59 protein-coding genes (2 of these 59 only partly in view) are annotated in these 57,671 nt (G+C 37.0%); 9 read left to right on the top strand and 50 right to left on the bottom strand.

Annotation, left to right across the window (positions count from 1 at the left end; genetic code table 11):
* The 22 genes from AC1DFT_RS02300 to AC1DFT_RS02405 form a co-directional block, all read right to left on the bottom strand.
* Window positions 1-796 carry the 5' portion of a gluconeogenesis factor YvcK family protein gene (locus AC1DFT_RS02300; RefSeq protein ID WP_477917231.1) on the bottom strand. The gene continues 161 nt to the left of window position 1, outside the view, so only the first 796 of its 957 coding nucleotides appear in the window; the start codon lies at window positions 794-796; its stop codon lies beyond the left edge, outside the window.
* 4 nt (window positions 797-800) lie between these two features.
* The gene (gene rapZ, locus AC1DFT_RS02305; protein ID WP_477917233.1) at window positions 801-1,688 is read right to left on the bottom strand and encodes an RNase adapter RapZ; all 888 of its coding nucleotides are present in this window, start codon (window positions 1,686-1,688) and stop codon (window positions 801-803) included.
* The gene (locus AC1DFT_RS02310) at window positions 1,681-2,163 is read right to left on the bottom strand and encodes an NUDIX domain-containing protein (protein WP_477917235.1); all 483 of its coding nucleotides are present in this window, start codon (window positions 2,161-2,163) and stop codon (window positions 1,681-1,683) included. The genes rapZ and AC1DFT_RS02310 overlap by 8 nt, the downstream gene beginning before the upstream one ends.
* A 198-nt stretch (window positions 2,164-2,361) precedes the next feature.
* Window positions 2,362-3,312 (bottom strand): thioredoxin-disulfide reductase, encoded by a 951-nt coding sequence (gene trxB / locus AC1DFT_RS02315; protein ID WP_477917236.1) that lies wholly within the window; start codon window positions 3,310-3,312, stop codon window positions 2,362-2,364.
* A 69-nt stretch (window positions 3,313-3,381) separates the two neighbouring features.
* Window positions 3,382-4,908: a tetratricopeptide repeat protein gene (locus tag AC1DFT_RS02320; RefSeq protein ID WP_477917238.1), complete on the bottom strand. Its 1,527-nt coding sequence runs from the start codon at window positions 4,906-4,908 to the stop codon at window positions 3,382-3,384.
* Window positions 4,909-4,982: 74 nt separating this feature from the next.
* Entirely contained in the window at window positions 4,983-5,609 is a 627-nt protein-coding gene (hisIE, locus tag AC1DFT_RS02325) for a bifunctional phosphoribosyl-AMP cyclohydrolase/phosphoribosyl-ATP diphosphatase HisIE (RefSeq protein ID WP_477917240.1), read from the bottom strand.
* Entirely contained in the window at window positions 5,606-6,361 is a 756-nt protein-coding gene (gene hisF, locus AC1DFT_RS02330; protein ID WP_477917241.1) for an imidazole glycerol phosphate synthase subunit HisF, read from the bottom strand. The genes hisIE and hisF overlap by 4 nt, the downstream gene beginning before the upstream one ends.
* On the bottom strand, window positions 6,355-7,098 hold the full coding sequence (gene hisA / locus AC1DFT_RS02335; protein ID WP_477917243.1) for a 1-(5-phosphoribosyl)-5-[(5-phosphoribosylamino)methylideneamino]imidazole-4-carboxamide isomerase: 744 nt from the start codon (window positions 7,096-7,098) through the stop codon (window positions 6,355-6,357). Before hisA ends, hisF begins: the two co-directional genes overlap by 7 nt.
* Before the next feature lie 47 nt (window positions 7,099-7,145).
* Entirely contained in the window at window positions 7,146-7,742 is a 597-nt protein-coding gene (gene hisB, locus AC1DFT_RS02340) for an imidazoleglycerol-phosphate dehydratase HisB (RefSeq protein WP_477917245.1), read from the bottom strand.
* Window positions 7,739-9,022, bottom strand: coding sequence for a histidinol dehydrogenase (gene hisD / locus AC1DFT_RS02345; RefSeq protein WP_477917246.1), 1,284 nt, complete (start codon window positions 9,020-9,022; stop codon window positions 7,739-7,741). Before hisD ends, hisB begins: the two co-directional genes overlap by 4 nt.
* Before the next feature lie 9 nt (window positions 9,023-9,031).
* Entirely contained in the window at window positions 9,032-9,661 is a 630-nt protein-coding gene (hisG, locus tag AC1DFT_RS02350) for an ATP phosphoribosyltransferase (RefSeq protein WP_477917247.1), read from the bottom strand.
* Window positions 9,654-10,832 carry an ATP phosphoribosyltransferase regulatory subunit gene (locus AC1DFT_RS02355; protein WP_477917249.1) on the bottom strand — a complete coding sequence of 393 codons (1,179 nt, stop codon included), beginning with the start codon at window positions 10,830-10,832 and terminating at the stop codon, window positions 9,654-9,656. The genes hisG and AC1DFT_RS02355 overlap by 8 nt, the downstream gene beginning before the upstream one ends.
* 372 nt (window positions 10,833-11,204) lie before the next feature.
* Window positions 11,205-11,714, bottom strand: a complete 510-nt coding sequence (locus tag AC1DFT_RS02360) for an acyltransferase (protein ID WP_477917251.1) — start codon at window positions 11,712-11,714, stop codon at window positions 11,205-11,207.
* Entirely contained in the window at window positions 11,711-12,367 is a 657-nt protein-coding gene (gene ppaX, locus AC1DFT_RS02365) for a pyrophosphatase PpaX (protein WP_477917253.1), read from the bottom strand. Before ppaX ends, AC1DFT_RS02360 begins: the two co-directional genes overlap by 4 nt.
* Window positions 12,364-13,302: a nucleoside recognition domain-containing protein gene (locus AC1DFT_RS02370; protein ID WP_477917255.1), complete on the bottom strand. Its 939-nt coding sequence runs from the start codon at window positions 13,300-13,302 to the stop codon at window positions 12,364-12,366. The genes ppaX and AC1DFT_RS02370 overlap by 4 nt, the downstream gene beginning before the upstream one ends.
* Window positions 13,303-13,319: 17 nt before the next feature.
* Window positions 13,320-14,129: a prolipoprotein diacylglyceryl transferase gene (gene lgt, locus AC1DFT_RS02375; protein WP_477917257.1), complete on the bottom strand. Its 810-nt coding sequence runs from the start codon at window positions 14,127-14,129 to the stop codon at window positions 13,320-13,322.
* 24 nt (window positions 14,130-14,153) lie between these two features.
* Window positions 14,154-15,089, bottom strand: a complete 936-nt coding sequence (gene hprK, locus AC1DFT_RS02380) for an HPr(Ser) kinase/phosphatase (RefSeq protein ID WP_477917259.1) — start codon at window positions 15,087-15,089, stop codon at window positions 14,154-14,156.
* A gap of 99 nt (window positions 15,090-15,188) precedes the next feature.
* Complete coding sequence (locus tag AC1DFT_RS02385) at window positions 15,189-15,482, bottom strand: hypothetical protein (RefSeq protein WP_477917261.1); 294 nt, start codon at window positions 15,480-15,482, stop codon at window positions 15,189-15,191.
* 692 nt (window positions 15,483-16,174) lie between these two features.
* Entirely contained in the window at window positions 16,175-17,296 is a 1,122-nt protein-coding gene (locus tag AC1DFT_RS02390) for a DUF4097 family beta strand repeat-containing protein (protein ID WP_477917263.1), read from the bottom strand.
* Window positions 17,297-17,397: 101 nt separating this feature from the next.
* Complete coding sequence (gene uvrA, locus AC1DFT_RS02395) at window positions 17,398-20,268, bottom strand: excinuclease ABC subunit UvrA (RefSeq protein WP_477917265.1); 2,871 nt, start codon at window positions 20,266-20,268, stop codon at window positions 17,398-17,400.
* Window positions 20,269-20,274: 6 nt separating this feature from the next.
* Window positions 20,275-22,257 (bottom strand): excinuclease ABC subunit UvrB, encoded by a 1,983-nt coding sequence (gene uvrB, locus AC1DFT_RS02400; RefSeq protein WP_477917266.1) that lies wholly within the window; start codon window positions 22,255-22,257, stop codon window positions 20,275-20,277.
* Between the two features lie 136 nt (window positions 22,258-22,393).
* The gene (locus AC1DFT_RS02405; RefSeq protein ID WP_477917268.1) at window positions 22,394-22,630 is read right to left on the bottom strand and encodes an IDEAL domain-containing protein; all 237 of its coding nucleotides are present in this window, start codon (window positions 22,628-22,630) and stop codon (window positions 22,394-22,396) included.
* A gap of 178 nt (window positions 22,631-22,808) precedes the next feature.
* Between AC1DFT_RS02405 and AC1DFT_RS02410 the strand changes: the two genes are divergently transcribed.
* On the top strand, window positions 22,809-23,351 hold the full coding sequence (locus AC1DFT_RS02410) for a competence protein ComK (RefSeq protein ID WP_477917270.1): 543 nt from the start codon (window positions 22,809-22,811) through the stop codon (window positions 23,349-23,351).
* Here AC1DFT_RS02410 and AC1DFT_RS02415 read toward each other — a convergent pair.
* Window positions 23,348-23,713 (bottom strand): YhjD family protein, encoded by a 366-nt coding sequence (locus AC1DFT_RS02415; RefSeq protein ID WP_477917272.1) that lies wholly within the window; start codon window positions 23,711-23,713, stop codon window positions 23,348-23,350. The two genes, AC1DFT_RS02410 and AC1DFT_RS02415, sit on opposite strands and share 4 nt — an antisense overlap.
* Before the next feature lie 778 nt (window positions 23,714-24,491).
* Window positions 24,492-25,721: an EAL and HDOD domain-containing protein gene (locus AC1DFT_RS02420; RefSeq protein ID WP_477917273.1), complete on the bottom strand. Its 1,230-nt coding sequence runs from the start codon at window positions 25,719-25,721 to the stop codon at window positions 24,492-24,494.
* A gap of 153 nt (window positions 25,722-25,874) precedes the next feature.
* Between AC1DFT_RS02420 and AC1DFT_RS02425 the strand changes: the two genes are divergently transcribed.
* Window positions 25,875-26,651: an enoyl-CoA hydratase-related protein gene (locus AC1DFT_RS02425; RefSeq protein ID WP_477917275.1), complete on the top strand. Its 777-nt coding sequence runs from the start codon at window positions 25,875-25,877 to the stop codon at window positions 26,649-26,651.
* Between the two features lie 69 nt (window positions 26,652-26,720).
* On the opposite strand, the gene AC1DFT_RS02430 is transcribed toward AC1DFT_RS02425, so the two are convergent.
* On the bottom strand, window positions 26,721-27,521 hold the full coding sequence (locus AC1DFT_RS02430; RefSeq protein WP_477917277.1) for a class I SAM-dependent methyltransferase: 801 nt from the start codon (window positions 27,519-27,521) through the stop codon (window positions 26,721-26,723).
* Window positions 27,522-27,735: 214 nt separating this feature from the next.
* Here AC1DFT_RS02430 and AC1DFT_RS02435 point away from each other — a divergent pair, with 214 nt between their 5' ends.
* Window positions 27,736-27,831, top strand: a complete 96-nt coding sequence (locus tag AC1DFT_RS02435) for a putative holin-like toxin (protein ID WP_477917279.1) — start codon at window positions 27,736-27,738, stop codon at window positions 27,829-27,831.
* 314 nt (window positions 27,832-28,145) lie between these two features.
* On the opposite strand, the gene AC1DFT_RS02440 is transcribed toward AC1DFT_RS02435, so the two are convergent.
* Genes AC1DFT_RS02440 through AC1DFT_RS02450 form a run of 3 tightly spaced genes read right to left on the bottom strand, consistent with a single transcriptional unit; the run spans window position 28,146 to window position 30,137 of the window.
* Window positions 28,146-28,583, bottom strand: coding sequence for an N-acetyltransferase family protein (locus AC1DFT_RS02440; RefSeq protein WP_477917280.1), 438 nt, complete (start codon window positions 28,581-28,583; stop codon window positions 28,146-28,148).
* A gap of 35 nt (window positions 28,584-28,618) precedes the next feature.
* Window positions 28,619-29,635, bottom strand: a complete 1,017-nt coding sequence (locus tag AC1DFT_RS02445; protein ID WP_477917282.1) for a serine hydrolase domain-containing protein — start codon at window positions 29,633-29,635, stop codon at window positions 28,619-28,621.
* 28 nt (window positions 29,636-29,663) lie between these two features.
* Window positions 29,664-30,137 (bottom strand): GyrI-like domain-containing protein, encoded by a 474-nt coding sequence (locus AC1DFT_RS02450; protein ID WP_477917284.1) that lies wholly within the window; start codon window positions 30,135-30,137, stop codon window positions 29,664-29,666.
* Window positions 30,138-30,247: 110 nt separating this feature from the next.
* Here AC1DFT_RS02450 and AC1DFT_RS02455 point away from each other — a divergent pair, with 110 nt between their 5' ends.
* Genes AC1DFT_RS02455 through AC1DFT_RS02465 form a run of 3 tightly spaced genes read left to right on the top strand, consistent with a single transcriptional unit; the run spans window position 30,248 to window position 33,323 of the window.
* A complete protein-coding gene (locus AC1DFT_RS02455; protein ID WP_477917286.1) occupies window positions 30,248-31,162 on the top strand; it encodes a DoxX-like family protein in 915 nt (304 codons plus the stop codon).
* Window positions 31,163-31,774 (top strand): DUF4166 domain-containing protein, encoded by a 612-nt coding sequence (locus tag AC1DFT_RS02460; protein WP_477917287.1) that lies wholly within the window; start codon window positions 31,163-31,165, stop codon window positions 31,772-31,774.
* Window positions 31,764-33,323 (top strand): YndJ family protein, encoded by a 1,560-nt coding sequence (locus AC1DFT_RS02465; RefSeq protein WP_477917289.1) that lies wholly within the window; start codon window positions 31,764-31,766, stop codon window positions 33,321-33,323. The genes AC1DFT_RS02460 and AC1DFT_RS02465 overlap by 11 nt, the downstream gene beginning before the upstream one ends.
* Before the next feature lie 47 nt (window positions 33,324-33,370).
* On the opposite strand, the gene AC1DFT_RS02470 is transcribed toward AC1DFT_RS02465, so the two are convergent.
* The 4 genes from AC1DFT_RS02470 to AC1DFT_RS02485 form a co-directional block, all read right to left on the bottom strand.
* The gene (locus AC1DFT_RS02470; protein WP_477917290.1) at window positions 33,371-34,141 is read right to left on the bottom strand and encodes a class I SAM-dependent DNA methyltransferase; all 771 of its coding nucleotides are present in this window, start codon (window positions 34,139-34,141) and stop codon (window positions 33,371-33,373) included.
* A gap of 30 nt (window positions 34,142-34,171) precedes the next feature.
* A complete protein-coding gene (locus tag AC1DFT_RS02475) occupies window positions 34,172-35,014 on the bottom strand; it encodes a DUF5700 domain-containing putative Zn-dependent protease (protein WP_477917292.1) in 843 nt (280 codons plus the stop codon).
* A gap of 14 nt (window positions 35,015-35,028) precedes the next feature.
* A complete protein-coding gene (locus tag AC1DFT_RS02480; RefSeq protein ID WP_477917294.1) occupies window positions 35,029-36,489 on the bottom strand; it encodes an amidase family protein in 1,461 nt (486 codons plus the stop codon).
* A 343-nt stretch (window positions 36,490-36,832) separates the two neighbouring features.
* Window positions 36,833-37,168 carry a DUF378 domain-containing protein gene (locus AC1DFT_RS02485; RefSeq protein ID WP_477917295.1) on the bottom strand — a complete coding sequence of 112 codons (336 nt, stop codon included), beginning with the start codon at window positions 37,166-37,168 and terminating at the stop codon, window positions 36,833-36,835.
* A gap of 162 nt (window positions 37,169-37,330) precedes the next feature.
* Between AC1DFT_RS02485 and AC1DFT_RS02490 the strand changes: the two genes are divergently transcribed.
* Complete coding sequence (locus tag AC1DFT_RS02490) at window positions 37,331-37,810, top strand: GyrI-like domain-containing protein (protein ID WP_477917297.1); 480 nt, start codon at window positions 37,331-37,333, stop codon at window positions 37,808-37,810.
* A gap of 523 nt (window positions 37,811-38,333) precedes the next feature.
* Here AC1DFT_RS02490 and AC1DFT_RS02495 read toward each other — a convergent pair.
* Both AC1DFT_RS02495 and AC1DFT_RS02500 read right to left on the bottom strand, forming a co-directional pair.
* The gene (locus AC1DFT_RS02495) at window positions 38,334-39,215 is read right to left on the bottom strand and encodes a DMT family transporter (RefSeq protein ID WP_477917299.1); all 882 of its coding nucleotides are present in this window, start codon (window positions 39,213-39,215) and stop codon (window positions 38,334-38,336) included.
* Window positions 39,216-39,272: 57 nt separating this feature from the next.
* Window positions 39,273-40,250, bottom strand: coding sequence for a DMT family transporter (locus tag AC1DFT_RS02500; RefSeq protein ID WP_477917301.1), 978 nt, complete (start codon window positions 40,248-40,250; stop codon window positions 39,273-39,275).
* A gap of 143 nt (window positions 40,251-40,393) precedes the next feature.
* Between AC1DFT_RS02500 and AC1DFT_RS02505 the strand changes: the two genes are divergently transcribed.
* Window positions 40,394-41,251 (top strand): LysR family transcriptional regulator, encoded by an 858-nt coding sequence (locus tag AC1DFT_RS02505; RefSeq protein ID WP_477917302.1) that lies wholly within the window; start codon window positions 40,394-40,396, stop codon window positions 41,249-41,251.
* Between the two features lie 107 nt (window positions 41,252-41,358).
* Here the strand turns inward: AC1DFT_RS02505 and AC1DFT_RS02510 are convergent, their stop codons facing one another.
* The 4 genes from AC1DFT_RS02510 to garR are packed head-to-tail and all read right to left on the bottom strand — an operon-like array spanning window position 41,359 to window position 45,937.
* Window positions 41,359-42,681, bottom strand: a complete 1,323-nt coding sequence (locus tag AC1DFT_RS02510) for a gluconate:H+ symporter (protein WP_477917304.1) — start codon at window positions 42,679-42,681, stop codon at window positions 41,359-41,361.
* 57 nt (window positions 42,682-42,738) lie between these two features.
* Window positions 42,739-43,575 (bottom strand): class II fructose-bisphosphate aldolase, encoded by an 837-nt coding sequence (locus tag AC1DFT_RS02515; RefSeq protein ID WP_477917306.1) that lies wholly within the window; start codon window positions 43,573-43,575, stop codon window positions 42,739-42,741.
* Window positions 43,576-43,594: 19 nt separating this feature from the next.
* Window positions 43,595-45,040 (bottom strand): four-carbon acid sugar kinase family protein, encoded by a 1,446-nt coding sequence (locus AC1DFT_RS02520; RefSeq protein ID WP_477917308.1) that lies wholly within the window; start codon window positions 45,038-45,040, stop codon window positions 43,595-43,597.
* A gap of 3 nt (window positions 45,041-45,043) precedes the next feature.
* Complete coding sequence (garR, locus tag AC1DFT_RS02525; protein WP_477917310.1) at window positions 45,044-45,937, bottom strand: 2-hydroxy-3-oxopropionate reductase; 894 nt, start codon at window positions 45,935-45,937, stop codon at window positions 45,044-45,046.
* A 244-nt stretch (window positions 45,938-46,181) separates the two neighbouring features.
* On the opposite strand from garR, the gene AC1DFT_RS02530 reads away from it, so the two are divergent.
* Entirely contained in the window at window positions 46,182-46,817 is a 636-nt protein-coding gene (locus AC1DFT_RS02530) for a GntR family transcriptional regulator (RefSeq protein ID WP_477917312.1), read from the top strand.
* A 500-nt stretch (window positions 46,818-47,317) separates the two neighbouring features.
* Here AC1DFT_RS02530 and AC1DFT_RS02535 read toward each other — a convergent pair whose 3' ends face one another.
* The 12 genes from AC1DFT_RS02535 to AC1DFT_RS02590 form a co-directional block, all read right to left on the bottom strand.
* A complete protein-coding gene (locus AC1DFT_RS02535; protein WP_477917313.1) occupies window positions 47,318-48,934 on the bottom strand; it encodes a DUF4179 domain-containing protein in 1,617 nt (538 codons plus the stop codon).
* Window positions 48,912-49,478, bottom strand: coding sequence for an RNA polymerase sigma factor (locus AC1DFT_RS02540; protein ID WP_477917315.1), 567 nt, complete (start codon window positions 49,476-49,478; stop codon window positions 48,912-48,914). Before AC1DFT_RS02540 ends, AC1DFT_RS02535 begins: the two co-directional genes overlap by 23 nt.
* A 629-nt stretch (window positions 49,479-50,107) precedes the next feature.
* The gene (locus tag AC1DFT_RS02545) at window positions 50,108-50,779 is read right to left on the bottom strand and encodes a GNAT family N-acetyltransferase (protein ID WP_477917317.1); all 672 of its coding nucleotides are present in this window, start codon (window positions 50,777-50,779) and stop codon (window positions 50,108-50,110) included.
* A 117-nt stretch (window positions 50,780-50,896) separates the two neighbouring features.
* Complete coding sequence (locus AC1DFT_RS02550; RefSeq protein ID WP_477917319.1) at window positions 50,897-51,385, bottom strand: GNAT family N-acetyltransferase; 489 nt, start codon at window positions 51,383-51,385, stop codon at window positions 50,897-50,899.
* A 182-nt stretch (window positions 51,386-51,567) separates the two neighbouring features.
* Window positions 51,568-51,750 (bottom strand): hypothetical protein, encoded by a 183-nt coding sequence (locus AC1DFT_RS02555; RefSeq protein WP_477917320.1) that lies wholly within the window; start codon window positions 51,748-51,750, stop codon window positions 51,568-51,570.
* Between the two features lie 28 nt (window positions 51,751-51,778).
* Entirely contained in the window at window positions 51,779-52,186 is a 408-nt protein-coding gene (locus tag AC1DFT_RS02560) for a DUF4181 domain-containing protein (RefSeq protein WP_477917322.1), read from the bottom strand.
* Between the two features lie 837 nt (window positions 52,187-53,023).
* Window positions 53,024-53,746 (bottom strand): amino acid ABC transporter ATP-binding protein, encoded by a 723-nt coding sequence (locus tag AC1DFT_RS02565; RefSeq protein ID WP_477917324.1) that lies wholly within the window; start codon window positions 53,744-53,746, stop codon window positions 53,024-53,026.
* Window positions 53,739-54,395, bottom strand: a complete 657-nt coding sequence (locus AC1DFT_RS02570; RefSeq protein ID WP_477917326.1) for an amino acid ABC transporter permease — start codon at window positions 54,393-54,395, stop codon at window positions 53,739-53,741. Before AC1DFT_RS02570 ends, AC1DFT_RS02565 begins: the two co-directional genes overlap by 8 nt.
* A gap of 39 nt (window positions 54,396-54,434) precedes the next feature.
* Window positions 54,435-55,235: a transporter substrate-binding domain-containing protein gene (locus AC1DFT_RS02575; RefSeq protein ID WP_477917327.1), complete on the bottom strand. Its 801-nt coding sequence runs from the start codon at window positions 55,233-55,235 to the stop codon at window positions 54,435-54,437.
* A 1-nt stretch (window position 55,236) separates the two neighbouring features.
* Entirely contained in the window at window positions 55,237-56,541 is a 1,305-nt protein-coding gene (locus AC1DFT_RS02580) for an aspartate aminotransferase family protein (protein ID WP_477917329.1), read from the bottom strand.
* A 296-nt stretch (window positions 56,542-56,837) separates the two neighbouring features.
* Complete coding sequence (locus AC1DFT_RS02585; protein ID WP_477917331.1) at window positions 56,838-57,491, bottom strand: HAD family hydrolase; 654 nt, start codon at window positions 57,489-57,491, stop codon at window positions 56,838-56,840.
* 69 nt (window positions 57,492-57,560) lie between these two features.
* Window positions 57,561-57,671, bottom strand: the 3' end of a protein-coding gene (locus AC1DFT_RS02590) for an aminotransferase-like domain-containing protein (RefSeq protein ID WP_477917333.1). 1,278 nt of this gene lie beyond the right edge of the window; only the last 111 of its 1,389 coding nucleotides appear in the window; its start codon lies beyond the right edge, outside the window; its stop codon occupies window positions 57,561-57,563.

Below are 57,671 nucleotides of genomic sequence, written 5' to 3' on the forward strand. Positions count from 1 at the left end.
ATTGCACATTTTCAGGGATTTCTTCATTACTTATTAAAACCGCATCTAAGAAATTCTCACCTACATGATCAAGTAAGGCGTTGACATGATCGAATGCAGTGTAATCACTTGTTTCCCCGGCCTGTGTCATTAAATTACAAATATATACTTTTTTCGCTTTTGACCGAATAATTGCATCTTTTATACCTTCCACTAACAAATTCGGTAAAATACTAGTATATAGGCTTCCAGGCCCAATTGCGATAATATCGGCTTCTTTTATCGTATTAATTGTTTCTGGTAACGGTTTCACATCGGATGGAGAGATAAATACCTTTTCTATTTTCTTTCCATACAATGGAATTTTAGATTCACCACTTACAATTGTCTGATCCTCGTATTGCGCATGAAGTGTGACTAATTGATTGGCTGCTGGTAGAACCTTTCCATGCACCTTTAATACACGGCTCATTTCACTAATAGCATTAGCAAAATCACCCGTAATAGAAGTTAATGCTGCCAACATTAAATTTCCTAAAGAATGCCCTTTAAGCTCTTCCGATTTAGAAAAACGATACTGGAACATTTCTTCCACCAATGGTTCTACATCCGAAAGTGCCGCTAGCACATTTCGAACATCCCCAGGCGGTGGAATATCATAATCATCCCGTAATCGACCAGAACTTCCACCATCATCTGCTACAGTGACAATTGCTGTAATGTCGAGTGGGAATTTCTTTAAACCACGAAGCAATGTAGACAGTCCCGTACCACCACCAATAATAACTATTTTCTTACGGTGTTTTGTACGCTCCATTCCTTCATTCCTTTCTTATCGTTACATCTCTATGTGTGATAACCGTTTTATCTTCTGCTTTTAATAGTTTACCAAAGTATTCAGCTAATGTAACGGATCGATGCTGTCCACCCGTACAACCAAATGCAATAACTAGCTGTGTCTTACCTTCTCGTTTATATTGTGGAATCATAAACAAAAACAGATCAGTTAGCTTTTCGATCAATGTCTTTGTATCCGCCCATTTTAAAACATAACCAGATACTTCTTCATCTAGACCTGATTTCAACTTGAGTTCTTCTATATAGAAAGGGTTGGGAAGAAAGCGTACATCAAATACTAAATCGGCATCGATCGGGATTCCATGTTTAAATCCAAAAGACATGACGTTTACTGTAAATACTTTACTACCTTTTGACGAAAATTCAGCTTGTATTTTTTCCCTTAACTGACGAGGCTTCATCGTAGATGTATTATAAATAAATTGTGCTCTTCCTTTTAACTCCGAAAGTAACTCTCTTTCTTTTTTGATCCCCTCTAGCGGGAGACCAGAATTAGCTAGTGGATGAGAACGTCTAGTCTCTTTATATCTTCTTACTAATACTTCATCTTTCGCATCTAGAAACAATACTTTTGGAGTGATCGTTGTTGCTTCTTGTAACTGATTAACTGATTCCACTAAAGAATGGAACATTTCACCACCACGTAAATCCATAACTGCTGCAATATTTCGAGGTTGTTTATTGGAATCAATCATTAGCTTGATGAATGTACTTAAAAGTTCCGGTGGCAAATTATCAATACAATAATACCCAAGATCTTCAAAACTTTGAATGGCAACTGTCTTACCTGCTCCAGACATTCCTGTAATAATGACCACTTCGGTTTCCGGCTTTTGTATAGTACTATCCATTGTTTACTTCTCCCTCCGATGATTGCTGAATCGTTTCTGTTATCAATGAAAAGTCAGGCGTGTAAACAAAGGTTCCATATTGCATTCCTTTTTCTTGCACAGCAAATAATAAGTTCGTTCGATCCCCTTCAGCCATTGGAAGCGTATGTAAAGCTTCTACTGGATGCCATTCTAAAATACCTTCTTTTGTTTCATGGAATGGCCTACCTTCCAAATCTTTGGCGACAAATGTGAATAACATCCACTCATCGATTCGCTCCCCATCTTCTTCGATAACCATGGTGTAAATTCCTTTTAAATGGGGTCCAATAGGGATAGCATTGGTTTCCTCGGTAAACTCTCGAACAGCAGAAACTAGAATAGATTCTCCTACTTCCATCTTGCCACCAGGAGCTACGTACCAGTTTCTCCTAGGCTTCTTTAATAAAAGGACTTTGTCATCTTTGCATATAAGTAAATTTGCGATTCTTTGCACGAATTGTCACTCCACATCTTTCATGTGTTAATAGTTTTATTATACATTAATTTTCACAAAAAGAGGCTGCTTCACGATTAAAATCGCGAAACAGCCTGTTCAACTATTTCTTATATAAAAAGGGGGGTCAATTTATATTTCTAACTATACGCTTTAATTGTTTCAAGAAGGTTACAAATCCATTAAGAAATAATTAAATTAAGCGTTCGTTGCTGTTTTATCTTTCATATTTTCAATATAATGTTGTGCTGCTTGAGCAGCGATACTTCCATCTCCAGTTGCCGTAACAATTTGACGAAGCATTTTATCACGAACATCCCCTGCACCAAAAATTCCAGGTACATCTGTTTCCATTCTTTCGTTCGTGACGATATAGCCGTTTTCGTTTAAAATTCCTAAATTTGAAAATGGTTTTGTTAATGGAAGCATACCGACATATACAAAAACTCCATCTGTTTCGAATTCTTTTTCCGAACCATCTACAGTTGAAACTAATGTGACGCTACCAACCTTACCATCTTTACCGTGAATTTCTTTTAAGGTCGTATTCCAAATAAAGTCGATTTTTTCGTTCGCAAATGCACGGTCTTGTAAAATTTTCTGTGCACGCAACTCATCACGACGGTGAACAATCGTTACTTTGTCCGCAAATTTCGTTAAAAATGCACCTTCCTCAACAGCGGAATCTCCACCGCCTACTACCACAAGGTTTTTCCCTTTAAAGAATGCACCATCACAAACTGCGCAATAACTTACACCGCGTCCGCCAAGTTCGCTTTCACCTGGAATTCCCATTTTTTTATACTCAGCACCGGATGAAATAATAACTGCAAGTGCTTTATATTCTTTTCCACTTACTTTAACTGTTTTATATGCTTCCCCATCGACAATTTCAGACACGTCTCCGTATGCATATTCTGCACCGAATTTTTTCGCATGATCAAACATTTTAGTCGAAAGTTCTGGTCCTAAAATCATTTCAAAACCAGGGTAGTTTTCGACTTCTTCTGTATTGGCCATTTGTCCACCTGGAATACCGCGTTCAATCATTAAAGTAGAAAGATTCGCACGAGAAGTATATACAGCTGCAGTCATCCCTGCAGGACCTGCTCCTATTATTATCACATCATAAATTTTTTCTTCAGTCATCTTACATTCCTCCTACATTGCTTCTACCATCAATCTAAAGGATTATTATACATGCTTCAACTTTTATGCTTAGGCATCGAATAATGGTAAAAACTGCATGAGTTCATTTACATATTTCGTCAAGGTAGTAGTCGTAATCCCGTATTCTTCTGCATATTGTTTTTTGGTTACATTTTTCTTTCTGGAAGATTCAAACATATACTCCGTTGCAGCTGCTAATGCTCGTGGATTTTTGAAGGCATAGGCCTTTTTTAATGCACGTTCCACTAATACAAACCACATTTGAAATAAAAACGCGGCGGATTGTTCCCATGATTTATGCTTTTCATAAAGTAAATCCGAAGCTGCGATCGCTCTTAAAAAAGCTTTTTCCGCAACAGATTTTTCGTTAAATGAATGTCCTAAAGAATGTGCCAAAAATAATTTTTCCATTGTCGTCAATTCTTCTACAACAATCCATTTTGGATGAGAAATAATTTCTTGCCGATGTGCTGATTTACCTAGTAAATAAAAACCTAAAATTCGCTCACTTACATGTTCGTTATGTAGCTTTTCTAAAATGAACTCTTTTTGATCTTCCATTTGCGATTCATCTATGCTTTTCAAATGCGGCAACCAAGGTTCAAAACCTGCTTTTTCTGGATCCAACTTTAATAATGTCTTCCAAGCATTTTTCGCGATTTCATCATGTCCAGAAAAATGAGCAGAATGCGATAACCAAAAATAAAATCCTGGATCCCCTTCAAACCCTTTACGTTGCAAACTTCTTAACCACTTAAATGCTTGTTCATATTTGCCTATAAGGGCAAAGGTAGCACCTAATTTATATCGATGTTCAATGAAATAAGGGTTAATTTTAGCTAAAAACTCTGTTATTTCTTCTAGCTCTTCTTGATTTTTTTCATAATAATAAATGACAGCTAAATTACAAAGGGCATGAATATTGCCTCTGTTTTCCCGTAACACTTCATGAAGTAATGCTTTTGCTTGTTCCTCTTCGCCAATATAAAAATAGGCAAGCGCCAAATTATTAAATGCTGCCCAAAAATCAGGATATTGTGTAATAATGTCTTCCAATAATTCGACAGCTTCTGGGAATTTGCCTTGTTCCATTAAACGACGAGATTTTTCCTGTAAAAAAAGAGCTTCACTGGAAGGAGCATCCACTTGAAGAGATATAATATCTTCCTGCTCTGTAAAGTCTACTATTTCCATAGCATCTTCGGTGTACTCTCCGTTTGTATTCATTTCCAAATATTTTTTCGCAAATCGGTTTGCATCCATAAAGTTTCCAATATGTGCGTTTACTTCTGCTAAAAAGAAAACGATTTCAGGATCATCTGGGGCTATAGTATATGCGCTTCTCAGAAGTTCATGAGCTAAATCGAATTTATCTAATTCCATTTGTAAAATGGCATATTGCATTAAAATAATCGGATCATCGGGACTTAAATCGACAGCCCGTTTTAAATATTTATGTGCTTTTTCATATTTTTCTTTTTGTAGCTCGTCTAATGCTTTTTTATAGTAGTATTCGCCCGTAGGCAAAAATGAAATAATATTTTCTTTAAAAACCTTTTTGCTTTTTTTATTCAAGATAATCCTCCGAAAAATAATAAGAGACGTTTCAACGTCCCTTATTAGTATAACCTTCAGTATATCATAAAGTTTTATTTTTTATCGGCTTTCTCTTCATGTCTTTTTTGCAGTACTTGTAATAGATCATAAAAGCTGACTTTTTGATTTTGTAATAGGACGAGTAAGTGATAAATTAAATCTGCCGCTTCCCATTTCAATTCTTCTGCATCATCGTTTTTAGAAGCAATAATAACTTCTGCAGACTCTTCTCCAACTTTTTTACAAATTTTATCTACGCCTTTATCAAATAAATAGGTAGTATATGCTCCTTCTGGCATCGTTTGCTGTCTTTCCTTAATCGTACTAATTAGTGAAGTGACCACATTATAACCAACAGTTTCATCGAATTTCTCTAGGCTATTATGGAAGCATGTCTCCTCTCCAGTGTGACAAGCAGGTCCATTTGGTAAAACTTCTACGACTAAAGCATCTGAGTCACAGTCTGTACGAATAGATACTACTTTTTGTGTATTTCCAGAGGTTTCTCCTTTATGCCATAATTCTTGTCTACTTCTGCTGAATAACCATGTTTCTTTTGTTTCTACTGTCTTTTTATATGCTTCCTCGTTCATATAAGCGAGTGTTAAAACTTCTCTTGTAATGGCATGTTGAATAATAACAGGAACAAGTCCTTTATCATCGTAGTTTATATTGGTCATTTCACTTCGACTCCTCTTTCACGTATGTAATTTTTCACTTCTGCTACACTCGTTTCTTTGAAATGAAAAATAGATGCTGCAAGTGCCGCATCCGCATTTGCTTCCGTAAAGGCAGCTAATATATGTTCCACATTCCCAGCACCACCACTAGCGGTAATTGGAATAGAAACAGCTTCCTTCACTCGTTTTGTAATCTCGATGTCATAACCATCTTTTTCACCATCACGGTCCATGCTTGTCAGTAATATTTCCCCTGCGCCAAGCTTTTCTACTTCCATTGCCCAGTCTACCGCTTTCCAATCCGTTTTCTTTTGACCGCCATGTGTGTAGACATACCATTCTTGCTCTTCTTCCGACCATTTCACATCGATTGCAATAATTATTTTATTGGACCCAAATGCTTTTGCACCTTCTGTAATGACGTCGGGATTGCTAATTGCCGCACTATTAATAGATACTTTACTTGCACCCGCATCTAATAGTTGTTTCATATTTTCGGTAGTACGAATTCCACCACCAACGATCAAAGGAATCGAAATTTGCGCCGCTGTTTTTTTCACGACATCTAACATTGTATCTCGCCCTTCAACTGACGCAGAAATATCTAAAAATACGAGTTCATCTGCTCCTTCTTTATCATAAAATGCCGCTAACTCTGCTGGATCTCCAGCGTCTCTTAGCCCAACAAATTGAATTCCTTTTACAACACGCCCGTCTTTCACATCTAAACATGGAATAATTTTCTTTACCATTTTGTAACCTCCTCTAATGCTTCTGTCAATGTGAATCGGTTATTGTATAATGCTTTCCCTGTAATGACGCCACTTACCGTCGTATCTTTTGCCAGCTTTGCGACATCTTCTAAATCTTCTAGTGAGCTTATCCCACCTGAAACGATAACGGATAAGCCAGTTGCTTCTGCAAGTTCTTTGTTTGCTACTAAATTAGGTCCTTGAAGTGTTCCATCTGTTGCGATATCGGTAAAAATAACATGTTTAGCACCTTTTGAAGCAAAATACTGACCTACTTCTATAGCAGATTGGGAAGATGTCTCCAACCAACCATGCGTTGCTACCATGCCGTCTTTTGCATCTAGACCGATGACGATCCGGTCACCACCAAACTCTTCTAATAATTGCGCTACTAGTTCTGGTTGTGCTATAGCAAGACTTCCGATAATGACACGCGTCACGCCATTGTTTAAATAGTAGCTGACATCTTCTTTGGAGCGAATTCCTCCACCAATTTGCACACGAACAGGGAGTTCTTTTGCGATTCGAATGACTTCGTTTGCATGTATTTTCTCGCCATCTTTTGCACCATCTAAATCGACTAGATGAATCCAAGTCGCTCCTTCATCTGCAAACTTTTTAGCCATGTCAAATGGTGAATCACCATAAATCGTTTCTTGGTCATAATCCCCTTGATATAAACGGACACATTTTCCGCCTTTCATATCAATTGCTGGATATACTTGAATGGACGTCATTTTATTTCCCCCTATTAACTGTCTAGACCGCGGCTCTTTTACTTTTCTTATGTAAGCAGTCCTTTTGTGGAAGGTATACCTTTCACTCGTTCATCTTTCGTAATTGCGTCATCAATTGCACGAGCTAGTGCCTTAAAAATAGCTTCAATCATATGATGTGTATTAACTCCGTAATGTACAATCACATGCACATTCATCCGCGCTTCCAAAGCAAATTTCCATAAAAATTCATGTACAAGTTCTGTATCGAAATTGCCCACTTTTTGTGTAGGAAATTGTGCACGGAATTCTAAATGCGGACGGTTTGAAATATCAATCACTACTTGCGCCAAGGCATCATCCATTGGTACAAATGCATTTCCGTAGCGTTTGATGCTTTTTTTATCCCCTAGTGCTTCTTTTACTGCTTGACCTAGGACGATTCCTATATCTTCCGTTGTATGATGATCGTCGATATGTGTGTCGCCATTCGCTTTAATCGTTGCGTCAAATAAGCCATGCTTTGTAAATAAATCAAGCATATGATCCATAAATGGAACGCCCGTATCAATTTCCGATTTTCCTTCCCCATCTAAATCTATTTCCACCCACACTTTTGTTTCATTTGTCATTCTTTCTATTTTAGCCGTTCTTTTGCTTGTCAATTTGAATCCCCCTTATCCCAACTTCTCGATTCGACCGAGCGCGCATGTCCTTCTAATTGTTCCAACCTTGCAAGGCGAGCGATTTTTGGATATTGTTCTTGCCACATTTCTTCTGAATAATAGACAACACTCGTTTTCTTTACAAAATCATCGACACATAGTCCGCTAGAAAATCGTGCCGTGCTATTAGTTGGTAATACATGATTCGTTCCTGCAAAATAATCCCCGACCGGTTCACTACTAAATCTACCGATAAAAATGGCACCGGCATGATTGATTTTGTCGCAAACTGCTTCTGCATGTTCTGTCATAATTTCTAAATGCTCAGGTGCAAGCTCATTAATCGCAGCAACCGCTTGTTCTAATGATTCGGCAATATAGATGCAGCCAAAGTTTTCGATAGAAGCTCTAGCAATTTCTTCTCTAGGAAGTTGCTTCAATTGTTTTTCTACTTCTTTTGACACTTGTTCTGCTAGTTTCTCACTCGTTGTAACTAATACCGAACTCGCAAATTTGTCATGCTCGGCTTGTGCCAATAAATCCGAAGCCACTTCAACTGCATAAGCTGTTTCATCTGCTATTATCGCTATTTCACTTGGACCTGCGATCATATCAATGGCTACTTTCCCGAAAACTTCTCTTTTCGCAAGTGCTACAAAGCTATTCCCTGGACCTGTAATTTTATCGACTGCTTTAATCGTTTCTGTTCCGTAAGCTAGAGCAGCAATCGCTTGCGCCCCTCCAACCTTATAAATCTCCGTCACACCAGCAATACGAGCAGCAACTAATACAGATGCTGGAAGCTTTCCATCTTTTGACGGCGGTGATGCAATGACTACTCGTTTCACACCAGCTACAATAGCTGGGATTGCATTCATTAAAACCGATGATGGATACGCAGCGGTGCCTCCAGGGACATAAAGTCCTACTGCATCTAGGGCTGAAATTTTATATTGAATATAGGAATTTTTAGCTAATGGAAAATCTATATTTTGTCGTGCTTGCTGAGAGTGGAATGCACGAATATTAGCGGCCGCTTCTTCCAAATCTACAATCAATTGTGGATCAAAGCTAGCAAATGCCTCTTCCATTTCTTCTCTTGTTACTCGTAAAGAAGAAAGTTTTGCACCGTCCCATTTTTCCGTATATGTAAAAAGGGCTTCATCGCCATTTTTTTTCACTCGCTCGATTACTTCACGCACAATCTCTAAGTGATTCTCGTTTGCTTGTTCCACTGAACGTTGCAAAGAAATTGTATTTGTAAGCTTTTCTATTTTCATAGGACTCCCCTACCTTTTAACCAATTCATTTTTTAATTGTGTAATAAATTCCCGGATGCGTTCACTTTTTACACGATAACTTACAGGATTGACGATCAAACGAGAGGATATATCCACAATTTTTTCATATTCAACTAACCCGTTTTCTTTTAAAGTCTGACCGGTTGAAACGATGTCCACAATACGATCAGCTAGCCCAATCATCGGCGCCAATTCAATCGAACCATTAAGCTCAATAATTTCCACTTGCTCTCCCTTTTCTTTATAGAAGTTCGTAGCAATGGTCGGATATTTTGTCGCAACTCGTGGTGCTATTTCGTTCATGGTCGTATTAGGAAGCCCCGCAGTCGCAATATAGCAATTACTAATATGCAAATCGAGTAACTCATGTACATCTCGGAGCTGTTCTAATAGCACATCTTTTCCTGCAATACCAATATCCGCAACCCCATGTTCTACGTAAACGGGAACATCCATTGGCTTCGCTAAAATAAATTGAATTCTTTCCTCCGGTGCTTCGACAATCAGCTTTCTAGAGTCACTAATCTCTTGTGGTAGATTAAACCCAGCCTCCACAAATAATTGATATGCTTCTTCGAAAATACGCCCTTTTGGCATCGCAATTGTTAACTCATTCACGTAAAGAACCACCTTCTGAGACAATTAGTACTTCATCAAAACTTTGTTTATACACATCCAAGTCATAGACACTTTCTATGTATTGAAGCGTTACACGTTCCGCAATATTCCTTCTCGCTTCCGCTAGCACATTAGCTTTCAAATAGGCACCTTCAGTAAATAAAATAAGTGTTTGCTTTTCTTCTACAACATCTTTTCGTAAAACTTCCAAAAGTCTGTCTACACGTATTCCAAATCCGATAGCCCCTACTTGTTCGCCAAATTGCTGGAATAATTCATCGTATCTTCCGCCATTTCCTATCGGGAACCCACTTCCAGCAGCATAAATCTCAAACAACATTCCCGTATAATAGCTCATATGACTGGCAAGTGAGAAATCGAAAGAGACAATGGACGGATCATTTAATTGAAGTTCCAATAAGCGTTTTAACTGCTCTAGTTGATCTATTAAATATTGCTGTTCATCCGTTAAAAATGGTCGCAAGTTTTCAAAGGTTTTAAAGTCAATCGTATAATCTATTAGTTTTATAAGGTTCGCTTTTTGTTTTTCTAATAAAGCAAATTCGTCCAACTTTTGTTCGAATCCCACAAAGTTTTTTTCTACTAATAGCTGTCTTAGTGCGTCTACTTGCTCCTCTGTATTTGTATTATTCGTTAGAAACGCCGTTAATAATCCTGCATGACCAATCGTAATTCGAAAACTTTCCACCCCAAGCGTTTTTACAAGCTCTACTGCCGTATGAATGATTTCACTATCGCCGTATGCGCTGAAATCACCGATTAACTCCAATCCTAGTTGTTCAAACTCCGCTGGACGACCACCTTCTCGTTGTTGTGCTCGGAATACATTTGCATAATAGGCTAATCTTAATGGATTTTTTTCTTTCAACAATTTGGAAGCTGCAATTCTTGCGATAGGTGTTGTCATATCCGGACGCAATACAAGTGTTTCTCCTTGATTGTCTACTAGTTTAAATAGGGATGATTCATCAATTGCGGAAGCCTTTCCGATTGTTTCGAAATACTCAACAGACGGTGTCTTGATAAAATCATATCCTTTGTTTCGTATAAAGTTTCTTGCTGTCGATCGTATATATTCTTTTTGTTCATTTACTTCCGGAAACGAATCTCTCATTCCCAGAGGTTTCTCGAACATTTGAATTTTACCCATTTCATCCCTCCTAAATACACTTTATCTTACTAGAGTACTAATACGTTGAATTATATAGATTTTATCCTATATTATTCATTTCGTCAATCTATCCCTTTCTTCCTTTTAGAATAGTAAGAAAAATAAAAGTACATAGTTTTCTAAAGCTTTTACGCAATAAGAGGCCAATCGCAAGATATACACCTCGAATCACAAGGTTGCCGCTGGGAGTCGCAAGATACACACCTCAAATCGCAAAATCGTTGTCGATAATCGCAAGATGCTCACTCTAAATCGCAAAATAGCTTCCCACCTTACAATCAATAGGAATAGTCATCACTCTGTCCTAAAGTAAAAAAAAGCTATCCTCCACATGAAGAATAGCTTAGTTCGTTACTTATTATTTCGTTCGATCATTTGTTCCTTCGTATAAATAATGCGCATTGGGTTACCTCCGACAAAACAACCTTCTGGAACATCCGCATTGACAAGGGTGGCTGCAGACACGATCGCATCATTCCCTATCGTAACTCCGGGTAAAATTGTAGAATTGGCTCCAATTAACACTCGATCGCCAATAATTACATCACCAATCCGATACTCATCTATCAAATATTCATGTGCCAATATCGTGGTGTTATAGCCAATTATCGTGTTATCTCCTACTTTAATCCGTTCTGGAAACATTACATCCACCATCACCATCAAAGCAAAAGACGTTTCTTTTCCAATTTTCATTCTAAGAAATACACGATAAAAAAAGTTTTTCCAACTTAAAAATGGAGAGTATCTCGCTGCTTGTATAAAGATAAAGTTTTTCACGACTTTCCAAAAAGGAACTGTATCATACACATGCCATAACGAATTCGCACCACTCACAGGATACCTTTCCGTTCTTCTCATACCGTCTGACCTTTGGCAATATCGAGAAGCTCACTTATATGTTGAATCATATAAGTTGGTAAATAAGTTGCTAGAAAAGCTTCACCTTTTGCGGACCATGCGACAGCAGCTGTATCTACTCCTGCTCTTTGTCCACCTACGATGTCATGTGAATTATCACCAATCATTAATGCATCTTCTTTTCCCACACCAAGTTTTTCGAGTGCAAGTTCGATTGGCTCAGGATCTGGTTTGGCATTTTTTACATCGTCTAATCCGATGATTGTGTCAAATAACGTCTCGCATTTCATCAGGTTAATGCCTCTATCAATCATTTCTCTTCTTTTTGTCGATACGACTGCTAGTTTGTAACCTTCTTCTTTTAATTTGTACAATGTTTCGACAACCCCATCAAAAGGCACAACCATCTCATCATGGTGTTGAATATTCCATGCACGATAAGCGGCTATGAGTGATTCTGTTAGTTCTGGGTTAATGGAATGGAATGTTTCATGCAGAGTTGGTCCGAGAAATGGTAAAACACTATCCCTATCATATTTCCCGGGAAATTTTTCTCCCAAAACATGTAAAAAACTTTCGATTATAAGATTATTCGTGTCTAATAATGTTCCATCAAAATCAAACAATAGTGCTTTGTAGGCTTTTCTCTTCATAGCGTTACCACTTCCTCTTGTTTTCTTTGCTCCGATTTACGCCATATGTACGCGACAATTATCGTCAATACAAATGCTGTCGCTAATCTTATTAAAAATAAAGGCAGTATTGGAACCCCTAACGGGATAAAGATTAACGTATCTTCCACGACAGCATGACATGCCACTAAAAAGATAAAGGCAAGGGTCGCATCCTTTTTACTTACACCATCCTCTTGCACTGCTTGAATCATTACACCAGCGCCGTAAGCAAGACCTATAGTAAGACCTGCAACAAGTGTCAAAGACGCATTTGGTTGAATGCCAATAATTTTCGTAAATGGAGCAATCTTTTCAGAAAACTTTTGCAAATAATTACGATCTTTTAGAACCTGAATAATAATCATTAATGGAATAACAATTAGCGCAAGTTGTAAAACACCAAAAGTCGCTTTTTGCAAGCCCAGTAAAATAATCTCTCCCCAACCATTAGGTATTTTCTCGGCAGCAGTAATTGCACCGTACTTAGCAATTTCTCCGCCACCTTGCCATACTAAATTGATAATCATTGCCGAAAAAATAGCTAATCCAAAACGAACGACTAATACTACCCAAAGCTTTACGCCTACACGAAGTGCAACGCCTGTTTCTATAAAAATATTATGCGAAAAAGATAACATCGTTGCTAATATAAACACTTCTTTCACAGTTAACTCCAGCGAAAGAATTCCAGCAATACCAGCATACAAATTCAATGCATTTCCTAAAACAAGAGGTATTGCGGCTTCTCCTCTAAGTCCAAGTAAACCCATAAATGGTGAGATTAAATCGATTATCCACGGTAGAACGGGAGTATATTGTAAAATAACTACCAATAAAGTAATAGGAAAAATGATTTTACTTAATGTCCACGTCGTTTTCAGGCCTGCAAATAGCCCCCTTTTTAACGTTCCCATACGTTCCCCCTTCTTTCTTACTTATCCTGATATCGAACGACCGGTTTAACCGTCATTCTTCTATATACAAACAAAATAATAGCAATCACAATCGTTACTAATGAAATAACTTGTGCTTGTCGTAAATCTCCTATTAAATAAAGGCTATCTGTTCGCATTCCTTCTATAAAGAAGCGCCCCACAGAATACCATACTAAATAAAACAAGACCATTTCCCCACGACGTAAATTTACTTTACGAAGAAGAATGAGAATAATAACTCCTATTAAATTCCATACCGATTCATATAAAAACGTCGGATGATAGTATTTACCATCTATATACATTTGGTTAATAATCCAGTCTGGAAGCTTTAAGTTCTCTAAAAAGCTTCTCGTTACTTCTCCACCATGCGCTTCTTGGTTCATAAAATTTCCCCAACGCCCAACTGTTTGTCCAATTAATATACTAGGTGCTACAATATCCGTAACTTTCCAAAAAGAAGTGCCTCTCTTTTTCGTAAAGAAATAAGCAGTTAAGAACGATCCGATTAATGCACCGTGAATAGCAATTCCACCATTCCAAATCTCAATGATTTTCCCCGGATTCTGCCCGTAAAAATCCCATTTGAAAATGACATAGTATATACGAGCACTAATGATTGCGATTGGTACAGCCCAAATAAGTAAATCAGTTAAATAATCTGGATGAAATCCACGTTTCACCATCTCTTTTTGTGCTACTAAAAATGCGATTATTATCCCAAATGCAATAATCACTCCATACCAACGCACTTCTAAAGATCCAAGTGAAAAAGCCACCGGATCAATTGCTTGTAATAAATTCATATGAAACTCCCTTCCAATTGCCTATTAATAATTTGCTTCACCATTTTGCCCGATTACATCGTCTAATCGTTTGGCAAAGTCTTCTGCAGCATTAATCCCCATTCGTTTCAATCGATGATTCATCGCTGCCACTTCAATAATAACAGCCAAGTTTCGTCCTGGTCGAACTGGAACGGTTAATTTTGTAATTGCAGTATTAATAATTTCCATTTTTTCTTCTTCCAAACCAAGTCTATCATAGGTCTTTTTCTCATCCCATATTTCAAGCTCGATCACTAATGTAATTCGCTTATAGTTTCGAATAGCAGTTGCACCAAAAAGCGTCATAATGTCAATAATACCGAGTCCACGTATTTCCAGAAGATGTTCGATTAATTTTGGCGCACTACCAACAAGTGTCTCTTCGCCTTCTTGCCTAATTTCCACACAATCATCCGCTACAAGACGATGCCCTCTTTTCACTAATTCTAGTGCTGTTTCACTTTTACCAACGCCACTTTTACCAGTGATTAAAACTCCTACTCCATATATATCTACTAATACACCATGTACGGCAGTCGTTGGAGCAAGCATGCTCTCTAAAAAGTTGGTTAACATACTAGAAAATCTAGTAGTCGGCATACTCGTCGTTAAAACAGGAACTGAGTTCTCGTTGGAAGCAGCAATTAACTCCTCCGGTACTTCCATTCCATGCGATACGATAATGACAGGTGTATCGGATGCACATAATTTCATCATGCGCTCGCTTTTTTCTTTTGCTGTTAATAATGCAAAAAATGAAATTTCTGTTTTCCCCATTAATTGAATACGATTGGATGGATAATGAGTAAAATAACCCGCCATCTCAATCCCTGGTCGAGAAATATCGCTAATTGCAACGTGGCGCCCAATTCCTTCCTCCCCACTTACTAATGAAAGATTGAACTTTTCTTTAATATCCTTTGTCGTCACATGAGGCATATCTCTCCACTCCTTTCCCGCTTCTTTCTACACATAGTTCTTATTTTAGCATGATTAGTCATTCTTTTTGTATTCATTTATCTTTTGCTTAACTATTTATTAAAAGTTGCCGGATTTTAATATTGCACTGATGTATAAATGTTTTGTATTGCGTAGTGTAGGGATACTGCTTGGTAGTGAGGCGAATGAAGTGCCCGCTGTGATTTTCGCTACAGCAGTACGCTTTCCGCCGGGTGAGCGATGAGCCATCCCCGCCGCCCTCAGGCGTACCTTGGGATGGCTCATTAGCCCACTCATCCGGCAGGAGTCGACGGCTGTAGCGAAAATCAAAAAAAATTTCCCAATTATCAATATCATCCTGTTAAAAAACAAAATTTCAACCGGTTTTTCCATTGCATTCATCCAATAAATGGCTTAGGGCAACCAACCGATGACTGGGAGAAACCAGTTCTCCTACGAAAGCAACTAAATCAGCACGAGAGCAACCAAATTGTCGGTGAAAGCAACCAATTCTCAAAATGGCAAGTGTACTCGATGTGAGACAACTATAATTCCGACATATTATAGGAATTATATGTCTTAAAACCCGTCGAACACGCCTGGCCGGCATATACTCGACTGGTTTATCGTGTTCAGCTGCCTTATTGTCGCGTTCGAGGTGTGCATTGTCGCGTTCGCTGTGGATATTGTCTCTTCCAACCTTTTATTGTTAATATTAGATCTCTATAAGTAAGCATTTGCCATTTATTTTCACTGCAGGCGGTGACCCCAGTGGAGGCCAACAGGATGTTGGTCGCGAAGGCGTTGCCACACGATGTGGCGTTCTTAGCCTTTATTCCTCTGCCTGAGTAAGATGAGACTTCACAACGTACGCGCTAGCGGCGGTGAAGGCTCATCACTCACCCCACGGAAAGCGTCCGTCCTGCAGCGAAAATCATAGCGGTCACTAGTCAACACACTACCATGTAGTTTCCCTAAATAGTGATTTACTCCATACCTTTTGTAGAGTTTTATCCAATGTAAATATTCTCCTAATAACAAAAGCCGCAAGAAGCGCTATGCTCCTTGCGGCTTTTGAACGATTATTACTCACTATCAACAGTATAACGCACAACAACAGATCCTGTTTTGGCGTCTCCATATACTCTTAGTGGCTCTGCTTCAGAATCCACTACTTTCGTAAATCCTACTTTTTTGTTCAACAATTGTTCGGATTGGTTAAGCTGCGTGACATCTGACAGTTGTACATCAATTTTTCCTAGTTGGGTAGTGGTCTCTCCTTTTAGCGACACATCTTTAGGTACGTATAATTCTACCGTTCCTGCAACTGCAGTTCCTTCGATTTTACGTGCTCCCTTATCTTTTGTCGTTAAAATTACATGCCCACTAACCGAAGAACCTTCCAATTCTTTCAGCTTTCCATCTACATAAATTCGACCATTCATCGTTTCAACTTCGATTGAATCCCCCACAACATGTTGCACTTGGACTGATCCATTTACCGTTTCTATATCTGCTCTTTTGAACGTTAATGCATCTAAAGTTACTTTGCCGTTCGTTGTTTTTACTTTAAAAGAGTTTGCTTCTATATTCTTTGCAGAAAATTCTCCATTGAACAACCGTGCCGAAATATGATTATAGGTTTGTTTCGGTACAAAGAGCGCTACTTGGACAGAAGTTGTTTTCATATAGCTGTATACACGTAATTTATTTCCTTCTGTAGTAAAGATAAATTCTTCTGCGAAACGTGCTTTTGCTTCTTCTTCTGTTGAGTTTTTGAAGGACTTTACTTTTACCGTTGCGTGAGCATAAGTTTCTTCTGTCGGGAGAATTTCAATTTTACCATTCGCTATATTAACCGAAATATCCTCGAAAGTCGCTTGTTCTTTTACTAAACTTTCTTCGAAAACAACTGGCTCACCAAATGGCATTTCAAAGTCGAATTCCTTCATCTTATCTACAGTTCCTTGCATGAACTGCATAAATCTTTCGCCCATTACTGTGAAATCACGTTTTAAATCTTCTATAAAATCTGCGCTTTGGTGCTTGTTTTGTCCATTTGTCTGTTCTTGTTTTGGCTCTTCCTTGTCTAGTGAAATGATTGTTGTAGACTGTTTTCCAAGCTCCTCTAATAATGCCAATGCTTCTTGTGCGGTAATTGTGCCATTTTCAACCATATCTAAAATACGTTTTCGTTCTTCTTGCATAGTGAAAGGCCTCCTCATAAGTTTAAAATATAAAACGAGTTACTTACCCTATTTAATACGATTAAACTTGCATAAAGTTTCATTTATGATTGAACGGTTAGTTATTTCTTCGCAGAAGCTTCTAAAACGACTTCATCCATTCTTTTTCGGTCTCGCGCAAGAATAGGCTTTAGGTACTTACCAGTATAAGATTTTTTTGCTTCGATGATTTTTTCAGGTGTTCCAAACGCTATTATAGTCCCACCTTTGTCCCCACCTTCAGGACCTAAATCAATCATATAATCAGCGGTTTTGATAACATCCAAGTTATGCTCAATAACTAGAACAGAATCACCATTTTCTACAAGACGTTGCAGTACAACAAGTAAACGGGCAATATCATCTACATGTAAACCTGTTGTCGGTTCATCTAAAATATAAAATGTTTTGCCGTTGGATCGTTTATGCAATTCAGAAGCTAATTTGACGCGTTGCGCTTCTCCTCCCGAAAGTGTAGTTGCTGGTTGACCTAGCTCCACATAACCTAATCCAACATCGACAATCGTTTGTAGTTTTCGACTAATTTTCGGATGATTTTCAAAAAATGCTAATCCGTCTTCCACTGTCATTTTTAGTACTTCTGCAATATTTTTCCCTTTGTATTGTACTTCTAATGTTTCTCGATTATACCTTTTCCCATGGCATACTTCACAAGGAACATAGACATCCGGTAAAAAGTGCATTTCAATTTTAATGATTCCGTCTCCGCGGCATGCTTCACAACGTCCACCTTTTACATTAAAACTGAATCTCCCTTTTTTATATCCTCTTACTTTTGCTTCGTTTGTTGCTGCATATAAGTCGCGTATATCATCAAATACTCCTGTATATGTAGCCGGATTTGATCTTGGTGTTCGTCCAATTGGTGACTGATCAATATCAATTACCTTTTCCAACTGTTCGATTCCTTCTACACTTTTATTTGCACCCGGTTTAACCTTGGAACGGTTTAGTTTGGATGCAAGTGATTTATATAAAATTTCATTCACTAATGTACTTTTTCCAGAGCCGGATACGCCTGTTACCGCTGTGAATACGCCTAATGGAATATCTACATTGACATTTTTCAAGTTATTTTCAGTTGCACCTTTGATTTTAATATATCGTCCATCGGGTTTTCTTCGCTCGATTGGTAAAGGAATATACTTCTTTCCACTTAAGTATTGACCGGTTAGCGAGTTTTCATTATTCATCACTTCTTCAGGTGTTCCTGCAGCAACAATTTCTCCACCACGAATACCCGCACCAGGTCCAACATCGATTAAATAATCGGCGGCCATCATCGTATCTTCATCATGCTCTACTACAATTAACGTATTTCCAATATCACGCATACTTTTTAATGTCTCAATTAATCGATCGTTATCACGCTGATGCAAACCAATAGATGGCTCATCTAGAATATACAATACACCTGTTAGTCTTGAACCAATTTGCGTGGCCAAACGAATTCGTTGCGCTTCTCCACCAGATAATGTACCTGATGCACGGTTTAAAGTTAAATAATCCAGTCCAACGTTTTCTAAAAATCCTAGTCGTTCATCAATTTCCCTTAATACTAATCGGGCAATTTGCATATCTTTTTCAGACAAAGTTAATTGATGGAAAAACTTATTTGCTTCGGTAATCGAAAACTGTGATATTTGTCCAATATGCATCGAATTCACTTTCACTGCCAGTGTTTCTTTTTTTAAGCGATATCCTTTACAAGTAGGGCACTCATGCTGTGCCATATACTTTTCCATTTGCTCGCGAATATAGTCAGAGGACGTATCTTTATATCTGCGTTCGATATTTGCTAATACTCCTTCAAATTGAATAAGACTGTCGCGTACTTGTCCGAATTCATTTTCATAACGAAAACGAATTTTGTCCTCGCCAGATCCATACATAATTTTATTCCACTGATCGATTGGCAATTTTTCGACCGGCACATTCATTTTGATTTTATAATGTTTGCAAACAGCTTCTAATAACTTCGGATAATATTGAGAGCTTGTTGGTTGCCACGCTAAAATTGCCCCTTCTTCCAAGGTCATACTTTTATCGGGTACAACGAGTTCTGGATCTACTTCAAGTTTCGTTCCTAAACCATCACAATCTGGACATGCACCGAACGGATTGTTAAACGAGAACATGCGTGGTTCTAGCTCGCCAATTGAAAATCCACAAATCGGACATGCATGATGTTCACTAAACAAAACTTCCTCATATTCCATTACATCTATTAATACTCGACCATCCGCTAGACGCAAGGCCGATTCTAATGAATCACTGAGTCTTGCTGCAATTCCTTCTTTCATCACAATTCGATCTATAACGACTTCGATATTATGCTTTTTATTTTTATCTAAGTTTATATCATCGTCTAGATCTCTGATTTCCCCATCTATTCGAATACGTACAAAACCTTGCTTTTTCATATCTTCTAGTAATTTCACATGCGTTCCTTTACGTCCAGAAACTATTGGCGCTAGTACTTGCATTTTTGTTCTTTCCGGGTACTCATTTAATCGATCAACCATTTGTTCAATCGTTTGAGAGGATATCTCGATTCCATGTGTAGGACAGATTGGCTTTCCAACACGTGCAAATAACAACCTTAAATAATCATAAATTTCCGTAACAGTCGCTACGGTAGAACGTGGGTTTTTACTCGTCGTCTTTTGGTCAATGGAAATAGCCGGTGAAAGTCCCTCTATTACGTCAACATCCGGTTTATCCATTTGCCCTAAAAACTGTCTTGCATAGGCGGATAATGATTCTACATATCGGCGTTGTCCTTCCGCATAAATAGTGTCGAATGCTAAAGACGATTTACCCGACCCAGACAATCCAGTCATAACAACGAGCTTATCTCTAGGAATTTTTAAGCTGACGTTTTTTAAATTATGTGCACGAGCACCTTCTATTCTAATTTCTTGGTTCTTCAATATTATTCATCCTTCCAGCTTCAATTCAAGGATTGCATCACGCAATTGTGCTGCCCGTTCAAAATTAAGTGCCTTCGCTGCATCTTTCATTTCTTTTTCTAGATTTTGTAATAATGTATCTTTTTCTTCTTTCGTCAAAGGTTTTCCACTCGTTAACTGCTGTGCATAACTTGCTTCTTCTTCTGCTACTTGGGTTGCACGAATAACTTCTCGAATTTTCTTTTCAATTGTTTTTGGCGTGATGCCATGCTTTTCATTGTATTCCATTTGAATAGTACGACGTCGTTGCGTTTCGTCTATCGCTTTTCGCATAGAGTCCGTCATTTTATCCGCATACATTATTACTTCACCATTCGAATTTCTTGCTGCACGTCCTATTGTTTGTATTAATGAACGCTCCGAACGTAAAAATCCTTCTTTATCCGCATCTAAAATCGTGACAAGAGACACTTCTGGTAGGTCAAGCCCTTCCCTTAGTAAGTTGATTCCAATCAGGACATCATATGTTCCTAAACGAAGATCTCTTATGATTTCAATTCGCTCTAATGTTTTCACTTCCGAATGTAAATACTGTACTTTAATGCCGATTTCTTTTAAATAATCCGTCAGATCTTCCGACATTTTCTTCGTTAATGTCGTTATAAGTACCCGTTCATTTTTCGCTGTACGCTCATGTATTTCATTGATCAAATCATCAATTTGTCCTTCAATCGGTTTCAATGTAATAATCGGATCCAATAAGCCTGTTGGACGAATGATTTGTTCGACCATTTCTGGTGTATGCTCTAGCTCATAAGGACCAGGTGTCGCTGATACATATACCGCTTGATGGACATGGTCTTCAAATTCACTAAAAGTAAGTGGTCTATTATCAAGTGCAGACGGCAATCGGAAACCGTGGTTTACTAATACTGATTTCCTTGCTTGGTCTCCATTAAACATTCCTCTAACTTGTGGTAATGAAACATGGCTTTCGTCCACTACCAATAAAAAATCTTTTGGAAAATAATCTAATAATGTATATGGAGTTGCCCCTGCTTCACGTAAAGTGAGATGACGGGAATAGTTTTCAATGCCTGAACAAAAGCCCATCTCTTCCATCATTTCTAAATCATAGCGCGTACGCTGCTCTAGTCGTTGTGCCTCTAGTAATTTATCCTCCGCACGCAATATCTTTAATTGTTCTTCTAATTCTTTTTCGATATTCTCTATGGCCAATTTCATCTTTTCTTCTCGTGTAACGAAGTGAGATGCGGGGAAGATGGCTACATGTTCACGTTCTGCCATTATTTCTCCTGTAAGTGCATCGACTTCTCGAATACGATCGATTTCATCACCAAAAAACTCTACACGAAGACATTTTTCATCTCTTGATGCGGGGAAAATTTCAACAACATCTCCACGCACACGGAATGTACCCCTTGTAAAATTTATATCGTTTCTTTCATACTGGATATCGACTAATTTTCGAAGTAACTGGTTTCGCTCGATTTCCATTCCTGTTCGAAGGGAAACGACCATGTCTCTGTATTCCTCTGGATTTCCGAGTCCGTATATACACGAAACGGAGGCAATAATGATGACGTCTTTTCTCTCGAATAACGATGAGGTAGCGGAGTGTCGAAGTTTATCAATTTCTTCATTGATACTTGAATCTTTTTCAATATACGTATCTGTTTGAGGCACGTACGCTTCTGGCTGGAAGTAATCATAATAACTTACGAAATACTCGACAGCATTGTTTGGAAAGAACTCTTTAAACTCGCTATACAGCTGCCCTGCAAGTGTTTTATTATGCGCCATTATAAGGGTTGGCTTGTTCGTTTGTTGGATAACATTTGAAATGGTAAATGTTTTTCCAGTACCTGTTGCACCAAGCAATGTTTGATGTTTCTTCCCTTCTTGAACACCTTTTACTAATTCTTTTATCGCTTCTATTTGATCTCCTGCTGGCTCATACGGAGCTTGCAAATCGAAAATTTGTTCCATAGATAAGCCTCCCACTGGTTGAATAGTTTCAGTTTAACATACTCTTTTTTTGAATCCTAATAAAACGAACGTATGTTTTTTCATTATTTTTTGCACATAAGAAAAGCCGCCTAAACATAAGCGGCTTTTCTATCCATCACTTTGGATTATTTAATTGTTGTAATGCATTCGTGTATTGTGTAAATGCTTTTTCGTCTTTTTGGTCCAGTGCCTCGTCTATCTGTTCTAATAATCGTTTACTACTTTGTTCCCGGTGGATAATGTTCAAAAACATATCAAGATAAATTTCGTTCAACAATTTTTCTGCAGAACTTTCTTTTCCTGGCTGACCCATCGCTCTTAAAAAATCTGCATATGAATATTGTTTGTCCATTTCCATCACCCCGATGCCTTTTTTTCATTATATAAAAGCTTGGCGTTAGTTGCAACTATTTTCGGAAAATTGCGATTTTAAAATAAAGAGTAAACATTTCAAAAACTCGATATATTTACTTGCTTTTTTTCCATATTTAACTACAATTAAGTTATAACTTACTAAGGAGTGAATGTATATGTTCAATAAAAAAGAAGAAAAGTCTTTCCTAGTTTCATTTGACACCGCTGTACTTCAACCAATTGTAATTAATAACAAAGTTTTTACTAAAGCGATCAGTTATTCGGGCGAAACTAAGGTTATAGGCAAAAAGCCTTATGACATTGTCCGTCATTCTTGTTCCTATTACGGTTCTTCTTTTCAACACTCAACTAAATTATCAAAAGAAGCGATTGGAAATTATTTGAAGCTTCCTATTCTTATTGCACATGACTTTGGGAGTCCGTGTATTTTAATCCCTATCCTTTCTCCAAAATCTGATTTAAACACATGGTTTTCTCTTGGAGCCATCGAATCCTTCTATCCCTCCGAAGGTGGCTGTACGATTGTTTTAGCGAATGAACAAAAGATACAAGTACCTTCTTCTCCAACTACAATTAGCCGACAAGTTGGATTTGCCAACATTCTAAATATGCATTTCTTAAAAAGAATGAGTCATCTAGTAAATAATAGTCTAATCACTTCTCGTAATCCGCTGTTTCAAAAAGATTTATTTGGTTAACGCGCATTTTCCACAATCCCCAAATAAATAGTGAGTAGTTCTTCCACTCGGTTGCGGAGTCGGACATTTAAATAACGACGATGTTCTTCATAGCCTCCATGAAAAAATACATATTCCGTGAACATATCATCTCCCTCTCCGCGAAGAACTTTCATACTATGTCTTTTCATATAAATATGGGTTTGTTTCAATTCGATTTGAACTTGTTTTACGGCTCCTTCTACCATAGCTACATACGGACGCTTTAACTTAAAGGGACCTTGTTCAAAAATCATTCGATCCTTCTCCAGAATAGTTAATACCATTGGTAGATAGATCATGTTTTCTAAATAAGGGATGGCCTCTTCCGGTATTAATGGCATATCGACTCTCCTTTTCAAGAACACTTGTTCTTATTTCATTGTACTACTTTTAGAAAGAAATGCAACATTTAAGAAGCAATACTTTTTAGGGATAATGCGACGTGGTGACCGCTAACCTTCGCGCTTGCCGCAGTCACGAGCCCACTCGTGCTGCGCCCGAGTGGGGCTCATGACTGCGGCTCATGCGGCTTAGGCAGCGCTACGGCAATCATATCCTTTCTATTTATTCGGAGAAAATTGTCCAATAAAAAAATGCGCAACGTTTATAAATAATGCGGCAAATTCCTGGTCGTCTCACTCCAAGTAAAGAGTTATTTTAAGAATTGGTTGCTCTCACTGGCGATTTGGTTGCTCTCATGTTGGTTTGATTGCTTTCGGAAAAGAATTAATTGCTTTCAGGGACCGGTCTGTTGCCCATAGCCATTTTCTGGATGTGCGAATTGAATAAAATGGATAATAACCTGTTTTTTGGTAGTCTGATGCTGATTAGGTAAGCAATTTTTCATTGATTTTCGTGAAAGGATGGCGACTCCTGCCGAGGCCAACAGGATGTTGGTCACGAAGGCGTTGCCACACGATGTGACGGTCTTAGCCTTCGTTCCTCTGTGGACAGATGCCACTTCACATCCTACGAAGGCTCATCGCTCACCCGGCGGAAAGCGTCCATCCTGTAACGAAAATCATAACGGGGACTTTAAGACCCATTATCCCTAGAATGCCAATTAACTCGAAATTTTATAAGTACAACAAAAAACTACCATTCAAAAAGACATGGTAGTTAGTTTATTATTTCAGTTGCAAAGCGTCGAGCTTCTAGATAAAGAGCGTTTAATGTGGAATGGTCAACACCAAGACTTGCGGCTCCGACAATCATATCATCCCAGCGGACCTCATCACATGCAATGGCAAGCTCTAGAAAAGGAGACATCTCCGTTTTAATGCCAGAAAGTGTTTCTGCAACTTCATCTGAAAGTGGTAAATCTTGCAGCAATTGTATCATCGGCCGATGAAGTAATGTGTCGATTAGAGAAAACATACCAACTAGGAAAAATTCAGATGCATTTTGCAAAAATTTACGTTTTGCAAGTAACTCACAAAGTTTTGCTCGAAATAGCGATGCTTCGATAAGGGCCATTCCATCACCTGTATGATTCTTTTTAGATTCCCGCAGTAATAAGACATGCAACCAATGACTCAATTCATCTAACCCAAGCATGAGCACTCCTTGCTTAATCGAGCGAACTTTAGATTTTGTCCGGACTGCTGGAGAGTTGATCATCTTTAGAACTTTAAAAGAAAGAGAAACATCCCGCTCAATTTCATCCGAAATATCTTCTATGGAAACGGTATTATTTCGCAACAAGTTGATAATTCGAAAATATTGCGCCAAATTTGTTGGTATTTCTGATCCTTTTATTACCTCAGGCTTTGCAAAGAAGTAACCTTGAAAGAGTTCGTAACCAGCTTCTTTTGCTTCATAAAATTGTTCCCTTGTCTCCACTTTTTCTGCCAACAGTACAATATTTGGGTAATTGCTTTTAACGATTCGTTCAATTGCTTGTCGCTCTGATAACGTACTCAATAGAAAATCTACTTTAACAAAATCCACAATTGAAAATAATTCATCATATAAAGCGACATTTTCTTGCAAAACAAAATCATCTAAGGCAATCAAAAAACCAAGAGACTTAATCTCTCGAAGCTTTTGAAGTAAAGCAATTGTAATCGGAATATCCTCTAAAATTTCGACGACAATACGATCCGCCGGAAACTTCGCAAAGACCTCTTTTACTAATAGATTTTCCGTAAAATTAATAAAACATAGCTTATCCCCTGCTAGTTCATTAATACCTATCGTTAAAAATGAATGAGCTATCACGTCCAATGTAGCCTCATCCCCTGCTATTGTAGGAAAAGAATTGTCCTGCCCATTTCTATATAATAATTCATAGGCAAATATATGTTCATCTTTAGCAAAAATGGGCTGTCTTGCAACAAATATGTCCAAGTGAATACCTCTAATCCTTAAAATTTCAATAATACAATTGTAACAAAATTGAAAATGAAAATCGATCTAATTTAATCCTTCCTAGGAAAGATGACAGACTATTATTAAAATGATATGTTTTGTATGGGGAAATAATTATTAGGGGGAGAAAAAATGGACTCAATTCGTTATGAACAACATGGTAATATAGCATACGTTACACTAAATAGACCGGATGCGCTAAATGCATTTAACTATGATATGTTACGGGAGCTTGGGGATATCGCAGAATCCATCCGAATTAATCCAGATATCCGCGTCGTCATTTTCACAGGAGCTGGTGAAAAATCATTTAGTGTTGGAGCAGACTTAAAAGAACGAAAAACACTGACCGATCAACAAGTGAAGCGGAATATTTATAAAATTGGCGAGGTATTTTCAGCTATTGAAAACTTACCACAACCAACCATTGCTATGCTAAATGGCTACGCGTTTGGGGGTGGAACGGAACTTGCACTTGCATGTGACTTCCGAATTGCGGCGGATGACATCCAGCTAGGATTAACCGAAACGAGTTTAGCAATTATCCCAGGTGCTGGTGGAACACAACGACTACCAAGACTAATTGGGGAAGCAAAAGCAATGGAGTTAATCTTGACCGCTAAAAGACTTAAAGCAGATGAAGCATTGGCATATGGCTTAGTAACTAAGATCACCTCTCGTGAAACATTGATATCGGAAACAGAGAACTTTGCAACACTGATGCTTGCTAATGGACCGATTGCCTTACAACAAGCTAAGTTCGCCATCAAACACGGCATGAATGCAGATTTACAAACCGGGTTACATATTGAAAGAAAAGCGTATGAGATCACTATTCCAACAGAAGATCGAGTGGAAGCATTGAATGCATTTAGCGAAAAAAGAAAACCAGTATTTAAAGGGAAATAAACTAGTGAAGGAGCTACCGATTAGTTAATTGGTAGCCTTTTTCATCTCAGCATATTGTTTATGTGGTACTCAGACCTTTGTAGCAATTAACGTATATAACCCTGGGATCTTACTCTCTATTCCTTGAGGTAAATCCGCTGGAAACGCCCATCTAACATCTGCTTCTTCCTCCAGATAATTAATGCGGAATCCTGCATTTGAAATGGCCGTAACAATTTCTCCTAAAGTCCATCTTCGAATAGTTACTTTCTTCAAATTAGCCCGCTCTTCTTCTGAAAGCAAAAAACTATAAGCAACCTCTTCTTCTATAACTTCTTCACTAAAATAATCTCCATTCGCAATCATTTCACCTTCTTCAACGTTCACTAACTTCGAAACAAAAGGATGATAATCTCTTAGAATGAATTGTCCTCCAGGCTTTAGTGAATCATAAACCACTTTAAATAAAGGAAGTAAATCCACAAAATAATGTAATACCCCTAATTCTAAAAGGGTAACATCGAAATTGGTTAGCACGTCATCATCCGGAACTTCTAATATATCTGAAACTATGTATTTAATAGTCACTTTTGCTTCGTCAGCCAATTCCATCGCATATTTCTTATTATCTTGCGAAATGTCTACGACCGTAACTTCTGCTCCTAATAAAGCAAAAGATACCGCTTTATTTCCTTTTGATCCTAAAAGATTAGCAATTTTTTTTCCTTTTATCTCACCTATGAACTTTAAATAGTGAGCTACAGCATTCGTAGGATTTGCTATTAACTTTTGAGCATATTCTGTTGGCGTACCGTGACGATTTGTCCAAGCTTGATAGGCAGATTGATTCCACCCTATTTGGTTTGTACGGCTAACTATTTCTTGTTTCATAGCGCTACCTCCAAAAAGAAGTTTATTTTATTCCAATGACATTGCTAAAATTCGCATCTATATCATCTGTACTAGTCATATATACGCACAAAAACAAGAACGTATGTGTGGTATAATAAAAGAATAATAAAATAGGGTTTCATGGGTGGTCAGCATTTCATTCCGAAATACTTTCTATGTACATTTTTCATGGGAAGAGGAAGGAGATGTTGCTATGTATATTTTCGAAGCGCTTGTAGTAATGATTAGTTTTTCTACATTAATCGTATCTATCATTGCGCTGTCATATACTTTTTCACAAAAAAAGTAAACCACCCAAAACCTAGTCAGTGACGGGATGGTTTACCATGCTTAACTGCTGATCGCCTTTGAAGCGATGCTATTTTATTACTAGGCTGTTCGGTGGTGAGACACCGTCCAGGCTTTTTTAATGTATGTCATAATGACCTAATTATACCAATAGAACACTATGATTTCAACTTTACCATTTCCAGCAACGTAAAATCTTCTTAATCGACCAATTTTCTGAGTGTCCGTATATAGATCTATCAAAAGCACTCTTTTGTACTAAAGGCACTAAATCAATAACTAACAAGTTCTCTACTGATTTTACTTCCACTTCAATCAAATCGAAAAATAATAAAAGTAAGTAGACTCTTTTATAAATCCAATTTTCTCGTACAGTTTTTGTGCATTCACATTATCTGCAGCCGTCTCCAGTAAAATACCTTTTGAACCCGCTTCCTCAGCAAATGCAATTGCCCTTCTTATTAACTTTTCTGCTATTCCTTTTCTTCGTGCCGCTTCTTTCACGTATAAATCATTTAGCACCCAAGACCTTTGCATACTTACAGATGAAAAGGATGGAAATAATTGCGTAAAGCCAACAGCTTTTCCTTCATCGAAGGCCATGAAGATAACGGATTCGTTTTTTATAAATAATTCTTCTAAAAACTCTCTTGCACCTTTAAGATTCGATGGTTGTTTATAAAATTGTCTGTATAAGTCAAAAAGTTCCACTAGGGAATCAAGATCATTAATCGTTGCTTGATAAATATTCATGTATAATAAACTCCTTGTTTCCATTATATTTTGTCCTATGACAAGCACTCCATAACTGTATCTCCAAATGCGCGAATGTCCGATAAATAGTCGAATCCATCTGGGGAGCCAAAACTATTAAACATTCTAACTGCTACAATATCATGCTTAGGAATGACTAATACGGCGACACTTGTATAACCTAAAATTTGATAAGAGCCTTTCGGTACTAGTTCTCCAATCTCTGTTTTTTTGGCAGGCAAATCTTTTACAAACCATAAAAAACCATTTTGTGGGAAATCAGCGTCTATCGTATTTGGACTTTGAAGAGATGTTGCTAACCTTATTATTTCACTATTTACAACTTGTTCTCCACTTATAAAACCTTGTTTAAGATGAAGCTGACCCCATTTCGCTAGCTCTCTCGCTGAGACATACATATTCATTTCATCCCCATCTGTACTTTCATGAGTTTTCCAAATAGGATTATCCGTATCTCTTATTACTTCCGCAAGCTTGTCATTTTGTTGCGCATACCAACCTGTTCCTGTGAACCCAAGAGGTTGAAATACATGTTCAGTTAAAATCTGACTTACTGTTTTACCTGTTGTTGCTTTAACAATTTGCGTGAGCAATGAAATATTGATTCCGCGATAGGCCCAGCTCTGTCCAGCAGCAAACTCGCGACAAATCACTCCATCCACTTCCCTTAAACCATGAGTATGTGTGAGTAAATGTCTAATAGTCGTCCCATTTAAAAGATTTGAGTCAAGTGTTTGTAAATATTTAGTCACCTTATCATCAATCGAAGTTATGTATCCATTATGAACAGCAAAAGCAAGGGCAAATCCAATATAACTTTTTCGCACCGAAGCTACATGAAATTGGGTGTCTGCTTGTACGGGTTTTGCATCTGGTTTCTTTGAATGGTTCCCCCAATACTTTTCTGCTACTACCTCATTGTTATGTATAATAACCATAGCTGAACCGGAAGCGTCTACCGAATTGTACGTATTATTTACATGTGTTTTAACGGCGTGGAACCGATCCTTCGATATTTTACTAATAAACATTTTGGTTCCTCTTTTCAACAGAAATATTTTATTCAACCGTATCTAGTAGCAATACATCCACATTTTCTGAATCTTTCCAACTAGAGTATATTTCCAAATGCCATCTATCTTTCAACCTTTTTAATCCCCTTTCTTCAATCCACTTATGTAAACTATCATACGAATTACTGATCATATTATTCGATCCTGCATGCTTAATAGCCGCATACTTTTGGGGAGGAACAGTTAAAACAACCATACCTTCTGGAATATTTTCATATTTTTTTACTTCTACACAAATCCAGTAACCATCTTCTTCCTCAGTGGAATTATCAACTACAAATGCTCCGATTTGAAGAGAAGGATTGATTACCTCTTGAATTTCTAGAATACGTTTTTGTAATTCCATAGATGCTTTAGGTATTTCATTTACATATTGATCTCCTGAGCATAGCACTCGAAGTCCAACTAGCTTTATTTCCCCTAGTTCTTTGATTTTCTGTTGAGAGAAGTATTCCGACATGGTGAGGCCTCCTTCGCAAAACCACTTTATCTTTTTACGTCTACATTCAATTCTTCACTACTACTCAAAACTCCTTCATCTTATGATAAGCTTAATCAGAGGTGATTCTAATGAAGCGAAAACCAATATATGTGGAAATAGCTATTGATGCAGAAATGGATAAATTATGGGATGCTACACAGACTCCGGAGCAACATGAACAATGGGATCTCCGCTTTTCTTCTATTACCTATTTACCAAAACAAGAAAATGAGCCCCAGAATTTTGAATATAAAACGAATATTGGATTTGGACTGAATATTGCGGGATGGGGAAAAAGTGTTGGTACTTTCCATTCAAAAGATGATTCGCGAACATCTTCCTTGCACTTTGGGACAGATCAAGCAATCTCCATTATCCGTGAGGGAAAGGGCTACTGGAAGTATAAGCCTGAACAAAATTCAACTAAGTTTTTTACACAATACGACTATGAAACTAACTTTGGTACAATAGGTAGATTTTTTGACCATCTTATTTTCCGCCCTCTTATCGGATGGGCGACCGCACTAAGCTTTGATGTATTAAAGAGATGGCTAGAAAAAGGGGAATCACCATTTACACAGTACCGCCGATTTTTCAGTCATTGGATAATTACTTTATTGTTCTTCTTTGTTTGGGTATATCAAGGTTTAGTACCAAAACTGATAATGATGCACCCTGCCGAGGTCAGCATGACGAGTAGCTTGTTGTCCATTAATGGTAGCGAGGCATATAGCCTTGTTACGACAATTGGGATGGCGGAAATAATCTTTGGTCTTATTTGGTTACTTTATCATCATAAAAAAAGATTACTAAAAATACAGTTAATCCTTTTTCCACTACTCACTTTATCAGCCATCATTGTTGAGCCTGCTAGTTTAAGTCATCCATTTAATCCTTTAACGTTTAACGTCACTTTATTCGTTCTTTCCATTATTGGGGTTTTCATGAGCGATGATATACCGACTGCTAAAAGCTGCAAACGAATGAAAGAAGGAGTCAGATGAATGTCTATATATAAAGAAATATTAGGAGAGCAATTTGAAAAACTTCAACCCATGCTCCAAAAAAGATATGCACTGCCTGAAGGAAAAGCTTTTAAAGCGACAGGCATGATGAAAAAAATAAGCGGAGGACCTAAATGGCTGCTCCCCCTTTTTTTACTCGGAACTCGCTGGAAGTTTTTATTTCCAGAGCAAGGTACCAATATTCCTTTTAAGATTGTTAATACAACCAGAACTGGTCCAAATGGCGAGCAACAAGTCCACTGGGAAAGAACTTTTCAGTTTCCTAACAAGAAAAGATATTTTAATGCATTGATGAGCCTGGATTCGAATAAAGGCATCGTAAAAGATTATTTAGGAGAGCCGAGTTTATTTTACTCCGAACTAATTTTCATCGTTTCAACAGAAGGGCATATACAAATTGAATCCGGAAAGCAACGGTTCGTTATGGGACCAATTGAAATTCCCTTAGCTAGAGTTTTTCAAGGTTGCGTCCAGGTGAAGGAGTATTATATAGAAGAAAGAGATGTTTTTTCTATACATGTCGTCATCACGAATCCATTAATCGGTACTTTATTTGAATATGAAGGGGAATTTCGAGCCGATGACTTTTAAGCGAATTGCATTGTTACATATTATTTTATTTGTAGTGGCCGTGATTTTTAGTGTTGGGCCGTGGTATTTTTTAATGTTAACGGTCGCCCAGCTTTTATTTGTGCCAGTCACTTTACAATTGATCTTGAAAAAAGAAAAGCGATTGTATTATTATTTTGCCATACCCGCCTTTTTATCGGTATTTTTTTTACAAATAACAACGGATACTAAATTGGATTTATTATTTGCAGGCATCTATCTGCTTTTCACATTTGTAGTTGCTTTATATGGGATTGGACGTTTTATCCGAAGAGGCTTTGCGCACTTGGAGGAATTTGCGATTGATGCAGGGATGATGTATTTATTCATTGGTGGCATGTGGTTCTTTGCATATATAGCAGAAATTGATACTGGATTTTCCCCTTTGCTCACATGGCTAACAGGAATTCATTTTCATTACTCTTCCTTTTTATTGCCCGTTTTTATTGGTTTTCTCGGTCGTTTATATAAGACAACTAACTATAAAATCGTTTGCTCCATACTATTAATTTCACCGATTGTTGTAGCACTAGGCATTACATTTGCACCTTGGCTAGAGGTTGTTTCGGTACTTCTTTATATTATCGGGATTTACGGTTTGATTGTATTAACTTTGAAAGCGACTTTTACAAGTGCATTCCAAAAGGTGGGCGTGCTTGTATCATTCGGTTCGTTAGGTGTTACGATTATTTTTTCCCTGTTGTATGCGGCGAGAGTTTCCACTGTAAACATCGATTTTATGTTGCGTTTCCATGGTTTGCTTAACTGTGTTTTATTTGCCTTATGCGGGATGATCAGTTGGGCTATGTTAATACCGCGTTCTAGGGAACAAGGCTGGCGCTTTCCCATCAGTAGTATAAAAGGAACATACAAAATTGGCGAACAGATTTTAGCTAAGCATATGGGAATACAACAATACAAAAGGCTTGTTGACGATATGAATATATACGTGGAAAAAGAAAATCTTTCTTCTACCATTATCGATTTTTATGAAAATACAACCGATTATAGACTGTTTTCTGAAGTCCACTGGCATAGTTGGTTTAAGCCTTTTGCAGCTATTTACCGACTCGTAAGCAACACAATCCAACAACTCAATCTTCCATTTTCCAATAAACGAATGGAAATGGTTGGTGATATAGTTGCAGTAGAAGACGGTCGCACAAAAACAAGAGCATGGGTGCGAAAAATAGAGAAAGATGTAATTTTCGTTGCCCTCTATTCATTACATCAAACGAACGATAAGACATATATGAATATTGCCTTGCCCCTGCCCTGTTCTTCGATGATTGGAATATTAGAATTGCACCAACAAGGAGAAAAACTTCTGTTGACGAGTAAAGGAGCTAATGAATCGGATGCAGGGATTTACTTAGCAGCTCATAAATACATATTCAAACTACCACTACAGGAGCAGTTTTTAATAGAAGAAATAAAAGAAGGTCAGCTTCGCGCCAAACATGAAATGCGAATATTTTCTTTGCCTTTTTTAACGATTGACTATGTCATAAATTTAAAAGAAACTCTGTAAATATCCGATAGAAAGGAGTCCAATCATTTTAGGACTCCTTTTACTTATTATTCGATTTTCCTACATACATAAATCATTTCATAGCTATCGTTACTAATGGGTGTTTCGTTCCAATCTTTATACACATGCAAAATTTCAAAGCCGTTTTCCGATAATAGCCTTCCCATTTCTTGCGGGTATGTGTATCGCAAACTAATATTCGTTCTTTTTTCTTCTACTACTCTTCCATCCACATCTTTAAACTTCCTTACAGTAGTATAATGTTGGATTTGGCTTAATGCGTCGTAATCACTAATTGTAAAAACATCTACCTCTTTCTTACAAGTTGGATCATTATAAGTTTTCCAATATTCCTCAGTACTAGGTTGCAATAATTCTTCCGCATTGGGAAATCTTGTTCCGAAAATAAACACTCCATCTTCTTCTAAATGCCTATGGATTGAAGTCAGAAGCAAATTCTGTGATTCATTGGTATGGAAATGTTGAATCGAGTTTCCGACCATATAGATTAGTGAACTTTTACAATTTAAATTTAATCGCGTGCAGTCTTGCTCTAGCCATTCAATTTGCAGATCAAGTTCTTGCGTCTTTCTCTTTGCTTGTTCTAGCATTCCGGCATGTAAATCCACGCCAATTAATCGGAAACCCTTACTTGCCAAAGGAATTGTAATTCTTCCTGTACCACAAGCTAAGTCAATAATCGGACCGTCCTTTTTTGAAGCCCACTCTACTAAAAGTGGTAGTTCGCCGATGTATGCATTATTTTCGATATCATATGAAACTGGATCATCATATTCTTCTAGATTGTCTGTAAACATGATACTCTCCCTATCTAAAATGCTTTTTGGTTATTGTTGAAACAGCCATTGTCTCACTTTTTCTTCAAACCCTTCATCTTTCCATGCTGTTATAGCTTCCAGTTCACCAAGTTCTTTCACTTGGGACTGAAAAAACATATCCCCTATAAAATAGGCTAATCTATTGTAACCAAACTTTTTCCCGCCATTGATGGAAAACCATTCGTGAAATAGTTCTTGTCGTGTTAAGACTTCGAAGTCATTGGCAAAAGCCTTTTTTATAGCTACCGCATTCTCTTCTGCGAAAGATAACCATTCGTATCCATCATCATTATAAGAAAAGTAGATAGAAGGGTGTACATTTGGAACTGTTTGTCGTGAGAAGTGTGTCGCTACTCCTTCTCGGTAAAGTCCAATGAGTAAACTTGTCCAATGGACGGTTGGCCAGTCCATCCCCGCCTGATTAGAAATAATATTTTGTGCTGCGTGACCAAATTCGTGCGCAACAATTACACGTAAATGATCAATCTCTGGTGACAACTTTTCCAAAGCAAACGTAATGTCTGGGATAATTTGGTGATTAGTATAAGCATTCGAGCCAAACCCACCAACAATTAAATTTATATCGACTGAAAAAGTAATCCCGTACAATTTTTCATATTCCCCTGCTACTTCCTCAATAACTGGTACTATTTTTTCATATACTTGTTTAATCACAGCAAAGTATTGAGGGTATTTTCTAATTGATTCAGTATGTCTTTCCTCTGTATCTTTACAATGCAAAGGAAAATAATGTGCGAAAATAGTTGGATATTCCGCATAGTAATTTCTTAAAAAGTTTATAGATGGTTCATAATTATGAAGAAAACGTGGAACGGTATCTATAATTTTCAATGTCTCAACCTCCTTTAAGCTAGAATCGGACTTTTCCGATGCTTTGTAGCTTGTTCAAAAGCATAAGCAAATTTGATTAATATCCCTTCACTAAAAGCAGTACTTGCAAAAGTTACACCAAATGGTTTTCCGCTTTTCATATATCCTGCCGGAATCGCGATAGACGGGTACCCTGCTTTTGCAGAGATGGTTGAGCCGATATAGGATGGAAAAAGAATGGCATCCAAATTATACTTTTTTAAAGCATAGTCAATTCCCTGTTCTTGTGAATAATATAAATCTTCTAGCTTTGCTTTCAAGTATTCCGGATTTCTTAAAGTATTGGGAAACTGTTCTCTTATCTCCAACTTATCTTGACCGTATTTTAATGCTTTGTCTCCCAATCTTTTATTAAACTGAATTAATTCACTAATAGAATGAACAGGTTGTTGTGGCGATAATTTAGAAAGATAATTATCTAAGCTATGCTTCAATTCATATAACGAGACTCCCCAACTCCACTCTCTATGGAAAGATGGGATATCTATATCTTTCATAACCGTTGCTCCTTTGTCGCTAAGTATTTGAAGAGCATTTTTAAATAAAACTTCATCATACTCATCTGATTCAGTTGAAATAGCATGGAATACACCAATTCTTGCACCATTTAAACCATTTGCATCTAAATAAATGGAATAATCTTGCTCATCCCTTCCTTCACTTTTAAAAGTAGCAGGATCGAGTTCGTCTACACCAGTTAACGTTCCTAATAAAATTGCAGCATCTGTGACGTTCCTTGCAAAGGGTCCTGCTGTATCTTGAGAATACGTAAAAGGGATTATACCAGTACGACTTACCAAGCCAACAGTAGGTTTAATACCAACTACTGAATTTTGAATAGCTGGACTTAAAATGGAGGCGTCTGTCTCCGTACCGATAGATAGAACTGTAAAATTTGCAGCAACCGCTACTGCAGATCCTGAACTTGATCCCCCAACAAAAAGATTCTCATCGCCATAAGGATTTTTTACTTGTCCCCCTCTTGCGCTATATCCCGCCCACATTTCCGAAGACATCGCATTAGCTAACTCTGTCATATTCGTCTTTCCTAGAATCACAGCCCCTGCTTTTCGTAGCTTCTCTACAAGAAATGCATCTTTATCACTGATATGACTTGCTAACGCCATTGTTCCTGCACTTGTGTGCATAGAATCCTTTGTTTCAATATTATCTTTCAGTAAAACAGGTATACCATGTAAAGGTCCTCTTGCTCCTTTTAATGTTCTTTCGTAATCCAATGCTTCCGCGATAAAAATAGCATCTGGATTTATTTCTAAAATGGAATTTATTTTTGGTCCGTCTTGGTCATACTTTGCAATTCTATGTAGATAGTACATGACCAATTCTTTTGAGGTTATCTCTCCTTTTTCCAAACCGGATTGTATTGCTTGAATGGTTAATTCGTCTTTGAAAAATGCATTAAACTTGATTTCCATTTAATTCTCCTTTAATTATAAAATCTACAGCTTTCTTTAATTGTTGTGAAAAATTATCTGGGAAGAAATACTCTAATCCTTCTGTCACAAAAAGACTGCACTCGATTCCATTTTGCTTAAAAATCTTTACAAGCACCAATATATTCTTAATACAACAACCTCCACATTATTAGAAACATCCTCGAGCCCCTTTCATCAATCCCTTATGTAATCTTCGTGATGAGATGAGGTATCTCCTTTTTCTTTTCTATTCCAGTTTTCCACTTAGAAATTAGGGACTCTTAATAAAAAAACTGACGACCCTATAAAAGGCCGCCAGTTTTTTTGTTCATGAATACTGAAATTATTTCTTTTTCTCAGGCTTTTTCTCTGTCTTTTTCTTATCAGAGTAGTCCTTAATATCAGTAAAGTCCGTTTCCTCACCAAATTCCGTTCCATAATTCACATTTCTAAAGCCTCTAGGATCTCTATCCACTTCGACATCTCTTGCCGGTTCAAATAAAAGTGGTAAGCAGATAAGTCCGCTCAATCCAACAAGCGCATAGATGAATCTTGAAATACCTGTCGCTTCTCCTCCAAATATAGACGATACTAGGTCATATCTAAAAAATCCAATTAACCCCCAGTTAATTGCACCAATTATGACGAGTACTAAAGCAATTCGATGTATTGTTCTCATTGTAAGTAACACCTCCTTCAACTTCATTGAAACGCTTCCTTATCTTTCGCAAAAAACAAACTTTCATACATACAAGCATGCCCACTGTAAAAACTGGAGTATGTCGCAATATTGGCATATAATTTCTATAAAGAAACATGCTATAGGAAAGGAGCAAAATAAATGCAATATCGTATTGTTGAAAGAGAAGCTTTTCAAGTAATTGGAGTAAATCGGGAATTTCCGTATGAAGTAGAAGGTGGCGGTATACAAGCTTTTCAAAACTTTTGGAATGCTATCCACGAAAACGGGGTCTTTGATCAATTAGAACAGTTAAGAAATGGAGAAACAAAAGGACTTTTAGGTATTTGGGCAGAAGTGAATAAAGAAGAAAATAAAATGGACTATTATGTTGCCGCAGAAAATAGTGGAAATGTGCCAGAAGAATTAAAAAGTTTAGACTTTCCAGCATCTAAATGGGTCGTTTTTGAAGTAAAAGGTCACTTTCCATCGGCTATTGCAACTACATGGGAACGAATTTATTCGGAATGGTTTCCTTCTACTGGATATATACCGACTGAAATACAACCGTTTGAAGTATACATAGAAGCGGATCCGAAAAATCCAAATGCCTATAATGAAATTTGGGTGGCAATTAAATAAAATTGCATTCTCTTATTAATAACTTTTCCTAGAGTGAGCCGAATATGCTCTAGGATGTTGCACAAAATAGGGATAATGGGTCTTAGTGCGTTGACTAGTAACCACTATGATTTTCGCTGCAGTCGTACGCTTTCCGCCGGGTGAGCGATGAGCCATTCCCGCCGCTTGCGCGTACGTTGGAATGGCTCATTTGCCCACTCATCCGGCAGGAGTCGACGCCTGTAGCGAAAATCAATAGAAAATGGCTTGCTTACTCAATATCAACTTGCTAAAAACAAATATTTATACAGTTTATGGAACTTTATTAACCAGTTAATGGATTAGGGCAACAGATCGTTCATTGAAAGCAACCAATTCCATTCCAAAAGCAATCAAATCAGCACGAGAGCAACCACATTGCCAATGAAAGCAACCAATTCTTAAAATAGCTCTTTACTTGGATTGGGACAACGGTGACTAAGACGCATTATTCCTAAAAAGCGTCTCTACAATTAATGGTAGAAACGCTTTAATGTCCAACAGCCTATACAACTGATTTCATTTTATCCTTTTTCAAAAAACTAAATTTCGTTTCAGATAAAATAATCGCAAAAAGTATTAAAACAGCACCGACAATCATCTTAAAAGTCATCACTTCACTTAAAATGATAACCGAGAACGCCATGCCCCAAAAAGATTCTGTCGAAAGTATAATGGCCGCTTTTGTTTCGGTTATGTACTTTTGTGCAACGGTTTGCATTAAATAAGCAATGGTTGTAGAAAAAACACCTAGATAAAGAAGGTTCAACACCCCTTCTGTTTCCATAGAAAATGCACTTTCTCCTCTGAAAGCAACAACAATCCAACCGATAACTGCGGCAACGACCATTTGAATAATGGTTATAACAACTGGATCTTCCTCTTTAACAAATTTTGCTGTATAAAATATATGAAATGCAAATCCAACTGCACAGCAAAGAGTCAGCAAATCTCCAACATTGACCTCCGAAGATAGTTTAAGCGATAACACCGCCACACCAATTACAGCTATAAACGCTCCACCCAACTCAAACATATCCATTTTTCGTTTATATAGTAAAAACCCTATAAAAGGAACGATGACCACATTAACTGCCGTTAAAAATGCATTTTTAGAAGGTGTTGTGTATTGCAACCCTACTGTTTGAAGAGCGAAGGCTAAATATAAAAAAATCCCTAAAACGGCTCCCCTAATAAGCGTACTTTTCTTCATTTTCGTCAACTTTTTATAAAATACAATACATAAAATAAGAGCACCAATTAAAAATCTTCCTGCCAAAATTTGATAGGGCGTATAATATTCGAGTGAAACGGCACTTGCAACGAACCCGCTTCCCCATATAATTGCCGTTACTACTAGCAATATTTCACCGATATATTTTTGCACATAGACCACCAACCTTTATTCAATATTCCTAGTATAGCGCAAAAAAGCGGCTAACTTCTACAAAATTTCTTTCATAGAAGCAGACGCTTTTAATTTATTTGCTGGTGCCAGTGCATTTTTCTGCTGTCTTCGCAGGAAAATATTGTTTGCAATTAATGAAAAAATTATAAAGGTAATCCCAATTAATTCTACATAATTTACTTGAGTTCCTTGAACAAGTGAAATTACTAATGTTGTTACTGGAACAAAGTTAATAAATAACAAGCCATTTAATGGGGTTAAAATACTAACACCAACATTCCAGCCGATAAGTGCAATAAGCCCTGGAAAAACAATCATGAACAATAAATGCGGACTGACAATCGTAATAGTTTCCATGCTTGGCACACTTACATAACCAGAAAGAGTAAGTATCCAAACAATTACACCTGCTGAAATCGTTCCAAGTAAACAGCTTAATGTAGAATATCGTAACGCAGACCAACCACGAAACTGACTTCCCCCCATTGTGTATACAACCCATCCAATAACTGCGATCAAAATAAGGATGGAAGGAACAATATTATCAGTAGCAGATAGAAAAGCACCAATATTTCCTTTTGTAATAACAAGCGCTGCACCAATAAATGCAATTAACACACATACTAATGTGAACGTATAAGGTCTTCGTCTATAAAGCATCCATACAATCACAATGGATATCATCGGCATTAAAGATTCCATAATCGATGCCACCATAACCCCTGGCTCTCCTAGTAAATCCTCTCCCCAGAAAATAAGTAAATTATAAACGGTGAAAGCCATGGTGCCGAAAAACCATAAAGACAATCCCATTCCTTCTAATCGAAATGCTTGTTTACCTTCTTTCCATAATAAAAGTATTACTAAAATAACCGTTACAGCTCCATAACGAAAAATAGTAAAATAAAATGGATCTATATATTGAAAAGCATCATGCGCGACAGGAAACATTGCCCCCCACGAAACACTTGCAACTAGACATAATATAGCACCTAATAGAACATTATTTTTCACAACACATCTAACTCCTTCATATACTTGCTTATCTATTAAACGACACCACTAGCCATCATGTAAAATGAATAATATTGATACTTGTCATCATTTTTAGTGATATCATAATACATAGAATTAAAGTAATTAAAGGAGATAGTAAAATGGAGTTTAAAGACTTAGAAATCTTTCAAATGGTTGCAGAAAAAGGAACTATTACAGAAGCAGCAAAAGCATTAAGTTATGTACAATCAAATATTACGTCCAGAATCCATAAACTTGAAAAAGAGCTTAATACAGCACTATTTAATCGACATAATCGTGGCATGAGTTTGACACCAGAAGGAAAAAAACTATTAGTCTATTGCGAGAAAATATTAACGCTAACGAATGAAATGAAAAAAGTAGTACAAAGCGGCGAGGATCCTTCTGGAAAGTTAGAAATAGGATCAGTGGAAACAGTTATTCACTTGCCAACCATATTATCTGCTTACACAAAGAAATATAAAAATGTGGATCTTTCTTTATTAACTGGCGTTACAGACCAATTACAACAAGATGTGTTGAACCATCGTTTAGACGGGGCTTTTGTTACAGAATCAGATAGGCACCCTGATCTTGTATCTCATGATGTCTTTCAAGAAGAGCTTGTCTTAATTTCAGACAATAGCACCACTTCGTTAGAACAATTAAGCCATATGCCCTTCCTTTGTTTTAGCAAAGGCTGTGGGTATCGTGCGAGACTAGAAGCATGGTACAAAGATCAAAACATCACTCCTCAAAAAGTGATGGAGTTTGGGACATTAGAAACGATATTAAGTAGTGTTGTAATAGGTCTTGGCATTACATTCGTTCCTAGATCTGCTGTTTCCCATTTAGAAAACAGAGGGCTTATCCAATGTCATCTTCTTCCCGAAAAATATAGTAAAATCAAAACCGTGTTCATTAGACGTTCTAATGCTTATCTAACGTCTACAATCGAAAAATTTATTGAAACGATTGAACATACCCAAGAAATTTAAGCTTCCCTGTGTAAGACACAACTCTAAAACAATTCTGAATTGTATCTTACACAGAAAAAAAAAGCGTCTTTTTCTACAGTCAAATTGTAGAAGAAGACGCTTTCCACTTATGAAATAATCATATTGAGGATCAGAACTCCAGCAAGTCCTACTAACGAAAGAATCGTTACCATGACAGACCAAGTTTTAATGGTTTTCCCGATAGAAAGGTTGAAGTATTCTTTATAAATCCAGAATCCTGCATCATTCACATGGGAGAATGTAATACTACCTGCACCAGCGGCTAACACCATTAGCTCTGGGCTTATACCTGTAATTCCAACAAGCGGTGCTGCAATACCAGCAGCCGTCATACCAGCTACCGTAGCAGATCCAACAGCTACACGTAAAATAGCAGCGATTAACCAAGTTAGAAGTAACGGAGAAAGGGTTGAGCTTGCCATAATGTCTGCGATATATTGATCAATATGACTATCGATTAACACTTGCTTAAATGCACCACCAGCAGCAATGATTAATAGAATCATTGCAATTCCGCTCACCGCATCTGTCACTGATTGCATAACTTCTTTCATTTTTTTACCGCGATTCAAGCCAAACGTAAAGAATGCGAAAATAACCGATAATAATAATGCAACATTGGCATTACCTATAAAATCAAAGAATGGCATAACAGCTGAATCTGGTGCTGCGATGACAACAATTACATGTGAAGCGATTAAAATAACCGGCATTAACGCTGTAATAAGACTTGTAGCAAATCCAGGCATTTCTTCTTCCGTAAATTCTTTCGGATTAAAAAGTCCTTTTGGAATTTCTACCTCTAAAGATTCCTTCTTGAAAAACTTCGTAAACACTGGTCCGCCAATAATGATCGCAGGTATCGCAATAATAATTCCATATACTAAGGTTTTCCCAATATCTGCATTGAACACACTAGCAATTGCAGTTGGTCCTGGATGCGGAGGTACAAAACCATGCATCGTAATAAGTGCTGCGATTACCGGCATCCCAATATATAAAACTGGTACTCCTGCAGCAGTAGCAATTGTGAATACTAACGGAATTAATACAACAACTCCTGTTTCAAAAAACAATGCAATCCCAACGACAGAAGCGGTCAAAACAGCTGCTAATTGAACTCTCTTTTTCCCAAATGCATGAATAAGTGTCGTGGCAATACGCTGTGCTCCACCTGAGTCTGTCATTAACTTACCAAGGATTGCTCCAAAGATAATAATCATCGTAAGACTTCCAAGTGTTCCACCTAAACCGCCTTGAACTGATGTCATTGCTTCTAGAGGTGTCATACCTTCTAATATACCTACAACTAGCGAAACTAAAATAAGCGAGATGAAAGCGTTTAACTTAAACACAATCATTAATAAAAGTAGAAGTGCAACCCCTATACAAACAGATACTATTGGCATTCGAATTCCCCATTTCGATTTAAAAGCTTGTCCCTACGCATGGCATAGGGAAGCTTCTTATTTATTTGCATATAAACGTACAAATTTTGTCATAACAGATTCCATTGTTTGTTGCATTTCTTCCATCACTGTAGAAAGATGTGGCATTTGCTTATGCTCAAAAGCATTTTGCAAATATGTAACAGCAGCCATTGATACTTCTGTATTCACATTCACTTTACAAATACCAAGTTGGATTGCTTGTTGAACGATCGCGTCAGGGGTTCCTGAGCCACCATGAAGCACAAGAGGCACATCAACAGCCTGCTGAATTCTCTCTAATAGAGGTAAATCGATTTTCGGCTCTCCTTTATACATACCGTGAACCGTTCCGATAGCAGCGGCTAAAAAGTCGACACCTGTTCGCATAACAAAATCTTTCGCAGATTCTGGATCAGTTAATGTGCCATCTCCCTCTTCTTCATCAGAAAAATCACCTTTTGCTAAAGAACCAATTTCTGCTTCTACCGATACGCCAGCCATATGGGCTATTTCTACAATTTCTTTTGTGCGACGAATATTCTCTTCTATTTCATAGGCCGACCCGTCGAACATTACAGATGTAAATCCACAGCGGATGGCCCGAATAATCGATTCTTTTTCATATGCATGATCTAGATGAAGTGCAATAGGAACTGGAGACTTTTCTGCGATTGCTTTGACAAGTGCAGCAAAACCTTCTACATCCACAGTTGGAAAGTAGCGCTCACCTAATGCGATAATTACTGGTTGGTTTTCTCGTTCTGTAACACGAATAGCTGCTTGAACTGTTTCCAAACTGTATACATTAAATGCAGCGACCGCATATTTACCGGCTTGCGCATTTTTTAATATGTCTTTTGTATTGACTAACATGTAAATCTCCCCCAGCTGATTACTTATTTAAAATTTCCACCGTATCTTTTAAGGTTGTTACTGCACCTACATTGCCTGGGAAAATAATGTATGCAATGCCAGGGAATTTACTTTCTTCCCCTGTAAACCAAACAGGAATGCCAGGCTGAATTTGACCTGCTACCGTTGCACGTTGTACTTCAAGCCCTTTTGTTCCGATATCACTAGATGTGATGCCACCTTTTGCGACAATATAATTGGGACGAACAGTAAGTCGCCCGACGATACTTGTCACTGCGTCGGAAATTTTAACCGATAGTTTTAACTCTTCTTCTTTTTTACCTTCACCTAAATCGAGTCTCTCTCGATTTGTATAAACAGTAACGGTTTTACCTTCGCGAATTAAGCTTTCAGTAGTAGAAATCACTCGATCAATTTCTTCTTGGAATTTTTCGGGTTGCAATACTAGATGCGTATTAAATTCAATGAATTCGATGAAATCACTTGTTTTCAATACTTCTAGCTGCTCCGTCGTTTTTTTCACATGCGATCCAACTAATATTAAACCACCATGATTCGTTTCTTCTTGGATTAACTCTTCTCTTGTTAATAGTGCTTTATCACTTACTCCACCAATTACTTTTGTAAGAGCAGCTGCACTTCTAAACATAAATTGTTTGCCAGATTTCATTGCTTTAGCAAGTGCAACAACAAAGATTTCCACATCGACATAATCTACTGCATTTACAATTACTTTGTTGAAATCGCTCACTTGAAGTAATTGATTTGTAATTCCTTCTATATCAAGTGATCGTAGGCTCTCCAATGAAATATACGTAGCGTTTTCAGCAGTAAATTTTCCAGCTGATTTTTCTTCTACATATTCACCTAAATGTGATTTTGTATAACCAAATGTTCTGTCTTTTGCAAATTCAGTCTCTCCAGCAGGTACTAAATACTCTTCGTATTGTACGTAGTGGATATTATCGACTGTGAAGCGACCGCCTTCTTTGAAAAAGGGAATAATTACTTCGCCGTCAAATTGGATATTCGAAGTTGCCTCGATTGTATCTTTTAATACTTCCGTTTCCAGTGGGTAATGACCTCTTAAAGTAGAATCCCCACGACTAATAACAATAAATTCTTTGTTTTGTTTTTTTGCCACTTCTGCGATATTAGTTGCTATATCAATATGTGCTTTTTTTGTTTCTGCAGCAGTAAATCCACGAGAATTTGTTAGTATAAAAAACATCGAATTTTCTTCTTGGAAACCTTTTTCAATACTGTCTACTGACCAGTCAGTATAAACAGAGATTCCATGAACAGTTTGTACACCTGTTGGATCATCGTCTAGTACGACGATTTTTTTATTTAGGTCAGCTAATTGATTGGCAAGCATATCTTTTACGGCTTGTGTATCCACCGCTTGAATATTTCCTAAAACTTCCGTAGCTGATCGCTTTTCCCTACTATCTATTATCGTCATGAATTAAGCTCTCCCAACTTCAACATTTGCAAGTTTTTCAAAGTATTGAACAATACCACCGTGATCGTCTGCCGCTTTCCCATCTACTTTTAATGCGTGGAAAATTTCTAACAGTTGGCTAGATAATGGCATTGGAACACCAATACTATGGGCCGTATCCATTACGTTTGTAATATCTTTCATATTAATATCAATTCTTCCGCCGGCTACGAAATTACGATCTAAGATTAATGGAACCTTGGCATCCAGCACTGCACTTCCTGCAAGTCCACCACGGATTGCTTGATACATTTTTTCTACATCGATACCTGCTTTTGCAGCTAATACTAATGCTTCTGACATCGCTGCAATATTCAAGTTTACGATTACTTGGTTGGCTAACTTCGCAGTAGTTCCGCTTCCATTTCCACCAACTAAAGTTACTTCAGCACCCATCGCATAGAGTACGTCCTTCACTTGCTCGAATACTTCTTCTTTACCGCCGACCATAATTGCAAGCGTACCATCTTTTGCTTTTGGTTCTCCTCCACTAACAGGAGCATCCAGCATTTCTACCCCTTGTTTTTCAGCAGTCGCTGCAAGTTCTTTTGAAACAACTGGAGTAATCGAACTCATATCAATAATTACTGCACCTTTTTTCGCACCATTAAGTACTCCATTGTCTCCTAGAACAACTTGTTGAACATGATGGGAAGCAGGAAGCATTGTAATAATTACGTCACTATTTTCACCGATTACTTTGGCAGAATCACCTGCTGTAGCACCGGCATCTATTAAAGTTTGAACTGCATCTTTGTTTAGGTCGTTCACCATAACTTCATAACCTTTAGCCAATAAATTCAATGCCATAGGTTTCCCCATAATTCCTAAACCGATAAAACCAATTTTTTTAGACATAAAAAATTCCTCCTAATATTAATAATATTCCCTGTTCGGCTATATAAAATTCTAATCATATAATGTAAATTGAAACCGTTTGCATTAATCTTCACGAAATAATTGTATACCCTTTTTTATTTTTTGTACACATTTTTATGTATTTTGTGCACAAATAAATCACGATATAGACTTATGCTTTCTTTCTCTTCTTATATTTGATAAGTTAGTATTAATGAGGTTGAAGTAATTAGGAGTGACAGAAATGGTCCAGAACGATAAAAATTCTCGCTTTGCTTCCAAACAAGCATATGAAGTAATTCGTGATCGAATTTTAAGCGGTGAAATGCCAGGTGGCACAAAAATTGTAGAAGAAAAATTAGCAACTGATTTAGGATTTAGCAGAACTCCCATCAGGGAATCATTACGACAATTAAGCTACGAAGGTCTTATCGTCAATAAAAAAGTAGTACAGCCAACAGAAAAAGATTTGCGCAATTTATTTCAAGTCAGAATCCTGTTAGAAGGTTTCTCAGCAAATTCAGCCGCGACCTATTTGCCTGAAGAATATTTAAATGAGCTTGCTAATTGCATTACAATTGCTAGAGAAGGCACAGTAGAAGAAATCATGACAGCAAATGAGCGTTTTCATGAAATTATTGTCCAAGCCAGTGGTAATGCACTGATGATGGACACTATAGATCGCATGAAGTCTATCATCTATCTTTTTCGCAAGACCGTGGTCCTATACAATCGTCCCAGATTAATAGATGAACATGAGGAAATTTATGAAGCGATTAAACAAAGAGACGGTGAGACTGCGAAGAAACTAATGGAAGTCCATTTGAAAAAGGATCTAGATTTTTGCTTACATATATTAAATAGTTCAAAAAACGCATAAGAAAAAGGGAACAAATGAGCTAGTAGTACCCTCTCATTTGTTCCCTTTTTTCATTTTGTGGCCTAATGAAATCTTCATTTATTGATGTTTTTTATTGCTTTCATTATATCCTTTAGTATTAATAGTAGGTATAAAATGAAGTATTTTTATAAAAAATGCTGTTATAAGTTATTTTGGAAAAAATCTAAAAGTTATTTGGAATATGCTTCGGAAATCCCAAGTTAGCACTCGCTAATCGAAAGATACATACCGGATTCTCCATAATCGCAAGATCAAGTGCTCTAATCGCAAAGTAGGCTCCCGAAATCGCAAGATACCTGGCACGAATCGCAAAATAGCACCCGCTAATCGCAAGATATATGCTAGTTCCTCCATAATCGCAAGATACCTCGCATGAACAGCAAAATAGCACTCGCTAATCGCAAGATACTTATCACATATAACTTATAAAGCATCTTATTCTACAATTCAGTCGTAGAATAAGATGCTTTATTAATAATTCAATATAATGGAACCTTCCATTCCTCTTCCACTTTCTCATATCGAGTAACAGAAAGTAGATGTAATGTTAATTCTTCAGGTATTTCATCTAAATCATATGACCTAAGATCTATTGTTGTCTTATAACGATCATCTTTGTCTTTTTCGTCAAGAATAGATCCGCTTTGATAAGCAAAATAGGTTTTTCCCTTGTTATCTACCAAAACCCATGTCCCAATTTCAGCAGCAGTCGCTTCTCGCCCACCTTCCATCTCAATTTTAAAGATTGTTTCCTTTTTAATGGGGATGAGTGATTTACGAAGCGAATAATTAGTATCTTTTTTTGCTGTTTTAATTGTCATAAAATTACCTTCGTATTCAAAGGAAACAGGATTTTTTTTCAATTCTTTCGGTTTTATTTTAACAGAGAAATCCGAGGGCACGGTTTTAAATACTCCATCTAATATAAAAGTAAGTTTGCTTTTATCTTTTTGCGGGATAAAAGAATCGTTCCATGCAACTTGACCAAGTTGCTCCAGGTCCATCCCAGACCCATGTAGAGCTCTTGAACTACTTGGATGCCCTTGACCTTCTGCAAAAGTATTGTGCCCATATATTAGTTTCTTTTCCTCATTTTCGATATGATATTGAATCGCTGTTCCATAGTTAGTAAAAGTGCTTACACTTCGCTCGCCAAATTGTTCTTCAAGCTTTTGTATATGTTCTTCTACTTTTTCCTGTTCTTCTTGCGTAAAGGAAGTTTCATAAAATAATTCGCTAGCAGAAGGGGCAAACTGGACTTCTTTCATTGCAATATTGACTCCGTTACTATTTGTTTTAGCATAATTCAAAGGTGTAGAAGTAGTTAATTTTCTAATGTCTTTTATATCTACAGGAACTTCTAATTTCCAGTTGCCCTTCATTCCATTTAGCTCTACTAAATTGAATTTGATCGTTATCTTCTCCAGAGCACTATGCTCCCGCAATGAGTATTCAATTAGTCCATAATCACTGCCCTTACTCCAACTAAAGTTTAGCCCATCCAACACCTTTCCTTTCTGGTCGATTACGATGATTTCATTCTGAGAATCCGGCAAATTAAAATACGTATCTTGTGGTTTTCCCTTTTTATTTAACACTTGATAAGATAATGCAACTCGAGAAGAATCGACAACCAAATCTTCTACTTTGAGCGTAATTCCATGATCCGTAACTTCTAGATTTACTCTTTCCCCTAAACCTGCCTCTGTAGCCATTCTTAATCCTTCGTCCACTTGTTCCGTTCCAAACATTCCACTTATTAACTGTGCAAAACTAGGATTTAGAGAAGCAGTTAATCCGAGTGCTACTACAATTCCGGCCGCCGAAAGTAAAATACGTTTCCAGGGAGTTCTTTTACGACGGACAACATTCTGTTCATAAGGCTCCAATTGATCTAAAACAATGGAAGCAAAATCATCTGGCAATCTAGGTGTTTGTAAAGTTTCTTTTAAAAATAGTTGTTCTTCTTGAAAAGCTCGGACGACTCGCATGCAATCCTCACAGCTTTTTAAGTGACTCTGTATTTCAGTATGCTCCTCATTAGTAAGCAGGTTATCAACGTACTGCGAAAGTTTATCTGCCTTCGGACAATTCATAAAAATAGCCTCCTTCGCGTTTTACTGTGTCTCTCATTTTTTTCTTCGCTCTATGCAGTTTGTTGCGAACATCGGAGAGAGGAATTTCAATCAGCTCGCTTATTTCGTTATAGCTCAGTTCATTTACATATCGCAAAAGAATAATCATCCTTTCCTCATCTGGGAGGATTGCAATAAGTTTTTCTAGCTGTCTGTTTTTCTCTTTTTTCAAGAAAACAACTTCAGGATGATTCGTATTCACGATCTTCTCTTCTTTTATTTCTACTTGCTTCATTTTGTAGCTTTTTTTGCGAAATTCATCCATACAATGATTGATAGCCACCCGGTAAATCCAACTAGAAAATGAACCTTTTTGATCATATTTATCTAGCTGATGATACACTTTGATAAAAGCTTCTTGTACTAAATCCTGTGCATTCTGCGGATTTCTTGTCATTCGTAGAATGGTTGCATATAACCTATCTTTATATTGATTAATAATATGTGCGTATGCCTGTTTATTTCCAGACAGCACTTCCTGGATCCACTGCAGCTCTTCTTCCATATTGACCTCCTTGCTAAAACGACCATGCGCATGTCTCGTTTTGGTCACTCATCTATACTAACGAGTATACCTGCTTAATAATTTCATTTTGTTGAAAATAAAATCCATTTTCAATCATGTAATTGGATTACTTGAAAAACAAATAAATCAAACGTATAATAAAGGGAACAATAGAGTAAAATAAAAAAGGTCGTTTGATGCACTAACATCAAACAACCAAATTATAATAGTAGGTTCCCTTCAAAGGGATTGGCTATTGAATAGGTAATAACCCACGCGAGCTCTCAACTCAAAGGTGGGTTATTTTTTATGGTTAAATGACAGAATTACTACGACTAATGTTGCAAAAGCTACTGCGAACATCAATGCTTCGAATACTGACACCAGCACCACGGGCCCGCACGATGCGGGTCATGCGGATGTTGCCACAGGATGTGGCGCACTTAATCCGCCTTTCCTTTATCCTAACGGGAGTGTTCCAACCACCTCTGAGCTACCTATCTATTATCTTTTCATTATACCACACATACGTTCTATTAAATACTTCCACTCCACTTAGTTAAATTATATCTATTACTGCAATAGATAACTGGGGCTCAATAGTTGATTTTACACTAACCAACAAAAGCTTACTTATCAAAATATTTATAATATGATTCCGTCCTCGCTCTTATCGAACAACCATTATTGAAAAATACTTTTTGCATTCTTTTATTTGTTTCATGCGTGCTTCCTATGTAATAAGAGGCTCCTATTTGTTTTAATTTACATAATGACAAATTATATATAACCGTACTTAGTCCCTTCCCTCTTTCTTCGGGTAACAAGCCAAAATAAAATAGCCTTCCTTCATTTACCGTTCCGGGTTCGATGTGTGTGATTGCTATGCCAATAGGTCTCTCTACCAAATATATTGCGTTACAAGATTTTTTCCACTCTTCCCCTAGTTCACTTTTCACAGAGTCTAGCTGCTCGTCCATTGAAAGGGATGAGGATGCGTTTTCAGATCCAGACATGCACTTCTCCCAAAGCCTCTTGAACTCATCTTCCGAAATGGTCGATTCATCTAATGAACGCCATTCATAATCAGCTATATTAGGAGTAATATCTTGTAGATCTCTAAATACTTCCACTTTTGAGGCATACTTTTCAAAACCGAAGTGAAGCAACATGGTTGAAAGATTTAAATAATGTTCCGTTTCCCTATTAATTAAAGCACCTATTCTTTTAATTTCACATGCCCTTGCTAATGAAATTAAATTTTCGATTGCTCCTTCCAAACTCTTCCCATCAAAACTCATTCTCTCTTTTTCTTGAAGTGTAATATAGTCTGGCATTCCATTTAAAACATGAAACGAGTCCTTTACTAGGTTTTCTATTAGTGAGATTGAAGACATTCAAATGGCACCTCTTTAAAATTAAACTATAAACGTCTGTATTAAACACGGTTCTTCATCGACTAATTCACATTTTTCCTCAAATACTATATTTAATCGTGCATATACCTTCTTCCAAAATGCCACTGCTGGGAGATTTTCAACAAGTTCCATAACAAAATACTTCCCGGGTTTTTCTTCAAACAATTTTTCTAGTACTTCGCTACCTAATCCTTTACCTTTGTATTTATTCAATATAAAAATATCGTTTACGCTAAAATCATTTTCTTTTTTTAAAAAAGGGCGCTCTAAGAGTAGAAAAAAACCTATAGTGGCATTATCATTTTTTATAAAATAGGGCGATATTCCTTCCGTTTTCCAAAACAAATCTAGATCTTCATAAGGAAATAAACCATCTGCCCCAATATCAATATTTGGGGTGAATCTTGAAAGGTCATGCAAATATAAGGAATACATATTTCGCAATATGGGCGCTTCTGTTTCTAAAACTTCCTGAAGAGTAATAGCCATTTTCATTTCCCCTTTTAATGTATAATTACCTTCACCTCACAACGATTTGCCTAGAATAAAACCTCAAGTCAGTTGAAGGATTTCCGCTTGTCTTTCCTTTGTATGGTTGTTTTTTTGTTAAATACCTTACATGTTAAAGATGGCCCTTATCATATGTATCAAATTCATTTTATTACGAGTCATTAAGAAATCTCTTTCTCATTGGCTTTCTCTTTATTCACTTTTAACATTTTCTTTAGCGTAGAATGTATATTCGTTAGGCTAATCAAAATAAGACCTAGCATCACAAAAGTAACAACTTCACCTGTTATAAAAGAAATGATGCCTAACACTACAAAATATAAAGTATATAACCAATTATTCATTATCCAATCACCCTCCCCACTGAAAATATTATCCAATTAAAAATTTCGTTGTAATAAAAGCAAGTATGATAACAATCGGTATCCAAATGGCAAATGTGAAATAATAATAGTGTTCGTTTGATTCTTTGGCATATCGTCTTGCCAAGAAACCTCTGAACCCAAACAAAACGAGCATATATAAAACAAACCATAAATATATTGGAATTGGATTAAGAGGATGATAATCACCATTCTCATATCTCGAAATATTTGCCAAAATACAGCCAATTACAGCGATAACGACAAGTATAACCTCTATAAAAGTTTGATTTTTTGTAAACCTCTTATTAGCTTTAAACTTCTTTGGAAGATGAAACTTCTTTTTAATAAATCGTTCTAACATTAGAGTACTAATAATCAAAAGACTACAAATCAAAATAATTGCTGCCCATTGCATATTACACACACCTTTCCAACTAAAACGGGTTTTCGCCTTTAATAAAGGGAATAAAAACTACATAAAGTGAAGCTAAAAAAAGTAGCCAAAAAATAATAGAACTTGTACGTTCTTTATACAGTTCATCATTACTACTGATAAAAACCCTACGTATCATTGTATAGAAAAAATACAACAAAAACGACACCCCAAACCAATTTACCCAAACATTCCCACTGTAAGAAATGCCAAAGCTTTGGTAAATTATCCGCAATACATTTTCAGATAAAATAAAACCAATAATCAAATAAACTAAAATTTTAAAACCTAGAACAGTGGACATTTTTAAAGTAGCCAGTTTATCTTTCCTCCTTCATTGGACTCTTGCATTCTATTCTACGTCTTCATATAGTAATCTGTTTCATATTTTTGAACTTTGTGTAAATTTTTTATTATATATAGAATGTACAGAACAGATATAGCAAATTGGGAAATTTGAATGGAATGAAACATATATTAAGGAAAATACGACGTATGGCAAAACATCCGCTCTTCAGATATAGAGATCGATTTATAAATGCGCAACATACCAAGCGGTACGCTCAACGTTTACAAACCAAGTCATAGATATAGTCGTCTCACTTCAAGTAAAGAGTTATTTTAAGAATTAGTTGCTTTCATCGGTAATTTGGTTGCTCTCATACTGATCTGGTTGCTATCCGAGTAGAACTGGTTGCTTCCAATGATCGATTGGTTGCCCTAAGCCATTTACTGGATTTAATGTGGTTGCCTACGAAGTAATATCGCTATATCAAAAAAAAAGCAACCCCTTCATAAAAAGGGATTGCTCATTAACAATTATAAAACTTTCTCTAAAAACTCTTTCGCGCGAGCCGATTTTGGCTCCTTGAAAAACTGTGCCGGTGGCGTATCTTCTACAAGCTGACCGTCATCAAGGAATAATATACGATCTGCTACTTCACGTGCAAAGTTCATTTCATGTGTGACAATGATCATCGTCATGCCAGAATCAGCAAGCGACTTCATTACCTCAAGCACTTCTTTTACCATTTCAGGATCTAAAGCGGAAGTCGGTTCATCAAATAGCATAACAGAAGGATTCATCGCTAATGCACGTGCAATCGCTACACGTTGCTTTTGCCCGCCAGATAAGCGGTTTGGATAGGCGTCACGTTTCTCATAAAGACCAACTTGACGTAATAACTTATCTGCTTTTGCAGTAGCTTCCGTTTTTGAAATACCTTGCACATTTCTTGGTGCATAGGTAATATTCTCGAGCACTGTTTTATGCGGGAACAAGTGGAAATGCTGAAATACCATTCCTACATTCTCACGTACTTTCATAATGTTTGTACGCTTGTCCGTTACTACATCTTTACCAATTGTAATGATGCCGCTCGTCGGCTCTTCTAGTAAGTTAATACAGCGTAAAAATGTAGACTTTCCGGAGCCGGATGGACCGATAATGGCAATTACTTCTTTTTCTTTAATTTCTGTTGAAATACTTTTTAGCACTTCATTTTTACCGAATGATTTATGCAAATTCTCTACTTTAATCACTTCTACTCATCCTCTTTTCTAGCTTTTTACCAAGGAATGTTAAAATGAGCGTCATAATGTAATAAATCACACCAGCAATCATTAAAGCTTCTAAATAATGATAGTTCGAACCACCTACTACGTAAGCTCGGCGCATAATATCTAAAGCACCGATTACCGTTACAATAGCTGACTCCTTATTTAATGTGATAAATTCATTCATTAATGCTGGCATAATGTTTTTCATCGCTTGCGGTAAAATAATATCCTTCATCATTTTTGCATATGGAATACCTAATGCAAGGGATGCTTCTTGCTGACCTTTATCGACCGCATTAATACCACCACGAATGATTTCTGAAATATAGGCACCAGAATTTAAACCAAATGCAAGAATAGCTGCTGGCATCGGATCAATATTAATATCAAAAAGCTGAGGAATAGCATAATAAATAATCATTAATTGTAAAACGAGCGGAGTTCCACGGAAAATGGATGTATAAAAATCTGCAATGATCCGTAGTACTGTAACTTTCCCGATTTTGCAAAGCGCCAGTAATATACCAAGCACCATACCTAGTATAGTTGCTCCAATAACGATTTGAAGCGTAACACCTATTCCCTTTAATATATAAGGAATAGAGGGAACGACTGCTTGAAAATCTAACATATCGTTGCCCTCCTTTCTTTTCGAACTATTTAAATTAATTTATTCTGCGTCAACTACAAACCATTTCTGTCTTAATTCTTCCATTTTACCGCTATCAATCAATTCTTGAATGGCTTGGTCAAATTGTGCTTTTAGTTCACTACCTTCTGGGAATACAGCTGCTTTATAGTCGACATCGTCCACTACAACTGGGAAAAAAGTTAAATCGGGATTTCGCTCTACATAATTCTCCGCTACGATATCTTCGATAATTGCAGCATCAAAGCGTTTTGTCATTAATTCTTGTACTACTTCCGGGATTAAGTTACGGCTTTCCACTTTCATATCAACAGTTTTTGCTACTTCTTTTGCAAGATCTTCTTGAATAGAAGAAATTTGCGCACCTACTGTTTTACCAGCTAAATCTTCTACTGTTTTAATGCCACTATCTTTTGTCGTAACTACCATTTGTTGTGTTTCATTATATGGTTCTGAGAAGTCTACTACTTTGTCACGTTCTGGGTTTGGACTCATACCTGCTAGTACGAAATCTACTTTACCAGCTTGGATTGCTGGGATTAAACCATTAAAGTCAATGTTTTCCACTTTTACTTCAAAATCTAATTTCTCAGCGATTAAATTGGCAAGATCAATGTCAAAACCAATAATTTCTTCGCCTTTAGTTGTGTCCACAAATTCGAATGGTGGATAATCCGCTGATGTACCCATCACTAATACTTTCTTTTCCTCTGTTGTATTTCCTTCACTACCGGATGATTTTTCATTGTCTGATTTCGTACCACAAGCTGCTAATACAGCGATTACTAGTACTAACATAATCATAAATAATTTAGTTTTCATATTATTTCTCCTCCATATAACGAATAATTGCCTTTTCCAGCATTTCTAAACCATCATCTATTTGTTCTTTTGTTATGGTTAAAGGTGGAATCATTCGAATTACTTCCCCTTCGTTTCCACATAGATAGAAAAGCACGCCTTCTTCTAATGCATAGTCCAGAATTTTCATCACTGCTTGTCCATCGACCTTACCCGTTTCAGGATTGGAAATTTCGATTCCAATCATTAATCCAACAGAGCGGATATCGCTAATGATAGAGTATTTTGCTTGCAGTTTCTTTAACTGCTCCGTTGCGTATGCTCCTACCACTTTCGAATTTTCCACTAGACTTTCTTCGTGCAGGATTTCTAAAGTTGTTAAAGCAACTGAACATGCAATTGGATTACCACCGAATGTAGTACCATGCATGCCAAGTGGCCATTTTTTCATTAATTCTTTCGAAGCGACTGTCGCACTTAATGGAAGACCAGATGCAATTCCTTTTGCGATTGCCATGATGTCCGGAGTTACACCAAAGTATTGTGCTGCAAACCATTCACCAGTACGACCGAAACCTGTTTGCACTTCATCGAAGATTAATAAAATGCCATGCTCATCACAAATTTCTCGAATCTTCTTTACCCATGCCTTCGGAGGAATGATATATCCGCCTTCCCCAAGCACTGGCTCTAAAATGACACAAGCCACTTCTTCAGGTGTGACTTGGTGCTTAAAGAGACGTGTAAAATCTTTTTCTAGCTGTTCTACACAGTAAATTTCCGGGTCTACTCCAGCTGGACAACCTTTTACGTCTGCATACGGAATTTGATAAGATAAATGCGATGGCTGTAAAAACTTACGATATTTACTTTTAGATGTTGTCACACCTAATGCACCAAGTGAACGACCGTGAAAACAACCAGTAAATGATACGACATACGGACGCTCTGTTACGAATTTCGCAAGTTTTAATGCGCCTTCAATCGCTTCTGTTCCGCTATTTGCGAAGAAAAAGCAATCTAAATCTCCAGGTAAAACATCGCCTAGATTTTTCGATAGCTGTAAAATGGATTCGTACATAATAACGCCAGATGGACCATGTACAAGCTGATCTGCCGCATCTTTAATACTTTGTACAACTTTTGGATGACGATGCCCAGTATTCGCTACCGCAATCCCCGATGTAAAGTCTAAATATGTTTTGCCATCTACACCGTAGTAGTAACAGCCTTCTTCTTTCACAATCGGAATATTTGGATGATCTTTTGCCATACTTGGAGCTAAATAATCTCCCATATTATCATATAATTCTAACCAGTTACTCAAACTGTTCACCTTCACTTTTCCATAAGTTATTCTATTAGATAACAAAGTCCTGAACGCTAACTACTCATATTAGTGGTAGAAAAGTTTCGTCCGTTTTTGACTGTTTTTTTTGACATGTATACAATATAGACCCTTGCGCATAAATATTCAATAAGTTTTTTTGATGATGACAAAAGTTTAAATTGGTCAAATATTCAGCATTGTCCTCTTTGATTTTACAGTTATTATTGAGTATAGTAAATCAAAATTTTATAGGGAGCCATAAATACTATGGCTCCCTATAAACATTCAAATAACTATAGATTAAGCAATTTTGTTTTTAACTCTGTCATGTCATCTATTACCAAATCGGCATGTGCAAGTTCATCCTCTTGTGCAAAATCAAAATTACATCCAATTGCCATTAAACCGTTTGCTTTTGCTGCATTTATATCAGATAAACGGTCTCCCACTACCGCGGCTTTTTTAATATCATACTTTTCGATAATTGTTTTAACTAAATCTCCTTTATCTAGCGTCTGTATTTGTTGAATACTAAATGTTTCGGTAACCCAATGATCCAAATGATAATAATGCACAATTGCTTTTAAGTATTCCGTTAAACCGTTACTCGCTATATAAATGGAATAATTATTCTCTTTTAAATAGCTGAAAACTTCCTTTACATTAGGATATAAAGCACCTTTCCCACTTTTTATATTTTCAATTAATCTTTCTAGAAAATAAGCATCTACTTGCTCTCTTACTTCATTGGAATGATTAGGTAACAAAGCCTCCCATACTTTTGGTAAAGGTACTCCCATAATTTCACGATATTTATCAATAGGGGTAACTGAATCCCATTGTTTTAATGACCGTAAATGGTTAAAAGTATCATCAAGTGATAATTCTAATATTTTATCTGTCTGAAATAGAGTTCCATCCATATCAAAAATGATTGATTGTAACATTGCTTACTCTCCCTTTTTATCCTATCTAAGTAACTGTATTTTTTTGAATATTGATCCTAGCTACTTGTCCTAACCAAGATACTGTTTAAGTTTTTTTAATCCTATTTGTAATTCGTCTAATGAGCTCGTAGAAGAAAGCGCTATACGTAAATAATGATCCTTTGCAGAACGTCCACTCAT

The sequence above is a fragment of the Psychrobacillus sp. 05T411 genome (genome assembly GCF_056396485.1).

Bases quoted from the DNA above. Each gene is read 5' to 3' on its own strand.
- trxB (WP_477917236.1), bottom strand. From the start codon at position 3,312: ATGACTGAAGAAAAAATTTATGATGTGATAATAATAGGAGCAGGTCCT.
- AC1DFT_RS02390 (WP_477917263.1), bottom strand. From the start codon at position 17,296: ATGCAAGAAGAACGAAAACGTATTTTAGATATGGTTGAAAATGGCACA.
- AC1DFT_RS02405 (WP_477917268.1), bottom strand. From the start codon at position 22,630: ATGGACAAACAATATTCATATGCAGATTTTTTAAGAGCGATGGGTCAG.
- AC1DFT_RS02435 (WP_477917279.1), top strand. From the start codon at position 27,736: ATGTATATTTTCGAAGCGCTTGTAGTAATGATTAGTTTTTCTACATTA.
- AC1DFT_RS02360 (WP_477917251.1), bottom strand. From the start codon at position 11,714: ATGAGAAGAACGGAAAGGTATCCTGTGAGTGGTGCGAATTCGTTATGG.
- AC1DFT_RS02385 (WP_477917261.1), bottom strand. From the start codon at position 15,482: ATGGAAAAACCGGTTGAAATTTTGTTTTTTAACAGGATGATATTGATA.
- AC1DFT_RS02430 (WP_477917277.1), bottom strand. From the start codon at position 27,521: ATGAAACAAGAAATAGTTAGCCGTACAAACCAAATAGGGTGGAATCAA.
- uvrB (WP_477917266.1), bottom strand. From the start codon at position 22,257: ATGGAACAAATTTTCGATTTGCAAGCTCCGTATGAGCCAGCAGGAGAT.
- AC1DFT_RS02370 (WP_477917255.1), bottom strand. From the start codon at position 13,302: ATGGGAACGTTAAAAAGGGGGCTATTTGCAGGCCTGAAAACGACGTGG.
- AC1DFT_RS02425 (WP_477917275.1), top strand. From the start codon at position 25,875: ATGGACTCAATTCGTTATGAACAACATGGTAATATAGCATACGTTACA.
- AC1DFT_RS02480 (WP_477917294.1), bottom strand. From the start codon at position 36,489: ATGGAAATCAAGTTTAATGCATTTTTCAAAGACGAATTAACCATTCAA.
- AC1DFT_RS02530 (WP_477917312.1), top strand. From the start codon at position 46,182: ATGGTCCAGAACGATAAAAATTCTCGCTTTGCTTCCAAACAAGCATAT.
- AC1DFT_RS02520 (WP_477917308.1), bottom strand. From the start codon at position 45,040: ATGACGATAATAGATAGTAGGGAAAAGCGATCAGCTACGGAAGTTTTA.
- garR (WP_477917310.1), bottom strand. From the start codon at position 45,937: ATGTCTAAAAAAATTGGTTTTATCGGTTTAGGAATTATGGGGAAACCT.
- AC1DFT_RS02355 (WP_477917249.1), bottom strand. From the start codon at position 10,832: ATGGGTAAAATTCAAATGTTCGAGAAACCTCTGGGAATGAGAGATTCG.
- AC1DFT_RS02510 (WP_477917304.1), bottom strand. From the start codon at position 42,681: ATGCCAATAGTATCTGTTTGTATAGGGGTTGCACTTCTACTTTTATTA.
- AC1DFT_RS02490 (WP_477917297.1), top strand. From the start codon at position 37,331: ATGCAATATCGTATTGTTGAAAGAGAAGCTTTTCAAGTAATTGGAGTA.
- AC1DFT_RS02560 (WP_477917322.1), bottom strand. From the start codon at position 52,186: ATGCAATGGGCAGCAATTATTTTGATTTGTAGTCTTTTGATTATTAGT.
- AC1DFT_RS02450 (WP_477917284.1), bottom strand. From the start codon at position 30,137: ATGTCGGAATACTTCTCTCAACAGAAAATCAAAGAACTAGGGGAAATA.
- AC1DFT_RS02555 (WP_477917320.1), bottom strand. From the start codon at position 51,750: ATGAATAATTGGTTATATACTTTATATTTTGTAGTGTTAGGCATCATT.
- AC1DFT_RS02570 (WP_477917326.1), bottom strand. From the start codon at position 54,395: ATGTTAGATTTTCAAGCAGTCGTTCCCTCTATTCCTTATATATTAAAG.
- AC1DFT_RS02505 (WP_477917302.1), top strand. From the start codon at position 40,394: ATGGAGTTTAAAGACTTAGAAATCTTTCAAATGGTTGCAGAAAAAGGA.
- hisD (WP_477917246.1), bottom strand. From the start codon at position 9,022: ATGAAAATAGAAAAGCTTACAAATACAATTTCTTTGCAACGTTCAGTG.
- hisF (WP_477917241.1), bottom strand. From the start codon at position 6,361: ATGGTAAAGAAAATTATTCCATGTTTAGATGTGAAAGACGGGCGTGTT.
- AC1DFT_RS02415 (WP_477917272.1), bottom strand. From the start codon at position 23,713: ATGCCATTAATACCGGAAGAGGCCATCCCTTATTTAGAAAACATGATC.
- AC1DFT_RS02535 (WP_477917313.1), bottom strand. From the start codon at position 48,934: ATGAATTGTCCGAAGGCAGATAAACTTTCGCAGTACGTTGATAACCTG.
- AC1DFT_RS02410 (WP_477917270.1), top strand. From the start codon at position 22,809: ATGTTCAATAAAAAAGAAGAAAAGTCTTTCCTAGTTTCATTTGACACC.
- AC1DFT_RS02485 (WP_477917295.1), bottom strand. From the start codon at position 37,168: ATGAGAACAATACATCGAATTGCTTTAGTACTCGTCATAATTGGTGCA.
- rapZ (WP_477917233.1), bottom strand. From the start codon at position 1,688: ATGGATAGTACTATACAAAAGCCGGAAACCGAAGTGGTCATTATTACA.
- AC1DFT_RS02460 (WP_477917287.1), top strand. From the start codon at position 31,163: ATGTCTATATATAAAGAAATATTAGGAGAGCAATTTGAAAAACTTCAA.
- AC1DFT_RS02465 (WP_477917289.1), top strand. From the start codon at position 31,764: ATGACTTTTAAGCGAATTGCATTGTTACATATTATTTTATTTGTAGTG.
- AC1DFT_RS02515 (WP_477917306.1), bottom strand. From the start codon at position 43,575: ATGTTAGTCAATACAAAAGACATATTAAAAAATGCGCAAGCCGGTAAA.
- ppaX (WP_477917253.1), bottom strand. From the start codon at position 12,367: ATGAAGAGAAAAGCCTACAAAGCACTATTGTTTGATTTTGATGGAACA.
- AC1DFT_RS02540 (WP_477917315.1), bottom strand. From the start codon at position 49,478: ATGGAAGAAGAGCTGCAGTGGATCCAGGAAGTGCTGTCTGGAAATAAA.
- hisIE (WP_477917240.1), bottom strand. From the start codon at position 5,609: ATGACCAATATAAACTACGATGATAAAGGACTTGTTCCTGTTATTATT.
- AC1DFT_RS02545 (WP_477917317.1), bottom strand. From the start codon at position 50,779: ATGAGTTTTGATGGGAAGAGTTTGGAAGGAGCAATCGAAAATTTAATT.
- hprK (WP_477917259.1), bottom strand. From the start codon at position 15,089: ATGCCTCATGTGACGACAAAGGATATTAAAGAAAAGTTCAATCTTTCA.
- AC1DFT_RS02575 (WP_477917327.1), bottom strand. From the start codon at position 55,235: ATGAAAACTAAATTATTTATGATTATGTTAGTACTAGTAATCGCTGTA.
- lgt (WP_477917257.1), bottom strand. From the start codon at position 14,129: ATGAATTTATTACAAGCAATTGATCCGGTGGCTTTTTCACTTGGATCT.
- AC1DFT_RS02585 (WP_477917331.1), bottom strand. From the start codon at position 57,491: ATGTTACAATCAATCATTTTTGATATGGATGGAACTCTATTTCAGACA.
- AC1DFT_RS02445 (WP_477917282.1), bottom strand. From the start codon at position 29,635: ATGTTTATTAGTAAAATATCGAAGGATCGGTTCCACGCCGTTAAAACA.
- AC1DFT_RS02440 (WP_477917280.1), bottom strand. From the start codon at position 28,583: ATGAATATTTATCAAGCAACGATTAATGATCTTGATTCCCTAGTGGAA.
- AC1DFT_RS02470 (WP_477917290.1), bottom strand. From the start codon at position 34,141: ATGTTTACAGACAATCTAGAAGAATATGATGATCCAGTTTCATATGAT.
- AC1DFT_RS02455 (WP_477917286.1), top strand. From the start codon at position 30,248: ATGAAGCGAAAACCAATATATGTGGAAATAGCTATTGATGCAGAAATG.
- AC1DFT_RS02550 (WP_477917319.1), bottom strand. From the start codon at position 51,385: ATGGCTATTACTCTTCAGGAAGTTTTAGAAACAGAAGCGCCCATATTG.
- hisA (WP_477917243.1), bottom strand. From the start codon at position 7,098: ATGACGTCCATTCAAGTATATCCAGCAATTGATATGAAAGGCGGAAAA.